This window comes from Acidobacteriota bacterium, assembly GCA_035471785.1.
Classification (GTDB): Bacteria; Acidobacteriota; UBA6911; order RPQK01; family DATIPO01; genus JANQFM01.
The window spans coordinates 1-57671 of record DATIPQ010000097.1 but is presented as its reverse complement, the minus strand read 5'-3'; the positions used below and the strand labels follow the sequence as shown (position 1 = coordinate 57671).

43 protein-coding genes and 1 tRNA gene are annotated in these 57671 nt (G+C 63.2%); 23 read left to right on the top strand and 21 right to left on the bottom strand.

From position 1 onward, the window contains the following. Positions 1–476: 476 nt before the first annotated feature. From VLU25_13780 to hemE, 11 genes are all read right to left on the bottom strand, one after another. A complete protein-coding gene (locus VLU25_13780) occupies positions 477–677 on the bottom strand; it encodes a DUF5989 family protein (protein ID HSR69002.1) in 201 nt (66 codons plus the stop codon). A 9-nt stretch (positions 678–686) separates the two neighbouring features. Next, positions 687–1097 carry an SxtJ family membrane protein gene (locus VLU25_13775; GenBank protein ID HSR69001.1) on the bottom strand — a complete coding sequence of 137 codons (411 nt, stop codon included), beginning with the start codon at positions 1095–1097 and terminating at the stop codon, positions 687–689. 14 nt (positions 1098–1111) lie between these two features. Continuing rightward, positions 1112–2950, bottom strand: a complete 1839-nt coding sequence (locus VLU25_13770) for a carbamoyltransferase (protein ID HSR69000.1) — start codon at positions 2948–2950, stop codon at positions 1112–1114. A gap of 19 nt (positions 2951–2969) precedes the next feature. Next, on the bottom strand, positions 2970–3785 hold the full coding sequence (locus tag VLU25_13765) for a prolyl oligopeptidase family serine peptidase (protein ID HSR68999.1): 816 nt from the start codon (positions 3783–3785) through the stop codon (positions 2970–2972). Between the two features lie 47 nt (positions 3786–3832). Beyond that, positions 3833–4453 carry a 3-isopropylmalate dehydratase small subunit gene (gene leuD, locus VLU25_13760; GenBank protein ID HSR68998.1) on the bottom strand — a complete coding sequence of 207 codons (621 nt, stop codon included), beginning with the start codon at positions 4451–4453 and terminating at the stop codon, positions 3833–3835. Between the two features lies 1 nt (position 4454). Beyond that, the gene (gene leuC / locus VLU25_13755; protein HSR68997.1) at positions 4455–5864 is read right to left on the bottom strand and encodes a 3-isopropylmalate dehydratase large subunit; all 1410 of its coding nucleotides are present in this window, start codon (positions 5862–5864) and stop codon (positions 4455–4457) included. A 12-nt stretch (positions 5865–5876) separates the two neighbouring features. After that, positions 5877–7421: a 2-isopropylmalate synthase gene (locus tag VLU25_13750; GenBank protein ID HSR68996.1), complete on the bottom strand. Its 1545-nt coding sequence runs from the start codon at positions 7419–7421 to the stop codon at positions 5877–5879. Between the two features lie 109 nt (positions 7422–7530). Continuing rightward, on the bottom strand, positions 7531–8562 hold the full coding sequence (locus tag VLU25_13745) for a hypothetical protein (protein ID HSR68995.1): 1032 nt from the start codon (positions 8560–8562) through the stop codon (positions 7531–7533). A 2-nt stretch (positions 8563–8564) separates the two neighbouring features. Beyond that, positions 8565–9110, bottom strand: coding sequence for a hypothetical protein (locus VLU25_13740; GenBank protein ID HSR68994.1), 546 nt, complete (start codon positions 9108–9110; stop codon positions 8565–8567). 163 nt (positions 9111–9273) lie between these two features. Further along, positions 9274–10707 carry a protoporphyrinogen oxidase gene (gene hemG / locus VLU25_13735; GenBank protein HSR68993.1) on the bottom strand — a complete coding sequence of 478 codons (1434 nt, stop codon included), beginning with the start codon at positions 10705–10707 and terminating at the stop codon, positions 9274–9276. Then, the gene (gene hemE / locus VLU25_13730; protein HSR68992.1) at positions 10704–11732 is read right to left on the bottom strand and encodes a uroporphyrinogen decarboxylase; all 1029 of its coding nucleotides are present in this window, start codon (positions 11730–11732) and stop codon (positions 10704–10706) included. Before hemE ends, hemG begins: the two co-directional genes overlap by 4 nt. A gap of 70 nt (positions 11733–11802) precedes the next feature. Here hemE and VLU25_13725 point away from each other — a divergent pair, with 70 nt between their 5' ends. Further along, positions 11803–13365 (top strand): PQQ-binding-like beta-propeller repeat protein, encoded by a 1563-nt coding sequence (locus VLU25_13725; protein HSR68991.1) that lies wholly within the window; start codon positions 11803–11805, stop codon positions 13363–13365. Between the two features lie 282 nt (positions 13366–13647). Here the strand turns inward: VLU25_13725 and hflX are convergent, their stop codons facing one another. Then, complete coding sequence (gene hflX / locus VLU25_13720; protein HSR68990.1) at positions 13648–15300, bottom strand: GTPase HflX; 1653 nt, start codon at positions 15298–15300, stop codon at positions 13648–13650. A 129-nt stretch (positions 15301–15429) separates the two neighbouring features. Between hflX and VLU25_13715 the strand changes: the two genes are divergently transcribed. Continuing rightward, on the top strand, positions 15430–16233 hold the full coding sequence (locus VLU25_13715; protein ID HSR68989.1) for an SAM-dependent chlorinase/fluorinase: 804 nt from the start codon (positions 15430–15432) through the stop codon (positions 16231–16233). Positions 16234–16312: 79 nt separating this feature from the next. Here VLU25_13715 and VLU25_13710 read toward each other — a convergent pair whose 3' ends face one another. Continuing rightward, entirely contained in the window at positions 16313–17011 is a 699-nt protein-coding gene (locus VLU25_13710; protein ID HSR68988.1) for a helix-turn-helix transcriptional regulator, read from the bottom strand. 681 nt (positions 17012–17692) lie between these two features. On the opposite strand from VLU25_13710, the gene VLU25_13705 reads away from it, so the two are divergent. After that, positions 17693–18316: a helix-turn-helix domain-containing protein gene (locus VLU25_13705; GenBank protein HSR68987.1), complete on the top strand. Its 624-nt coding sequence runs from the start codon at positions 17693–17695 to the stop codon at positions 18314–18316. Positions 18317–18408: 92 nt separating this feature from the next. Here the strand turns inward: VLU25_13705 and VLU25_13700 are convergent, their stop codons facing one another. From VLU25_13700 to VLU25_13680, 5 genes are all read right to left on the bottom strand, one after another. Further along, positions 18409–21015 carry a M1 family aminopeptidase gene (locus VLU25_13700; GenBank protein HSR68986.1) on the bottom strand — a complete coding sequence of 869 codons (2607 nt, stop codon included), beginning with the start codon at positions 21013–21015 and terminating at the stop codon, positions 18409–18411. A 37-nt stretch (positions 21016–21052) separates the two neighbouring features. Beyond that, a tRNA-Met gene (locus VLU25_13695) sits at positions 21053–21128 on the bottom strand. Positions 21129–21938: 810 nt separating this feature from the next. Continuing rightward, the gene (locus VLU25_13690; GenBank protein ID HSR68985.1) at positions 21939–22286 is read right to left on the bottom strand and encodes a DNA-binding protein; all 348 of its coding nucleotides are present in this window, start codon (positions 22284–22286) and stop codon (positions 21939–21941) included. Beyond that, positions 22267–22563, bottom strand: coding sequence for a DUF6516 family protein (locus tag VLU25_13685; protein ID HSR68984.1), 297 nt, complete (start codon positions 22561–22563; stop codon positions 22267–22269). The genes VLU25_13690 and VLU25_13685 overlap by 20 nt, the downstream gene beginning before the upstream one ends. A gap of 147 nt (positions 22564–22710) precedes the next feature. Next, positions 22711–23076: a hypothetical protein gene (locus tag VLU25_13680; protein HSR68983.1), complete on the bottom strand. Its 366-nt coding sequence runs from the start codon at positions 23074–23076 to the stop codon at positions 22711–22713. Positions 23077–23169: 93 nt separating this feature from the next. Between VLU25_13680 and VLU25_13675 the strand changes: the two genes are divergently transcribed. Genes VLU25_13675 through VLU25_13660 form a run of 4 tightly spaced genes read left to right on the top strand, consistent with a single transcriptional unit; the run spans position 23170 to position 25564 of the window. Beyond that, positions 23170–23394: a thiamine biosynthesis protein ThiS gene (locus VLU25_13675; GenBank protein ID HSR68982.1), complete on the top strand. Its 225-nt coding sequence runs from the start codon at positions 23170–23172 to the stop codon at positions 23392–23394. Continuing rightward, complete coding sequence (locus VLU25_13670) at positions 23391–24296, top strand: ATP-binding protein (protein HSR68981.1); 906 nt, start codon at positions 23391–23393, stop codon at positions 24294–24296. The genes VLU25_13675 and VLU25_13670 overlap by 4 nt, the downstream gene beginning before the upstream one ends. 34 nt (positions 24297–24330) lie before the next feature. Further along, positions 24331–25203, top strand: coding sequence for a tRNA (adenine-N1)-methyltransferase (locus VLU25_13665; protein HSR68980.1), 873 nt, complete (start codon positions 24331–24333; stop codon positions 25201–25203). Then, on the top strand, positions 25196–25564 hold the full coding sequence (locus VLU25_13660; GenBank protein HSR68979.1) for a cupin domain-containing protein: 369 nt from the start codon (positions 25196–25198) through the stop codon (positions 25562–25564). Before VLU25_13665 ends, VLU25_13660 begins: the two co-directional genes overlap by 8 nt. 353 nt (positions 25565–25917) lie before the next feature. On the opposite strand, the gene VLU25_13655 is transcribed toward VLU25_13660, so the two are convergent. Continuing rightward, complete coding sequence (locus VLU25_13655) at positions 25918–29070, bottom strand: glycosyl hydrolase (protein ID HSR68978.1); 3153 nt, start codon at positions 29068–29070, stop codon at positions 25918–25920. A gap of 257 nt (positions 29071–29327) precedes the next feature. Between VLU25_13655 and VLU25_13650 the strand changes: the two genes are divergently transcribed. The 14 genes from VLU25_13650 to VLU25_13585 all read left to right on the top strand — a co-directional run bounded on the left by VLU25_13650 (position 29328) and on the right by VLU25_13585 (position 52973). Next, entirely contained in the window at positions 29328–32696 is a 3369-nt protein-coding gene (locus tag VLU25_13650; protein ID HSR68977.1) for a PD-(D/E)XK nuclease family protein, read from the top strand. A 23-nt stretch (positions 32697–32719) separates the two neighbouring features. Continuing rightward, positions 32720–34117, top strand: coding sequence for a hypothetical protein (locus tag VLU25_13645; GenBank protein HSR68976.1), 1398 nt, complete (start codon positions 32720–32722; stop codon positions 34115–34117). A 28-nt stretch (positions 34118–34145) separates the two neighbouring features. Next, the gene (locus VLU25_13640; protein ID HSR68975.1) at positions 34146–37619 is read left to right on the top strand and encodes a UvrD-helicase domain-containing protein; all 3474 of its coding nucleotides are present in this window, start codon (positions 34146–34148) and stop codon (positions 37617–37619) included. 80 nt (positions 37620–37699) lie between these two features. Next, complete coding sequence (locus tag VLU25_13635) at positions 37700–39082, top strand: hypothetical protein (protein HSR68974.1); 1383 nt, start codon at positions 37700–37702, stop codon at positions 39080–39082. A 152-nt stretch (positions 39083–39234) separates the two neighbouring features. Next, positions 39235–40590, top strand: a complete 1356-nt coding sequence (locus VLU25_13630) for a hypothetical protein (protein ID HSR68973.1) — start codon at positions 39235–39237, stop codon at positions 40588–40590. A gap of 74 nt (positions 40591–40664) precedes the next feature. After that, the gene (polA, locus tag VLU25_13625; GenBank protein ID HSR68972.1) at positions 40665–43262 is read left to right on the top strand and encodes a DNA polymerase I; all 2598 of its coding nucleotides are present in this window, start codon (positions 40665–40667) and stop codon (positions 43260–43262) included. Positions 43263–43439: 177 nt separating this feature from the next. Continuing rightward, the gene (locus VLU25_13620; GenBank protein ID HSR68971.1) at positions 43440–44042 is read left to right on the top strand and encodes a sigma-70 family RNA polymerase sigma factor; all 603 of its coding nucleotides are present in this window, start codon (positions 43440–43442) and stop codon (positions 44040–44042) included. Then, positions 44039–44581 carry a hypothetical protein gene (locus VLU25_13615; GenBank protein ID HSR68970.1) on the top strand — a complete coding sequence of 181 codons (543 nt, stop codon included), beginning with the start codon at positions 44039–44041 and terminating at the stop codon, positions 44579–44581. Before VLU25_13620 ends, VLU25_13615 begins: the two co-directional genes overlap by 4 nt. Before the next feature lie 34 nt (positions 44582–44615). After that, entirely contained in the window at positions 44616–46016 is a 1401-nt protein-coding gene (locus tag VLU25_13610) for a PDZ domain-containing protein (protein ID HSR68969.1), read from the top strand. A gap of 78 nt (positions 46017–46094) precedes the next feature. Then, positions 46095–48890 (top strand): excinuclease ABC subunit UvrA, encoded by a 2796-nt coding sequence (gene uvrA / locus VLU25_13605; protein HSR68968.1) that lies wholly within the window; start codon positions 46095–46097, stop codon positions 48888–48890. Between the two features lie 29 nt (positions 48891–48919). After that, a complete protein-coding gene (locus VLU25_13600; GenBank protein HSR68967.1) occupies positions 48920–49903 on the top strand; it encodes a hypothetical protein in 984 nt (327 codons plus the stop codon). A 47-nt stretch (positions 49904–49950) separates the two neighbouring features. Then, a complete protein-coding gene (locus VLU25_13595) occupies positions 49951–51330 on the top strand; it encodes a cysteine synthase (protein HSR68966.1) in 1380 nt (459 codons plus the stop codon). 44 nt (positions 51331–51374) lie between these two features. Beyond that, positions 51375–51776, top strand: a complete 402-nt coding sequence (locus VLU25_13590; protein HSR68965.1) for a PPOX class F420-dependent oxidoreductase — start codon at positions 51375–51377, stop codon at positions 51774–51776. A gap of 48 nt (positions 51777–51824) precedes the next feature. Further along, complete coding sequence (locus VLU25_13585) at positions 51825–52973, top strand: peptidylprolyl isomerase (protein HSR68964.1); 1149 nt, start codon at positions 51825–51827, stop codon at positions 52971–52973. Between the two features lie 8 nt (positions 52974–52981). Here the strand turns inward: VLU25_13585 and VLU25_13580 are convergent, their stop codons facing one another. Beyond that, positions 52982–53524, bottom strand: a complete 543-nt coding sequence (locus VLU25_13580) for a TlpA disulfide reductase family protein (GenBank protein ID HSR68963.1) — start codon at positions 53522–53524, stop codon at positions 52982–52984. 5 nt (positions 53525–53529) lie between these two features. Next, the gene (locus VLU25_13575) at positions 53530–56400 is read right to left on the bottom strand and encodes a M28 family peptidase (protein HSR68962.1); all 2871 of its coding nucleotides are present in this window, start codon (positions 56398–56400) and stop codon (positions 53530–53532) included. A gap of 181 nt (positions 56401–56581) precedes the next feature. On the opposite strand from VLU25_13575, the gene trmH reads away from it, so the two are divergent. Continuing rightward, positions 56582–57244, top strand: a complete 663-nt coding sequence (gene trmH / locus VLU25_13570; protein ID HSR68961.1) for a tRNA (guanosine(18)-2'-O)-methyltransferase TrmH — start codon at positions 56582–56584, stop codon at positions 57242–57244. A gap of 234 nt (positions 57245–57478) precedes the next feature. Then, a partial coding sequence (locus tag VLU25_13565) for a hypothetical protein (GenBank protein HSR68960.1) occupies positions 57479–57671 on the top strand: 193 nt, incomplete at its 3' end.

The window sequence follows — 57671 nt, the reverse complement described above, 5'->3', positions numbered from 1 at the left end:
TTGAGAGCCCAGTCCGGGCGCCCTGAAGGGGAGCCATTCGTTAGCCCAGCGACCATGTTAGAAGCCAAGTCCGGGCTCCCTGAAAAGGGAAGCCATTCGTTAGCCCAGCGACCATGTTAGAAGTCAAGTCCGGGCGCCCTGAAAAGGGAAGCCATTCGTTAGCCCAGCGACCGTGTTAGAAGTCAAGTCCGGGCGCCCTGAAAAGGGGAGCCATTCGTTAGCCCAGCGACCGTGTTAGAAGTCAAGTCCGGGCTCCCTGAAAAGGGAAGCCATTCGTTAGCCCAGCGACCATGTTAGAAGTCAAGTCCGGGCTCCCTGAAGGGGAGCGATTCGCTAGCCCAGGGTCAGCCCCGGCGAGCGCCAGCGAGACGGCGGCGCCACCCTGGGTTTCAGACGGCAAAGGTCCGAACGCTGAAAGCGTGAGATAACGCAACAGGATGGCTCGAAACTTCTGACGACTGCACTCGGTAGCGATCTCAGAAGAGCGTGTAGATGAAGGGAGCGGCTGCCGATCCGCCCAGGATCACCACCAGTCCCGCCAAGAGCAGAACCAGAATGATGGGGGTCAGCCACCACTTCTTATTGTCCATCAGGAAGGCCGTAAACTCGGCGGCGATGTTGCCTTGGGAGCCCTCGGCCTGAGAGGTGAAGTCTTCGCGGGGTGTCTTGTCGCTCATGACCTTTTCTCAAAACTGGCGAAAATAACGCTCGGAGGGCAAGGACGGCTCCTGCTCGCTCCAGTAGCTGGTCTGGTCTTCTTCAAAGCGCCGCTGCATGGGATCGCGCCCCAGCAGCCGCATCAGCAGCCCGATGGGCGTCACTACCAGATAATATATGATTGCCAGCAGGGCATGTGAGATCACCCAACCGATGGGAAAAGCGGCATAACTCAATCCCAGGTAAAGCATCCGCATCCAACCCAGGACCAGAAACCCCGCCGCTGCCATAACCACGGCCGCGCCCCCCAGCCATAAGGCCGTTTCCCAGTCGCCGCTCCGATATCCGTACAGGGCCGCAGCTCCGCTGAAGAAAACCGTCCAGATGAGTCCGAATTGGCGCAGCTCGCGGGGCGAGGGCTGACGGTTGATCTGAATCATGGGCATCGCTTCCTTCAGTCGAGTTCGAACTGCTCCAGGTAAGCCCGCCGGTCGAGTTCGGGGTCGGGTTTCTGTTCCTCTTTGAGGAGCAGGAAAGGCCCTATGGCCAGCGCGTCCATGTCGGTGGCCCGAAAACAGTGATAGGCCTGCTGGGGCGTGCACACGATGGGCTCGCCCCGCACGTTGAAGCTGGTGTTGATGAGCACGGGACAGCCGGTCTTTTCCTCGAACCGCTTCATGAGCCGGTAGAGCAGGGGGTTGCGCTGCGAATCGACGGTCTGGACGCGGGCCGAGTAGTCGACGTGGGTGACGGCGGGAATGCGCGAACGCGTCACTGCCAGCTTCTCCAGACCCTGCCTGGAGGCGTCCTCCCGCTCAACTGGCAGGCGCATCTTTTCACTCACCGGAGCCACCAGAAGCATGTAAGGACTGTCCTGATCGGGCCCCAGGGCGAAGTATTCAGAGGCCCTCTCCTGCAAGACGATGGGAGCGAAGGGCCTGAAAGACTCGCGGAACTTGATTTTGCGGTTCATGACCGACTGCATGCGTCGGCTGCGGGCGTCGCCCAGGATGCTGCGGGAACCCAGGGCGCGGGGCCCGAATTCCATGCGTCCCTGCATCCATCCCACCACCTTCTCCTGCTCCAGCAGATCGGCCACGCGGCCGCACAGTTCCTCCTGGGAGGAGCAGCGGTGATAGACGGCCTGGCGGGATTGGAGGGCGCTTGAGATCTCTTCTTCGCTGAACTCGGGCCCCAGCAGGGAGGCTTTCTGGCTGTCGGGACAGCCCGGCCGGCGGGGCTGATCCATCAACTGGTTCCAGATGAAGAGGGCGGTCCCCAGGGCGCCTCCGGCGTCTCCGGCCGCCGGCTGGATCCAGATGCTCTGGAAGGGCCCTTCGCGCAGCAGCCGTCCGTTGGCCACGCAGTTGAGGGCCACCCCCCCGGCCATGCACAGGTGCTTCTTGCCGGTCAGCCGATGGACATGCCGCCCGGCGCGCAGAACGACTTCCTCCGTCACCTTCTGAATGGAGGCCGCCACGTCCATCTCGCGTTGAGTGAGAGACGATTCGGGCTTGCGGGGAGGCCCTCCGAAAAGGCGGTGCAGCTTCTCGGAGGTCATGGTCAATCCCTGGCAGTAGTTGAAGTAGGACATGTCCAGGCGGAAGGAACCGTCCTCCTTGAGCTGCATCAGCCTGTCGCGAATCAGGTCCTGGTAGACGGGTTCTCCGTAGGGAGCCAGGCCCATCAACTTGTATTCGCCCGAGTTGACGCGGAATCCGCAGTAGTAGGTGAAGGCCGAATAGAGCAGCCCCAGCGAATGGGGGAAGCGCAGTTCGTGGGTGAGGCGGATGCGGTTGCCCTCTCCCACCCCCAGCGCGGCGGTCGACCACTCGCCCACGCCGTCCAGCGTCAGAAGAGCGGCTTCCTCGAAGGGCGAAGGGAAGAAGGCGCTGGCGGCGTGCGATTCATGATGGCGTACGAAGACATAGCGCCGCTTATAGGCCTTGTTGAGAGCCCGGTTCATCTCCCGCGGCAGATGCAGCTTCTGACGCAGCCACAGCGGCATGGCCTTGAGAAAAGAACGGAAACCGCGCGGGGCATAGGCCAGGTAAGTTTCAAGCAGGCGGTCGAACTTGAGCAAGGGCTTGTCGTAGAAGCCCACCAAATCGAGTTGCGAGGCCTTCAGCCCCGCTTCCCTCAGGCAGTAATCGACGGCTTGCTGTGGAAACTCATGGTCGTGCTTGATGCGGGAAAAGCGCTCTTCTTGAGCCGCGGCCACGATCTCGCCGTCCACTACCAGTGCGGCCGCCGAGTCATGATAGAAAGCCGATATGCCCAAAATCGCCGTCATCCGGGCGATGATACCAACCTCAGCGTTTCTTCGACAGCAACCAGCCGAGGAACTCTTCCTCGCCGTAAGCCTGGTCCCAGGAATTGTGTCCGACCCCTGGATATTCGCTGTAGCGCACCTCGCCTCCCGAGGACTGCAAGGCCTCGTGCATGAGGCGCGACTCGGAAGCCGGGACCACGGGGTCGGCGGCGCCGTGAAAGATCCACACCGGCAAACCGCTGATGACCCGTGCCGTCTCGGCATAGGGATCTTCAGGCGCCACGGCCGAGGGATGCCATTGGGGAGGGGTCATGAAGCCGGGAGGCTTGACGCCTCCGCACACGGGCGCCAGGGCGGCGAAGCGCTGAGGGTGCCTGTAGGCCAGGGCCCAGGTCCCATAGCCGCCCATCGAGAGTCCGGTCAGATAGACGCGCCGCGGATCGCCGTTGAACTCGTCCATGGTTTGATCCAGCGCCGCCAGGACGCGGGCTTCCATGTCGGGAGCGCCCCACCAGGACCCGCGCGCCCGCGGGCACTGGGGCAGAACGACCACCGCCGGGAAATCGTCCTTGTGGCGATGGATGACAGGGCCCAAGCCCACCGTCAGTTGGCCGGCGTTGTCGGTTCCGCGCTCACCGGCTCCGTGCAGGAAGAGAATGACCGGCCATTCCCGCTCCGCCGTCCAATCGGCGGGGACGAAGACCCGGTAGGAATAGTCCTCGCCCTCCACCTCGACGGTGCGGACCTTGAAGACCGCGTCGGAAGCTTGCAGGCAAGCGGCGCTTCCCAGGGTCAAGAGGAGAGAAGTGATCAGCGTCCTCAGGCGGCCGCTGCTGAGCGTGGGTCGTCGGCGCATGCCCCTACCATACGAAAAAAAATCCAATTTGTCTCCGGTTCCTCAGCTCATTCCCGAGCCGCTTCATAGGCGGATATCTTGTCTTCGTGCTGCAAGGTCAGGGCGATATCGTCCAAGCCTTCCAACAGACACTGGCGGCGGAAAGGATCGACCTCGAAGCTCCACTGCAGGCCTTCCTCATCGCTGACCAGGCACTTCTCCAGGTCGACGGTGAGACGATAGCCCCGATGGCCGTCGGAGGCCGCATCGGCCCGCTCTTCGTGACTGCGGGTCTTTTCGAAGAGCCGCTCGATCTGCTCTTCCTCCAGAACCACCGGCAGCATGCCGTTCTTGAAGCAGTTGTTGTAGAAGATGTCAGCGAAGGAAGGGGCCACGATGACGCGGAATCCATAGTCGCCCAGCGACCAGGGGGCGTGCTCGCGCGAGGATCCGCAGCCGAAGTTGGCACGGGCCAGCAGGATGCCGGCGTCCTTGTAGAAGGGCTTGTTGAGGACGAAGTCGGGCCGCGGACGGTCATCTTCGTCAAAGCGCCAGTCGTAGAAAAGAAACCGCCCGAAGCCGGTGCGCTCAATGCGCTTGAGGAACTGCTTGGGGATGATCTGGTCGGTGTCGACGTTAATGCGGTCGAGGGGCGCCACTTGAGCGGTGTAACGGGTGAAGGCTTGCATCTCAGACCTCCTCTTTCCACTCGCGGATGTCCACGAAGCGGCCCTCCACGGCGGCGGCGGCGGCCATAGCCGGACTGACCAAGTGGGTCCGTCCTCCCCGGCCCTGACGGCCTTCGAAGTTGCGGTTTGAAGTGGAAGCGCAGCGTTGCCCGGGACTGAGGATGTCGGGGTTCATGCCCAGGCACATGCTGCATCCCGACTCCCTCCAATCGAACCCGGCCTCCTTGAAAATGCGGTCCAACCCTTCGGCCTCGGCCTGTTTCTTGACCTGCTGGGACCCCGGCACCACCATGGCGCCGACTCCCGCCGCCACCCGCCGGCCCTTGGCGTAAGCTGCCGCCGCCCGCAGGTCTTCGATGCGGCTGTTGGTGCAGGAGCCGATGAAAACCCGGTCAAGGCGAATGTCGCAGATGGGCATTTGGGGGCGAAGCTGCATGTAGTCGAGAGCCCTCTGAGCGGCCTTGCGCTGGTGCTCGTCCTGAAACTGGGCCGGGTCGGGCACGTTTCCGGTGACGTCGGTGACCATGCCGGGACTGGTGCCCCAACTGACCTGGGGAGCCAAGTCCGAGACGTCCAGGCGCAGGGTGCGGTCGAAGAGGGCGCCCCGGTCTGAAACCAGTTGGCGCCAGCCTTCGACGGCCTTGTCGAAGTCCTCTCCCTGAGGAGCGAAGGGGCGTCCCCGCAAATATTCGAAAGTGGTGTCGTCAGGAGCGATCATGCCCGCCCGGGCCCCGCCTTCGATCGACATGTTGCAGACCGTCATGCGCTCTTCCATGGAGAGCTTTTCCACCGCCTCCCCGCAGTACTCGATCACGCAGCCGGTAGCGCCGTCGGTGCCGATGGTGCGGATGATGAAGAGGATCAGGTCTTTGGAGGTCACTCGGGAGGGAAGGACGCCGTCGGCCTGGATGCGGTAGGTCTTGGGACGCGTCTGAGGCAGGCATTGGGTGGCCAGCACGTGCTCGACTTCGCTGGTGCCGATTCCGAAAGCCAGGGCGCCGAAGGCTCCGTGGGTCGAGGTATGGCTGTCGCCGCAGACGATGGTCGATCCGGGCTGGGTGATGCCCAGCTCGGGACCGATGACGTGAACGATGCCCTGGCGCGGACTGTCGAGTCCGTAAAGGGGCACGCCGAACTCGCGGCAGTTGCGCTCCAAGGCTTCGATCTGAGCCTTGGCGATCTGGTCGGTGATGGGCCGCGAACGCTCCCAGGTGGGAACGTTGTGATCCATGGTGGCGAAAGTGCGGTCGGTACGCCGCACCTTGCGCCCGGCCAGGCGCAGCCCCTGAAAGGCCTGGGGCGAAGTCACTTCGTGGACCAGATGGGTGTCGATGTAAAGCAGGGTGGGACGGCCGGGCTCTTGGTGAACCACGTGGGCCTCCCAGATCTTCTCGAAAAGCGTCTTGGGCATTATGTTGAAGCCTCAAGCCGAAGCGGCCTGTTGTTTTTCTCTTTGCCTGCGGTGCTCGTAGAGGGCCTTGTTGACCGCGTTGAGGTAGGCCCGGGCGCTGGCGTCGAAGATGTCGACGCTGGCGGCCTTGCCGGTGTAGCTGCGCCCTCCGATGGAAACGTGCACGAACACTTCGCCCAGGGCGTCTTTGCCCCGGGTCACCGAATTGACCGTGTAGTCGAGCAGTTGCCCTTCACTGCCGGTGATGCGGTCGATGGCCCTGTAGCAGGCGTCGATGGGTCCGTCGCCGTGGGACGATTCCACGAACACGTCATCGCCCTTGACCAGCTCGACCATGGCCACGGCCAGCTTCTGGTTTCCGCCCGAAGAGTGGATGTACTTGAGCTTGTAGGTGTCGGGAATGATCTTCATGCCGTCCTGGATGATGGCGATGAGATCTTCGTCGTAGACTTCCTTCTTCTGGTCGGCCAGCTTGGTGAAGAAAAAATAGGCCCGCTTGAGCTGTTCGGCGTCCAGCGTGTATCCGAGTTCCTCGAATTTCTTGGCCAGGGCGTGACGTCCGCTATGCTTGCCCAGCACGATCTTGGACTCGGTGAGCCCCACCGACTGGGGCGTCATGATCTCGTAGGTCTGGGCGTTCTTGAGCATGCCGTCCTGGTGAATTCCGGCTTCGTGGGCGAAGGCGTTGCGGCCCACGATGGCCTTGTTGGCCTGCACGAAAGATCCGGTCAGGTTGATGAGCAGGCGGCTGGTGCGGGCGATCTCTTCGCTGACGATGTCGGTGTGGTAAGGCAGGACGTCGGAACGGATACGCAAGGCCATGGCGATTTCTTCCAGCGAGGCGTTGCCGGCCCGTTCGCCGATGCCGTTGATGGTGCATTCCACCTGTCGGCAGCCGCCCCGGATGCCTGCCAGCGAGTTGGCCACCGCCAGCCCCAGGTCGTTGTGGCAATGGCAGGAAAAGATGGCCTGGTCGCTGTTGGGGACGGCCTCGATGAGGCGGGCGAAGAGATTCCTGATTTCCTCCGGCTCGGAGTAGCCCACCGTATCGGGCACGTTGATCACCGTGGCTCCCTGCTCGATGACGGCCTCAAAGACCTCCACCAGGTAGTCGAAATCGCTGCGGGTGGCGTCTTCCGCCGAAAACTCCACCTCGGAGCACATCTGACGGGCCATCTGCACGGCTTCCACCGCCTGTTTGAGGACCTCCTGGCGCGTCTTGCGCAGTTTGTGCTGGAGATGGATGTCAGAGGTGGCAATGAAGGTGTGGATACGCGGCTTGGCGGCGTTCTTGAGGGCCTCCCAGGCCCGCTCGATGTCCTTGGGGTTGGCCCGGCACAAACCCGCGATGGCAGGCCGGCGGATCTCAGCCGCAATGGCCCTGACGGCTTCGAAGTCGCCCTGAGAGGCGATGGGAAAGCCGGCCTCGATGACATCCACGTTCAGCCTCTCAAGCTGACGGGCCATCTTGAGCTTTTCTTCCAGGTTCATGGAGCAGCCGGGAGACTGCTCGCCGTCGCGCAATGTCGTATCGAAGACGTAGATCTTTTCAGACATAACTCCCCCTCGCGGACGTAATGCCGCAGAGTAGCAGCGAGAGGGCGCGAGGTCAAAGGATAGCCGATCGCAGGCGGCTCTGTGAAGGGGGCGGGGCAAACGCGCGGCCTCAGTCGGCCTGGGGGGATGGCAAGGGTACGGTGGCGGGCCGGTCGAAGCGAATGACCAGGATGGTTTCGGATTCCAGCGTCAAATCGGGTCCGCGGCGGATCAAGACGCCGCCCAGTCCTACCGCCGCTCCGGCGCCGGCCCCGATAACGCCGCCCCGTTTGCCGCCCGTGAGGATGCCGATGAGCACGCCCACGCCGGCGCTGGCGCCCACCGTCTTGGCGTCGTTGCCTCCGCCTCCGGCTACGGTGCCTTCGCCGTCCTTGATCTTCTTGCCGTCCTTGGCCACCGAGACCAGCGAGGCGCTGATGGGCACGCTTTTTCCTTCGCCGTAAAGGATCTCTTCGAACCGCAACTTCAACTCGGCCTCGCCCTTGATACGCCCTGGACGCTTGACCCAGGCCACGCTGCCCTGCATGGGCGTCCCCTGGGGAATCACCAGGCGTCCCCGCGAGTGAATGTCGTTGACGGCTTCAACCAAGAAGACATCTCCGCGCTCGTTGCGCCGCGTACTCAGGGTGTCGAGCAACTTGACCGCTATTTCCATGCCGGCGTTGAGGACGAATTCTTCCGGGCCGCTGTCCTTGGCCCGCACCGCGGGCTCCAGCGGACGCGGGCGAGGGGTCGGCTCGTCGGCGGCCGCCGGTGGACGGAAGCCCTTCTCGTAACCCTCCCTGAAGCCTCGCCGAAAGGCCGAATAGTAGACGTCGGGGTCGTGCTCTCCCTCGACATAGCCGCTCTTGGCCTGGCGATAGACCTTATTGTCCCGCAGGTTGTAGGCTTTGTCGTTGCGCCGGTCGGAGCCGCCTTCGAAGAGTCCCTTCTCGAAGCCGTTGCGGTAGGCTGCTTGGTAGGTCTTGCTGGCGGGATCATCGGCGCCCGCGTTCGAACTCTGGGACTGTGAGGGCGCCTGGGAAGGGTCCTGGGGAGCCGCCCACAGCGAAGAGCACAACAGGCCCCCCGCCAGCAGACACAGGACGCACCTGACCCACGCCGTCCTCTTTCCGCCCCGATATGCTGCGACTCCCCCCATAATCATCTTTCCGACGGCGTAGGGGCCACCAGCGCCTTGTCTTTGATCTCGCTCCAGGGAACCACGTAGAGAGGCCGGTTGGAAGCGATGTCGATCAAGTTGCGGTTGGCGGCCCTCAAGTCGCCTTCGGGCCCCGTGAATTGGAAGTAGTACTGCGTATAAGCGGTCTTCTCGAAAACGACCCGGTTGGAATAGGCTCCCACCCGTTCGCCGTCCTCGGCGTAGTGCACGCTTACGCCCACCAACTCCTCTTCGGGAGCGGTGCGCAACACGCTGTCCAGCAGAGGGAAGTAGACGTCGCCCTTTTTGGGAGCGAAAACCTGCCCGAAGGTGAGGCGGCAACCTCGTTCCCGGGCCGCTTCCCGGACTTCATGGACCACTTTGTTGACCAAGCCCCAACGGATGTGTTTGGGTTTGCCCGTGGTCTTGGCCTTGACCGGCAAATCGAGATTGGCGGCCAAGCCGCCGCAATCGTCGGCCGCCGCCAGCGCGGGCGCCGCCCAGGCCAGGGTCAAAGCCGCCATCCATGCAAGTCCGATTCGTTTCATACCTTCTCTGCCTCACCCCATGTAGATGGGAAACCCTGTCAAAGCGTTTAAAAATGGACCCCGAAAAATCACTTCCGCGAGCTAGAAGGATTTCGGACGAATTGCAACGACAGCACTCAATTTTAACACAAAAAGCGATAGGCGTTGGTACTGTAGCGTCCTCTCAGGATGCATCCGAGGCCAGTGCCCGCGCGGCTTGGCGGGCTTGACGGATGCAGTCGGGAAGGCCCACGCCGTCCAGATAATTGCCGATGCAGGTCAAACCCTTCACCTCCTGCAGGCCTTTTTTCAGCGCCGCCATGCGGGAGCGGTGCCCCAGGCGATAGACGGGAAGCGCCTGGGGCAGCTTCCAGACACGGCTCAAGACCGGGTCCTGGCGGACGTCCATGAGATCGAGAAACTCGCGCCGGAGCAGCGAGATCACCTTCGCGTCCTCGGCCTGCAGCATCCTGCGGGCGGGCTCTCCGGCCAGGTAGCCGCGCAGCAGCGAATGTCCCCGGGGAGCGCGCCGGCGCCACTTCTGATGCACCCAGGTGCAGGCCAGCAGGTCGCGTCCCGCCGAGGGAGGGATGATGAAGCCGCTTCCGGGCCGTCCTTGCGGCACCTCGCCGCTGTAGGCCAACGCGCCCAGGACGGCGGGCGAGTAGTCGACCGAGGCCAGAGCGTCGGCCAGGTCGGGCCAGGCCGGCGCCAAGAGTTTGGCCGAGGCGGGAGCGGGCAGGGCCATCACCACCGCGTCGAACGCTTCCTCCCCTTCTTCGAGATCGAGAAGGAAGGGCGCCGGGGGCGACTCTCGGCGGGCAGGCCGGAGGGCTTGCACGGGCCGGCCTGAGCGCAGCTCTACCCCCGAGCGGCGGCAATCGCGCAGCAAGGCTTCGACCAGCGTGGCCAGACCTCCGCGCAGGGTCAGGAACGGGCTGGAGGGCGCGGCCTCCCGGGACTCGGCGGCTTGGTCGGAAGTGTCCCGCAGGCACAGGCAGCCGTGAAGCTGCTCGTAACGGCAGAGGCGGGGAAAGGCGGCTTGCATGCTGATCTCGTCCACGCCTCCGCCGAAGACGCCGGCCAGCAGCGGTTCGGCGATGCGGCGGACGACTTCCCTTCCGAAGCGCCTGTGGAAGAAATCGCCCACCGACTCGTCCTCTCCGCCCCCGGCGGGAATCTCGGGCTCGCGGGCCGCCCGCTCACGTCCTTGCGGGCTGAGCAGCGGACTGCCGGCCAGCTCCCGGAGCCTGATGGGGGGATTGAGAATGCCGGTGGGCAGCGGATAAAAGCTCCCCTCCCACCAGGTATAGGAGCGCCGATGGCTGGGACGCGTCTCCATCAGCTCGTCCCGCAAGCCCAGTTGACGGCACAGTTCGGCCGCCTCGGGCTTGGCCGCCAGAAAGGAATCAGGGCCGCCCTCCATCACGAATCCTCCGCCTTCTTCGGTGACGATAATGCCGCCCCAATGAGAGGAAGCTTCAAAGACCGTCACTTGGGCCGCGCCGGGCGGGCGGGAGAGAAAGTAGGCCGCCGACAGTCCGCTGATCCCTCCGCCCACCACGGCGATGCGCCGGGGAGCACGCTCCTGGGGCGGACTCGGGGAGGAAGCGCTCATGAGCCGGAGGCGTGGACGTAGTCGATCACGGCCTCCACGTTCTCCACCGGAGTGCCGGGCAGAATCCCGTGACCGAGGTTGAAGATGTAGCCCCTGCGTCCGCGACTCTCTTGCAGGATGGCCTCGACCTGCTGCAAGAGGGCCTGACGGGGAGCGAAGAGGGCGGCAGGGTCGAGGTTGCCCTGCACCGCCAACTCGTCTCCAGCCAGCTCGAAAGCCTGCTCGAGGGGCAGGCGCCAATCCACGCCCAACACGCTGCAACCGCTCTGCTTCATGCGCGGCAGCAAAGTGCTGGTATTGGTCCCGAAATAGATGAGCGGGACGTCTTTGTCCTGCAGGCGCTGGAAGATGGAGCGCACATGAGGAAAAACGAACTCGTCGTAGTCGCGGGGCGAAAGGCAGCCTACCCAACTGTCGAAGAGCTGCAGGGCCTGGGCCCCGGCCTCGGCTTGAGCGGCCAGATAGCGCCAGGTGGTCTCGGAAACCGTTTCCATCAACCGATGCCAGGCCCGCGGATGGGTCAACATGAGACGCTTGGTGGTGAGGTAATTGCGCGACCCGCCGCCTTCGATCATGTAGGAAGCCAGGGTGAAAGGCGCCCCCGCGAAGCCGATCAGCGCGATGGAATCGTCCAGTTCGGCCCTCACCAGACGGATGGCCTCGAGCACGTAGCCCAGCGACTCCTCGATCTCGGCCACCTGCACAGCATCGATCTTTTCCAGGCTGTCGACCGGATCGTGAATGACCGGACCGTGGTTGGGCTCGAACCCGAAGGGCACGCCCATGCCTTCAAGAGGGAGCAGGATGTCGGCGAAGATGATGGCTGCGTCCAGGTCGAAACGCTTGATGGGCTGCATGGTGACCTGCAAGGCCAGTTCCGGCGTCTTGCACACCTCCAACATTTCGTATCGCTTGCGCAAGGCTCGGTACTCGGCCATGTAGCGGCCGGCCTGGCGCATCATCCAGACGGGAATGCGGTCGACCGGCCGGCGGCGACACGCCTTGAGAAAGCGTGGTTGGTCCATAGCGCCGCATACGTTACCACTAATCGAGACGGGAGAGCGAGGTGCGGCAGCGATGGGGTAAACTGGTCGCATGCCACCGACTTCGTCCCCCAAGCGTTTGCGCTGGTGGCCGGCGGCCTTGCTGCTGGCCCTGGCAGCCGGACTTCTGGCCTGGATCTGGAATATCGCCGAAATGCCCAGCCAACAAGACCGTGTCATGTCTACGGCGGTTGTCGTGGTCCTGGCATCGATGGCGCTCTTGCTGTGGTGGATCTTGTTCTCGGGCGTCCGCTGGTGGACCCGCTTCAAGGGTCTGGGGCTGCTGGCCGGACTGGTCCTGCTGACCGGCGTCATGTTCCGTTATGACGGCGTTTCAGGAAACCTGGTGCCCCAACTCGCCTGGCGTTGGAGCGAAACCGACGCCGCCTCCGAGCGAAGCCGCGAAAGCATCGGCGACTTTCAGCCCGGTCCTTTCGACTTTCCCCAGTATCTCGGACCTGAGCGCGACGGCCGCCTTCCCGCCCGCGGACTGCTGGCCGACTGGGAAACTCAGCCGCCTCAGCTTTTGTGGAACCAACCCATCGGAGCCGGATGGTCGGGATTCGCGGTAGTCAACGGCGTGGCCGTCACCCTGGAGCAGCGCGACGAACAGGAAACGGTGGTGGCCTACAACCTGAGCAACGGCAAGATCTTCTGGACTCACGGCGACTGGGTGTCCTTCCAGAATCCCGTGGCGGGAGCCGGTCCCCGCAGCACTCCCACCTTGCACCAGGGACGGGTCTACACGCTGGGCGCCACCGGGCTGCTGACCTGCCTCGACTTTCAAAGCGGACGGCTGCTCTGGCAAATCAACATCGAGGAGGAATTCGCCAACGCCTCTTCGCAGGAATACGGGCGGGCCGCCTCCCCGCTCATCGTGGACGACCTGGTGGTGGTCAACCCGGGAGGCCAAGGCTCGGCCCTGGCGGCCTTCGACAAGCTCTCGGGGGAGTTCCGCTGGGCGGCGGGGACAGCCTCTCCCTCCTACGCTTCCCCCGCCCTGGCCGTGCTGGGCGGCAAACGCCAGATACTGGCCTGCAACGCCGGCACGCTGGCTGGACACGAGCCGTCCGACGGTACGCTGCTGTGGGAGACCAGGCTGGAAGGAAGCTCCCCGCGCGCCGCCCAGCCCTTGGTGGTTTCGGATGAACTGGTGCTGGTTTCGGGAGGATACGGGATGGGAAGCGAACTCTTCCGGGTGGTGGCCGACGGTTCCGGGAAGTGGACGGTTTCGCGCGCCTACCGCAGCATCCGCCTCAAGTCGAAGTTCGCCAACATGATCCTCTTCGACGATTTCATTTACGGGCTCGATGACGGCATCATGACCTGTATCGACCCCAGCGACGGCAGCCGCCGGTGGAAGGCCGGACGCTATGGCCACGGACAATTGCTGCTGGTCGGCGATCTGCTGCTGGCCACCACCGAGGGAGGGGAGGTCGTGCTCATCCGACCCGACTCCAGCCGCCTGGTGGAGCTGGCGCGCTTCCGCGCCCTGGAGGGCGCCAAGATGTGGAATCCGCCGGCACTGGCGGGAGACATCCTGCTGGTGCGCGACCACCGCAACGCCGCCGCCTTCCGCCTCCCCATAGACGAAAACCTGATCCCCGCCCAGTGAAGCAAGCCGCAGGAGGCCAAGGACCAAGGTGAAAGCAAGTCCCGTGGGAGGCGCATCCTTGCGGCGATGGAGGCAGTGCTGCAAGATGGCCGCCCCCGGGGCGGTCGGCTGGCTGTTTCACAAAGGAGTCAGCTTAGGAGGCCTCCGGCCACTCTGGTGGGGATCGCCGCAAGGATGGGCCTCCACCATTCAAGAATCCTCTCGGCAGCCGCTACCGTTGACTCGTCGCGGAGCCCTTCATAGCCCTGGCGAAGGAGGGCGCAAGGATGCGCCTCCCACCTTTCAAGCAGGGCTGTTGGCGGTGGAGTCGACGGCAGCGGGAGAGGGATCGGGATCGAGGTCGGCGTCGATGCGCTGCTCGGCCTCTTCAAGCAAGGCCCGCAGCCCCTGGCGCTGGACGGCCGAAACCGCCACCCCCCGGTAGCGCCGCGAGACGGCTTCGGCCCGCTCATCGTCCACCAGGTCGCATTTATTGACCACTGTCAGGCAGGGAACCTCGTTGAGGTCGAGGTCGGCCAGCAGCCTCTCCACGGCCTCGTACTTGTCTTCCAGGTACTCGTCGGAGGCATCCACCACGTGCAGCAGCAGATCGGCTTCCGAGAGTTCCTCCAGGGTGGCCCTGAAGGCCGCCACCAGGTCTTCGGGGAGGTCGCGGATGAATCCCACCGTGTCGGTAATGATCACCTCCCGCTCGCGCGGGAAGCGCAGCCGCCGCGAGGTGGGGTCGAGAGTCATGAAGAGGCGGTCTTTGGCCTCGATGTCGCTGTCGGTCAAGGCATTGAGCAGGGTGCTCTTGCCGGCGTTGGTGTAGCCGATGATGGAAAGCACGGGAAGGCCTTCCTTGCGGCGGCGGCTCCGCCTCAGGTCGCGTTGCCTGGAAAGCTGATCGATCTTCTTCTCCAGCCGGCGGATGCGGTCACGGATGCGCCGCCGCCCGATTTCCATCACCGTTTCGCCCGGACCCCGTCCGCCGATGCCTCCCGTCAGCCGCGAGAGCCCGGCGTCCTTTTCCGTCAGGCGGGGCAGGTCGTACTTGAGCTGGGCCAGTTCCACCTGCAGCTTGCCGTCGCGGCTGCGGGCCCGCTGGGCGAAGATGTCGAGGATCAACTGGGTGCGGTCAACGCACTTCATTCCGGTGGCGTCTTCGAAGGCCCTGGCCTGGGCCGGCGAAAGATCGCAATCGAAAATGGCCACGTCAGCCCGGCGCCTCATTCCCTCCAGCACGATCTCCCGCAGCTTGCCCGCACCCACGCCCGTCTTGGGATGGGGATGACGCCTCTTCTGGCGCAGCAGCGCCGTGATCTGCACGCCCGCCGAGCGCACCAGTTCGATGGTTTCCTGCACGAGTTCGTCCTGAGGGCTGAGGGCGACGATCAGGACCCTTTCCTTCCTGGTCTTGCCGGGCTTGCCCACGAACTTGGAGAACTCGTCCTCCAGGGCCAGAATTTCGGCCTCGAAATAGAAGTCCAGATCGAAGACGCTCTTGGCCGAGATACGCCGGAAGGGCTCGCCCTGCTCTTCTTCGTCGTCCTGGCCCGGCAGAATATGGGCCAGCTCGATGCGTCCCGCGTCGCCGTCCTCGAGCACCTCGATCATGGCCACCAGGTCCAGGCGCAGCAGGCACAGGTCGTTCAGGTCGTCGGCGGTCAGGTCTTCGCCCCTGAGGTGGGTATGCACCAAACGCAGTCCGCGAAAACGTCCCACGCCGCCGCGCAAACGTCCGATTTCGGGAATCTCCAACTGGGAGGCGTCACCGACGATGACGTTCTCCACGGTGCCGTCGCGGGCCAGCAGAACCCCCACCTGGCGGCCCAGTTGGTGAGAGATGGAAGCGAGATGACGAGCCAGTTCGGGCGACACCACCTGGTGGGAAGGCACACGGCGACGGTAGGTCCGCTCTAAAGCTCGGCGCTCAGAGGTCTTGATGCCCTTCAAATTGCCGTCAATGGTGTGGGCGATGGTCTTTTCCTCCTCTCCCTCAGTATGCCTGAAATCGCCTTTCTCCGCGATTTGCGGCGCTGCGGGGGCTGGTCAATAAGTCGTGGCTGCCGTATCTTTGGATGCATGACGCGTCAACCCATCGTGACCTTCCTCAGCGACTTCGGAACCCGCGAGTACTACGTGGGGGCCGTCAAAGGCGCCGTCCTCAGCGCCTGTCCCGACGCCTGCATCGTCGACATCAGCCACGACATCGCCTCTCACGACTTGCTGGAGGCGGCGTTCACGCTGGACAGCGCCTACCGGACCTTCCCTTCGCGCACCATCCATCTGGTGGTGGTCGATCCCGGTGTGGGTTCCTCGCGCCGGGCCCTGGTGGTGAGCACCGAGAACTGCTATTTCGTGGGTCCCGACAACGGCGTGCTTTCGCTCATCTACCAGCGCGAAGAGGTCAACCGCGTCGTCTCCATCGAGTCTGAACACTATTTCCGTCAGCCGGTCTCGCCAACCTTCCACGGACGCGACATCTTCGGTCCCGTGGCCGGATCGCTGGCCCACGGCATTCAAATCGACAAGTTCGGACCCGAAGTGGACGACTACAAGCGGCTTTCCCTGCCGGGGGCGCGCAAGGTGTCCGACGATGAAGTCGAAGGCATCGTGCTGCACATCGACAAATTCGGCAACGTGATCACCAACCTGCGTCCCCAGGAGGTGTCGCGGCTGGTGGAGCGCCAGACGAGCCCCGCCGCCTTCCACCTGGGCGAGGCCGAGATCAGGCGCCATTGCCGCTACTACTCGGAGGCGCAACCCAATGAGGTGGTATCCCTGGTGGGCAGCAGCGGCTACTTCGAACTGGCCGCCCTGAAACAGCCCGCCGCCCGTCTGCTGGGGGCCAAAAGGGGAAGCAAGGTGCGGTTGAAAGTGAAGTAGTCTTCCCGGTTCCCCCGGGCCCGCCGCCCATGCCCCGCAGGCGATTTCGGGGCCGGCCCACGGCAAGCCTTGAACGGATTCAAAGCCTGCGCTCCAGGCGCCGAATGACGCTCTTGTAGGCGGCCCACCAGCGCACCATGGGGACGATGATGGTGGCCTCGACCGGCTGCTTGAGGCGCGGGTTCTTCATGTGCAGGGCAATGACGAAGTCGCCGGGCTCCCCTTCCGAGAAGCTGGTCCACTCTCGGGAGGACGGCACCTCTCCTCGTCTAAATGCGCCCAGTTCCCGGGGGGAGATGCGGTACTCCACCAGCACGTCGCGATCAGCCAGCACGCAGGCCGCCTCGGCGCTGTTGTCCTTGATCACCTCCAACATCGAGGCCCTTTGCTCACGGATAAGCGACTGGAACTCGTCGGTCAGTTTCTTCAAGGGCTGGCTCAGACCCGCGCGGATCAGGTCTTCGATCTGGCGATGAATGCCACGCGACTCGAAGTCGGGATAGAGAAGCCTCTCGGCGCTGGAGCTGTTGAGGACCACCCCGGTCAGTTCGTCGCTGGCCCCCAGCACCTGGAAGATCTCAGCCAAAGTGATGCCGTAAAGGCGGGCCAGGGTGAGAAGCTTGAGGGGAGAAGGCATCTTGCCGTTGTTCTCGATCTCTGAGAGATAGGACTGGCTGATGCGGTGGGCCTTGTCGAAGGACTGGCTGCTCTTGGCGACCTGCCAAGCCGTTAATCCAGCTTCCTCCCTGCGCAGCCGCAAGTACGACCCCAACGTCATCTCACTCCTGCGACTCTGCTTGAGCATGACTCACCCAATGCAACAAATGTGACGGCCTTCCAAGTTCCGACAACACTATAGCCGATTCTCAGCAAACCATCTCCGACAAACGGCGTGTCCTATTCAATCAGAAAAAGCACTGCCTTGTCAGGTTCAACAAGGAATGCAGAGGGACCGTCGCGGGACTCTTGGGCTCTCTCATCCTTGACGGCTGCCTCTGGGATGAGCAATTTTTCGGATCGATTTTCACTCCCCTTCGTCTTAGACATTGTTGAAGGCGAAAAAACCTATTGATTCGAGTTTTTTTGGCCGAAAAGACGGATGAGGGGGAGCTACGGGCAAAGTCTCCAAGAGCAGGAACAATCGGAGTAGGAGCAACGATGCGCCGGCTTTCGCATCACTTAGGATGTGAAGGCTACAAACATTTGCTGGAAATGGTGGACATCATTGATTTGATCGATCTTTTCCATGGAAAAAGTGCAAAGATGCTAGACACTCCTCATTTTCTTATTGTTATAGTGATGACGTCCGTGTACAATATCGCTATATCGATAGACGGGCGGTTGAAACCGAGCCGTTTTGGTTTCGCGGGTGTGCCTCGAGCCGCCGCGTCGCCGGGGGGCCGCGTAGGGTGCGTGGAACCTCGTGGGAAGTGAATCGAATCGCAAAGGGAAGGGGATTATGAGATCAAAGGGAAGAATTAACAATTACGTTGGACACAGGCTGCGCGAGATCCGCGTGGCCAAGAAGATGACCTCACAAGAGGTCGCTCGCCGGGCCGGTATTGCGCCCGGTTCTTATAGCTGCCTGGAAAACGGCTGGTACAAGATCAATCTCGACAATCTGTTCCGCATTCTGCAGGTGTTGAAGGCTGAGGTCACCGAGGTGTGGCCGCGCGCCGACGTCGATTCCGAACAGGTCATCGACGACGATTTCTTGCAGGACGTGGTCCGCGAGGCCATGGAAAGCACGCCCCGCGACGTCACGCTGGACGACGTCTACGAAGCGGTGTGCGAATCTTTCGACATCCCCAAGGACCAGTTCATGTCGCAGTCCCGCTGGTCGCGCCTGACTGAAGCTCGCGGCGCCGCCGCCCTCTTGATCAAGGACATCCGGCACCTGAGCATGACCGGCCTGTGCCGTTCGCTGGGAGTGTCGATCTCCTCCATGAGCCACTTGACCCGGCGGGTCAAGGATCGGGCCGAGGAAGATGCGGATCTCGCCGCCAAGATCGACAATGCCCGCAAGCTGCTGGAAGAGCGTTTCTCGATCGGCGGCAAGAAAAAGGAACGTCGCGCCAGCTAAGCGGCTACTCGAACCGGTTCCTGCTGACCGGTTCATAGAGGTTTGTAAGAGGGGCGCACCGCCTGCTGCAAGGCGGTGCGCCCCTTCTTGTTTCACGGCTGCTCTTGAGGGCTTTGGCGGGCGGCCCGAAAGAGCAGGTCGGCGCTCTGCAGCACCTTGCCGCGAAGGCGCTGGGGCAGGTCGGGAGACCTTTCAAGGTAGGTGCGCACGGCCTCAGCCGCCTGCCCGGAGCTGTGTCCGCCCAGCACCGCGTCCAGCCAGCGCTTGGGAAAGAAGATGTCTCCCGTACGCTGGATCTCGGGCAGCATTTGCAGCGCCGCGGGCAGCAGCGGACGCGAGGCTTGGGCCCTGAGCGGGTGGTGGAGTAGCTGCAAGGCGGTGATGACCCAGGGCTCGCGCCGTCTCTGTTGGGCCTCCTCGAGGGACTCGAAGAAGGCTTGGCGGCGGGACGGATCGGCGTCCACCGCCGGACGGATGAACTCCAGCCGCTGGCGGCGCTCCGGATTCTCCAGCCTCTCGGTCTGCTGCTTCAACAGCTCGTCCCAGCCGTCCACCTCATGGACCGCCAGCAGCAGAGCCATGGCGGAGTAGTCGGCATCGGACAGCGTCACGCCGGCTGGCGCCTGCTGCTCTTGCAGGAATCCCTTCATCCGTTGCAAGGCGCTGTCGGTAAGGGCCATTTCCAGGTAGGCGTCGAAGAAGGTCTTCTTGAGAGAGGACGTCTCAGCTTGCTGCATGCGTCTCCACAGCAGGTCCTCCACGGCGGGGGCGTGGGCGAGCCGTTGCGGGGCGGGCAGGAAGTTCCAGTAGAGGGTCTGCAGGTCGGCCAGCAGTCGCTCCGCGATCTGCTCCACCGGTTCCCTTTCAAGACCGGCCAGGGCGGTCGCCAACAGGCTTTGGCTCTCGATTTCAGCATTGAGAAAGGCTTCCCACAGGTTGATCCAGGCCACCGCCCGCTGCAAGGGCGCATCCATTTCCTCGAGGTGCTGGAGCAGATAATCGAGGCTGCGCTGATCGAGCTGAAAGCGTCCGTAGGCGATTCCCGCTCCGTTGGGCAGGATGACCGAGGCGGGGAAGCCGGCGGCTTCAGCCACGCCGACGGAGGCGTCCTGCAGGCGCAGCGGGATTAAAGCGCGGCGGCCGAACGCCGAGTCCTGGGAGGGGCCGGCCAGCAGGAGCTTCAGATCTTGCGTCCAGCGGCGGCCGCGTTCCCAGGGATCGCTCTGATGCAGGGTCAGCGAGATGACGCTGCCGTCGGCCGCCCACTCCACCTCGCTGCGGATGTGGGGACGCCCCGGCTCTTCCACCCAGACCTGGCTCCAGCTCTTGAGATCGAGCGGGGAGGCGGCGTCGAGGATCTCGATCAGGTCGGGCCAGGTGGCGTTGGCGTAGGCGAAGCGCGACAGGTATCGGCGCAGGCCCTCACGCATGGCCTCCTCGCCCACCAGCAATTCCAGGTGCTTCATGACGATGGGGGCCTTCTGGTAGATGATGGCTCCGTAGAGCGTCCCGGCCTCCAGCAGGTTGTCGAGATCCTGGCGGATGGCGTTGGCTCCGGCGCTGCGGTCAACGGCATGGGCGGAGGGATAGTGGGTCAGCAGGAAACGCAGTTCGTGGTCGACCTCGGGGAAGGAGGGATGGACGATCTTGGCCGCCATGAAGTTGGCGAAGACCTCTTTGGTCCAGACGTCGTTGAACCAGTCCATGGTCACCAGGTCGCCGAACCACTGATGGGCCGTCTCGTGGGCGATCAAGGAAGCCCGTCCCAACTGTTGGGCCTGGGTGGAGGACTCTTCCAGAAAGAGCGAGGTGTCGCGATAGAAGATGGCGCCGGGATGCTCCATGCCTCCGTACTGAAAGGAAGGAATGAGGGCGAAATCGAACTTGGCGAAGGGATAGCGGATGCCGGTGTAGTCTTCAAGCCACTGCAGCGCCTGCTGGTGCAGCCTGAAAATCTCCTCACGGTTGCGCTCGACCTTCTGGGCGTCGGACTCGCGGTGCCAGAAACGCATCGGATAGCCCTCGCCCTGCCACTCCTCGACCTGAAAGCGTCCCGCGGCGAAGGCCAGCAGGTAGGTGGGGATGGGCTCGGTTTCGGCGAAGCTGCACAGCTTGCGGCCCTGCTCGGTGACGCTGCACTCCTCTTGGGCGCCGTTGGCCAGGGCCGTCCACGACTCGGGCAGTTCGAGCTGCAGGGTGAAGCGGGCCTTGAGGTTGGGCTGATCGAAGAGGGGCAGCGAGGTGGAGGCGCGGTCGGGGACGAAGAGGGTGTAGAGGTACTCGTCGCGCCGGTTCAGCGACGAGTCCCCTGCGATGAAGTCGACCTCGACCTGGTTCACGCCCTCGACCAAGGCGCTTGACGGCAGCAGGATGTGTCCGTCTTCGAGTCCCGCCTCCACCGCTAGGCCGGCTGCACGCACTTCCTTGACCTGTTGCGCGGGTGCGTTGAAGTCCAGCGCCAGTCCGCCTTCGTCGGAACTCAAGTTGAAGCGCGCTACGACCGTGCCCTCGATAGGCCGGCTTCTTTCTTCGGGGATGCGCAGGCTGATGCCATAGCGGAGTTGGCTGAGGCGTTGGCTGCGGTCCTGGGCCAGGCGCTGCGAAACGCCGCGTTCCCATTCCAGGTATGGAGGTGAAGAGCCGCATCCGATGGTCATGGTGATCAAGAGGATCCAGGCACCCAGGCGTCCATACTGCATGTCTCGCCCCCGAGCGGACTGTGGCGGGAATGAAAGATGGTGGCGGTGCAGGGATTCGAACCCTGGACCTAACGGTTATGAGCCGTTCGCTCTAACCTCTGAGCTACACCGCCCCAAAGAACGCCACATCATAGCCCATTTCCCCACCCTTTTCCACCGCCGCCAGCAATGATCGGTGCCGAACCGCCGATAGAGTTCATGGGCGCCAGTTTCGCCTGCGGATCTGTTTTCGCCAGTCATCTTCCCCGGTGAGTTCTGTCTCCAGGCAGCCCCGGGAAGACGGCTGGCTGTTTCATAGAAAAGTCAGCTCAGGAGGCCTCCGGCCACATTGGTGGGGATCGCCGCAGGGATGCGCCTCCCACCCCTCAAGGATCATCAAGCCCTCGCGAACTCGGCTCCTTTGTAAACTTGGCAGTCTGAGCGGTCAAACTCAAAAGGGCCGCTTGAAGACCGGGGAAACGGATCTTCGAGCGGCCCTCTTGACTTACGTTGTAAGAGGGGTCTGGTTGGTCTCGGCGGTGCGGAGCGCACATGGACAGGTCGGGAACGCTTGTAAAACCCATTCCGCGCCGCATCCGCTTCGCAGACCAGTCGAGGGGAAGCCAGCATTTGCAGGGAACAACCGGCAAACGATTGGCCGAAACCCACCAGATGCGAATAAATTAACAGGCCAATCCCCATCCGTCAACCACTTTGCGCATTTTTTCGCAATTTTTTTACCACGCCGGTAGTGTCCTCGCCGGTACCCCAGTACCGGGAGGTGGTGTCCTATCCACCTCGCCCCAGGACAGTGCCCCTCCAGGTGGGCATTGGAGTAGATCTGTCAAATATCCCAGTACCCTCCTACACACCAATCAGTTGAGGACACCACCCCGGAGGACGCGAAACGAATCGGAAACTGCGGGGGGCGAGTCAACTCGACACTATCCAGCCCGAAGCAGGAACTCCACCCTCACGGCATCGTAGGGGAATTCGATTTGTCCGTCCTCGGTGCGATTCAGCACTCCCGCCTTGAGGAGCGCCGTGACGTCGGAGTGCACGGCCTTGACGTCGCGTCCGACGCGGCGGGCCGTCTCCCTGATCGAAACCGGTCCGACTCCGCACAGAGTCTTCAGGACCTCCCAACGCTTGGCTGTCAGTACCTGCCAAAGAAGTTCGGGCGTGGCAAAACTGATACGCGCCTCCCCCTCGGCGCGTTTGCTCTCCATGGTGTGCTCGGCGTCGGCCAAGGTTTCCTCAAGCGAGCGAACTTCAAGAACGACCGTGTTCACGATTCCACCTCCTGATGTCCTCCGCGAAATCCGCCAGAAGCTGATTCGGCGTGGAGAAGCTGTAAGGCTCTTCCCTCTCTCCTAAGTGCTTGTGGTCGCCTTTGCCACGTTCGTTGTCGTAACGCACAACACACTCGTTATCGACCACATAGGCCAACCGGTACTTGAAGGCATGCGTCAACGGAGCCACCGGCTCGGGAACTTGCCAGATCACTAACTCGACGAAGGCGTCAAGCGAAAGGATCACCCGGCGGCGGAGCAGCAGCACGGCCTCCATGCAGGAAAGAATACCGACAACCTGCGAATGTTGTCAATAACTCCAACACTACGGTGGTCCCGCCGCATGGCCTCAATTCGATCCTGTCTTTAGGACGCAGACGGTGCGGGTTCGAATTCCGCCTCTCCTACCATCTCTTGCCGTGAATTAGAAGCAACCTATCAATAGGGATTCCAAGGAGGTAACCCAGAGATAGCACCCGAAGAACAAGCCGGCCACACCCAGCAAGATGTAAACCAGACCAAAATGAAAAGCACTCTGCTCCTCAGCAGGGGTCGGTTGATCGCGGGAATGTTTCAGGATCCAGCTTCCCCACGCCACCTCCAGCGAACAGAAGGCGAACAGCAAACCCCACATCGCGTTCTTCCACAGCAGGCAGCCCAGGGGCGGAAACAACGAGACGGCCAGCACGGTTATAAGAAACAGGCCGGCGACGACACCTGCGAGAACTTGAGGGAGCTTATCGGTCCAAGGCGGTTTGGCAGGTGAATGCTTGATTGAAAGGACACTCATATTTACGAGTTACAGTATAGACAGGGATGCGGGAATCGGCAACCGTGGGACGGGGAGACGCACGTCTTGAGTCTCCTCTGCTAGAGTCTGAGGATGGCAGAGAGGCGACCGGGCATCCGGGTGACGATGACCATTCCTGAGAAGCGGGAGTGGGAGTTTCGGGGTCGGCAGTCGGTAGGGAAGATTCTGCGCCAGCTCGAATTGAATCCCGAAAGCGTGATCGTGATCTGCGGGGATACGCTGCTGACGCCCGATGAAATGGTCGAGAACGGCATGGAGATCGAAGTGCGCTCGGCCATTTCGGGAGGTCGGACATGAAGTGCACCAAGTGCGGCGGACGGGCCGTCATCGACCTCAAACGCCACAACAGCGGATTCTGCAAGGAACACTTCGTCGAGTACTTCGAGGGCCAGATCCACAAGGCCATCAAGGAATTCAGGATGTTCACGCCTCAAGACCGCATCCTGGTGGCGGTCTCAGGCGGCAAGGACTCGCTGGTGCTGTGGGACGCGCTGATGCGCTTCGGATACCGGGCCGACGGACTCTACATCGACCTGGGAATCGACGATTACGCCCCGGCTTCGACCCGCAAGGTGGAGGAGTTCGTGAGCCGGCGTCCGGAGACGGTCTTGCGGCGGGTGACGCTCAGCCGGGACTACGGCTACACCATTCCCCAGGCCGCCAGTCAGTTGCGGCGGGCCGCCTGTTCGCCCTGCGGCATGTCAAAACGCTACATCTTCAACCGCGAGGCCCTGGAAGGCGGGTATGACGTGGTTTGCACCGGACATAACCTGGACGATGAAGCGGCCGTGCTGTTCGGCAACATGATCCGCTGGCAGGTGGGTTATCTGGGGCGCCAGTTTCCGGTGCTGGAGGAGCGGGACGGCGGGCTGATCAAAAAGGTCAAGCCGCTGATACGGCTCACCGAAAGGGAGACGGCGGCTTATGCCGTCCTCAACGGCATCGACTATATGGTTGAGGAATGTCCCAAGGCGGTGGGGGCCCGCTCTCATCTCTATAAGGACCTGCTCAACCAGTTGGAATCGCGTTCGCCGGGGAGCAAGCAGCAGTTTCTCTTTGGTTTCTATGAACGCGGACGTCCGCCCTTTGAAGAGCAGCGGGGTGTGGAATTGACGCCCTGTACCGAGTGCGGGCAGCCTACCTCGCGGGAAGGGCGCTGTGCCTTTTGCCGGATGACGGAGAAGCTGGCGGCCCGGTGAAAAGGAGATTTTGCAAGACGTTAGAAATGGCGACATGGGTGAGAGGGTGAAGAATGTGTCTGAGGCTGGGGCCAGGGCCGCGCGCCCGTTTGAGGAGGGCGATCTGTGCCTGTTGATCGATCCCAAGCAGCGCAGGCGCATCATGCGGCTGGACCGCAGGCAGCACTTCCACCACGTCCGCACCGGACGCATCGATCACACCGACATCATCGGAAAGGCGCCCGGGCTGCGCATCAAGGGTCCGCTGATGGGCGAGATCGTGTGCCTGCGTCCGACCTTCGAAGAGTTCATCATGCGCCGGCTCAAGCGCAGCACCCAGATCATCTATCCCAAAGACCTGGGGCCGATCTTGCTGCGGGGCGACATCTTCCCCGGCGGGCGGGTGCTGGAATCGGGCATCGGATCGGGCTCGGCCACCTCGGTGCTGCTGCGCTACCTGGGCGACGGCGAACTGATCAGCTACGAGCAACGGCCGGAGTTCGCCGACAACGTAGCCAAGACGCTGCGGGAAATCGAGGCGGCTTTCGGCCCTTTTCAGGCAAGGCACCAGGTGGAAATCAGAGACGTCTACGAAGGCATCGACGAAGAGGGCCTGGACGCCGTTTTGTTGGACGTCCCCGAGCCTCACAACGCTGCCGCCCACGCGGCTAGAGCGCTGCGGCCGGCCGGGGTGCTGCTGTGCTGGCTGCCCACCGCGCTGCAGGTCTACACGCTGGTGCGCGAGCTGCAGGGATCGGGGCAGTGGGCCGAGATCACGACTGAAGAAACTTTGCTGCGCAACTGGGACGTGAGCGAGGGTTCGGTGCGTCCGGCCCACCGCATGGTGGCGCACACGGGATTCCTCATTCGAGCCCGCCGGGTGGAAGAACTGCGCCTTGACCCCAGGGAGGATGCATCGGATGACTGAAAAATACCAGTCCATCGATTTCAAAGACAAACTGTCGCGCTTTTCCAAGCACTGGACGCCCCACACAGTGGCCCGCCTCAACGACTACGACTTCAAGCTGGCCAAGGTGAAAGGGGAGTTCGTCTGGCACAGCCATGCCGACACCGACGAGGCCTTCCTGGTGGTCAAGGGATCGATGCGCATCGAATTCCGCGACGGGGCGGTGGAGCTGAAAGAAGGGCAGATGTATGTGGTGCCCAGGGGGGTCGAGCACAAGCCGGTGGCTGAGGAGGAGTGCTCGATTCTATTGATTGAGCCTGCGGGCACGGTCAACACCGGGGATGCCGGCGGTGAACTCACGGCTGAGGAGGCGTGGGTTTAACACCTGAAGAACACCATTCCCTCCATCGCCGCAAGGATGCGCCTCCCACCAGGCCGGGGACTGGCTAGTGCTGGCGGTCACAAGTTCTGAGCCGGGGCCCTCCGTTCTTGCCCCTGACAGGGACAGATTCGCCAGCCCAGGGTCAGCCGCGGCGAGCGCAAGCGAGACGGCGGCGCCACCCTGGGTTTCAGACGGCAAAGGTCTGCACGCTGAAAGCGTGGAATAACGCGACGGGGTGGCTCAAAATTTCCGACGCACCGCACTACTGGCCCTGGCAGAAAGTAAAGCACCTGCACGAAGTAGGATTGCCCTGCCGCGCGGTGCGAATCCGGGCGGCAGGGCCAGTCGCGAGGCTACTGCTTGAGGACGACGGCGGGGACGTCGGCTTGTTTGACCAGGTTGTTGAACTCGGGCAGGTCGTTGTCGACAACCGCTTTGAGCTTGGCCAGCTCGGCGTCGATGGCCTGGACGAGCTGGTTCTTGACGGCCACGGCCTGATCGGTGGGCGGGTAGTCGCCCGTGGAGACCACGCCTGAGAGAGCGGCCAGCTTGTTATTGAGGCGGATGGGGTAGTTCAAGGGGTCCTGACGCGCCTTGTTCTTGGTTTGATAGAGGGCCTCCTCGACGGCCTTTATGTCCTTGAGGATGCTCTTGGCCTTGTCGTGGATGGACTTGTATTCCTCCCCGTCATCGAGGCGTCCCGTGACCCCGTTGATCTGTCCCCTGATCTGGCGGATGCGCTTGATGGCCTGGTGGGTTTCACTGACCTTGTCGCGCACCTCGATCAAAAAGTCGAACTGCTCCTGGAAGTCCTGGGGCGTAGCGCTGGAACGGGGGTCGGGCAGGATCTCGAAATCGCGCGTCTGGGATTGGCCGTCCACCGTCAGCCGCACCTGGTATTGCCCCGGAGGAGCCTGGGGACCCCGCACCGAGCCGGCCCACATGATGAGTCCCTGGAAGTCCTCGGCATCGGCGTAGCGGGTGTTCCAGACGAACTCGTTGAGGCCGTCCTGGAGGTCGGGGAGCCGTTGGTCGCGTTCCTTGGCCTTGCTGGAATAGGTCTGGATGACGTCGCCGTCCGACTCCAGGAATTCCAGCTTGACCTCGGGACCGTCCTCGTCCATGTCCGACTCGTCGTCTCCGCCATTGGCCTCTGAGCCGTCATCGGACATCTCCTCCATGTCTGAGTCTTCATCGTCCGAGTCGTCGCCTTCTTGGTCTTCGTCGTCTCCGGGAGCGTCTTTGAGATAGAAGCGCACCACTACGCCTGAGGGTGCGTTCTCTCCCGCAGTGGGCGGGGGCCCGAAAGAGAAGCGTCCGCCCATCTTGTAGCTGTGGCGCGGCGTGAAGAGATGCATGTCGGATTGCACCACCGCATCGTCGAGCTGGTGCAGCGTGGTGAGGTCGTCCATGACCCAGAAGGAGCGTCCCTGAGTGGCCACGATCAAGTCGTCGTTCTTGATGGCCAGGTCGGTGATGGGGACATGGGGCAGATTGAGTTGGAAGGACTTCCAGTTGGCCCCGTCGTCAAAAGACACGTAGATGCCGAACTCGGTGCCGGCGTAGAGCAATCCCGGACGCCCCGGATCGGCCCGTACGACGCGCGTGAAGTGGTCGCGGGGTATGCCGTTGTCGATGCGGGTCCAGCTCTGCCCGTAGTCGCCGGTCTTGTAGAGGTAGGGGGTGAAGTCGTCGAGCTTGTAGCGGGTGCCGGCCAAGTAGAGTCCGCCGGGATCGGTGGGGTGGGGCTCCATGGAGTTGATCATGGTCCATTCGGGCAGGTCGGGAGGAGTGACGTTGCTCCAGTTCTGGCCTCCGTCGCGGCTGACGTGGACGAGTCCGTCGTCCGACCCCGTCCAGAGGACGCCCGCCTCGTGGGGCGATTCCAGTGCGGCGAAGATGGTGGCGTAGTACTCGACCGAGGTGTTGTCCTTGGTGATGGGTCCGCCCGAGGGTCCCTGCTTGCTCTTGTCGTTGCGGGTCAGATCGGGCGAGATGGCCTGCCAGGACTGCCCCTCGTCGGTGGTCTTGAAGAGCACCTGAGAGGCGGTGTAGAGGATGCCTGAATCGTGGGGCGAAAAGAAGATGGGGAAGTTCCACTGGAAGCGGTGCTCCAGATCGGCCGCCCCGTGTCCCATGGGATTGTCGGGCCAGGCGTTGACGTTGCGGCGCTCTCCGGTTTCATGGTTGACGCGGATGAGCAGTCCGCCGTAGGAGCCGCCGTAGACGATGTCGGGATTATCGGGATGAGGCGCGATGTGTCCGCTCTCGCCGCCGGCGGTGGGTTCCCAGTCGTCTTCGTCGATGGCGCCGCCCTCGCTGCGGTGGCGAATGCGGACGGTGGAATTGTCCTGCTGGGCGCCGTAGATGCGGTAAGGGAAAGCGTTGTCGGTGGTGACCCGGTAGAACTGGGCAGTGGGCTGGTTGTAGTAGGTCGACCAGTCGCCTCCGCGGTTGAAGCTGACCTGAGCGCCGCCGTCGTCTCCGATCACCATGCGGTCGGGATCTTCGGGCGCGATCCAGAGGTCGTGGTGGTCGCCGTGAGGGGTTGAGATGCTGTCGTAGGTGCGTCCGCCGTCCTGGGAGCGCCAGAAGCGCACGTTGAGGACGTAGACCTCGTCGACGTCCTGGGTGCCGGCATAGATGCGGGTGTAATACCAGGCCCGCTGGCGCAGCTTGCGTTCCTCGTTGATTTTGCTCCAGGTTTCGCCGGCGTCCTCGGAGCGGAAGACGCCGCCGTCATCGGCTTCGATGATGGCCCAGACGCGGTTGGAGTCGACGGGCGAAACCGCCACGCCGATAATGCCTACGGTGCCTTCGGGAAGTCCCTCGTTGCGGGTGATCTCGGTCCAGTTGTCTCCGCCGTCGGTGCTCTTCCACAGTCCTGAGCCTTGGCCGCCGCTTTCCAGGCTGTAGGGCGTGCGCAGGATGCGCCAGGTGGAGGCGTAGAGGACGCGGGGGTTGTTGGGGTCCATGACCAGGTCGACGGCTCCGGCGTGCTCATTGGCGAAGAGGACGCGCTCCCAGTTCTGGCCGCCGTCCTTGCTGCGGTAGACGCCGCGCTGTTCGTTGGGGCCGTGCAGATGTCCCATCACGGCGGCGTAGACCAGGTCGGGATTGCGGGGATGGATGCGGATGCGGGGGATGTGGCGGGAGTCCTCCAGTCCGATGGCGGTCCAGGTCTTGCCGGCGTCGACGCTCTTGTACATGCCGGTTCCGGGCGAGACGTTTCCGCGCACGGTCTTTTCGCCGCCCCCCACGTAGATGACGTTGTGGTCCCACTCGCTGACGGCCACGGCGCCGATGGAGCCGCCGAAGTATCCGTCAGAGATATTGGCCCAGGTGGAGCCGCCGTCCTGGGTGCGCCAGACGCCTCCGCCGGTGGACCCGAAGTAATAGAGCATGGGCTTGCCCGGCACTCCGGTCACCGCCGCCGAGCGTCCGCCGCGGAAGGGGCCGATGCCCCGGTAGCGCATGGCCTTGTAGAAGGCTTCGTCGTAGCCCATCCCGGACGAGGCGTCCTGCTGAGCCGCCAGCGGCAGCGTGGCGGCCAGCAGCGCCAAGAGCAGCCAAAATGCACCTAATCGGTCCCTCACGGGACTTTCCGTACGTCCCCCCAGTCTCATGCGTCCTCCTTATGAACGGGAATTGACATCGTCATACAGCCGAGCCCGCCCATCCTAGCATTGCCCGCGGACGGATAAAAGGGGAGCGGCGGCGGCCTTCAGCCGCCAGAGCCGTGATGTACGATAGCGGTCGTAGTATGGACGCTTTTCGCTTCGTGGTTTCGGCAAACAACCAGGTGCGCCTGCAGGCGGCGGCGCGCTGGGTGGAGGAGCGTCCCAATTTGAGCGAGGTGCTGGTGCTGGCGCCTTCACGAGGGGCGGCCGACGACTTTCTGCGCGAGATCGCCTCGCGCCGGGGCGGGACGTGGGGAGTCCACCGCATGACGCTGGCGCAATTGGCCTCCGTCTTCGCCACCGAAAGCCTGGCCGAGCAGCAGAGAGCGCCCCTGGGTCCTTTGGGAGTCGAGGCCCTGGCCGCCCGGGCCGTGCACGATTGCCGCAAGCGCCGTCCGCTGGAGTACTTCGAGCCGGTGGCGGACATGCCGGGCTTCGCACGGGCCCTTGCCCGCACCCTGTTGGAGCTGCGGCTGGACGAAGCCCGACCTCAGGGCCTGGCCGGCTCGGGGCTGCCCGGACGCGACCTGGCCCGCCTGCTGGAGTGCTACGAAGAAGAACTCAAGCAGCGCAGGCTGGCCGATTTCGCGGCCATGCTGAAGACCGCCGTGGAAGCCGGCCAGTCCGCCTCGCAGGAGGCTTCGACCCTGCAGAGCATGCCCACCCTGATGCTCGACCTCTCGCCCACCTCCAGCCTGGAGCGGAAGTTCCTGGCGCTGCATTGCCGGCGCAGCCGGCAGGTCTTTGCCTGCGCGCTGCGCTCCGACGAGGACGCACGGACCGCCCTCGAACAGGTTTTGGACCGTCCTGCCGAGGACCTGGAGGGCGCGTCCCCGGAGGCATCGCCGCAGGACGCTCCCCACCCCGGCGAGGACGAGCTGGACTCGGTACGGCGCTGGGTCTTTTGGCCGGGGGAGATTCCTCCTCCCAGCGGGAACCGCGGCAACGTGGAGTTCTTCTCGGCTCCCGGCGAGGGACGCGAGTGCGTGGAAATCGCCCGCCGCATCCTGTCCGCCGTCGAGCAGGGAGTGGCCTTCGATCAGATCGCCGTCCTGTTGCGCCATCCCGGCGACTATCTGCCCCTGGTCGAGGACGCCCTGCGGCGGGCCGGCATCCCGGCCTACTTCACCCAGGGAGCCATCCGTCCCGACCCCGCCGGACGCGCCTTCCTGGCCTTGCTGGCCTGCGCCGCCGAAGGGCTCTCAGCCTCGCGCTTCGCCGAATATCTCTCGCTGGGACAGGTCCCGGAATTGGACGAAAAAGGCGAGCCGCCCCAGCGCGAAGCCCCCTGGGTGCCGCCCCAGCAGGGCCAGCTCGCCTTCGTCACGGCCGAGCCGGGCGCCATCGAGTCCTCACATGAGAGTCCGCCCTCGGCTGTCTCCCCGGGAGAGTCCGCCGGGCGCGGTCCGCGGCGGACCTCGGAAGACCAGGACGCCTCCCAGACCGCGGTCATCGCGGGCGGCCTGCGGACTCCCTTTCAATGGGAAAAACTCCTCACCGATGCCGCCGTCATCGGAGGCGACTGGAAACGTTGGCGACGGCGCCTGGCCGGGCTGGCCGCCGAGATGGAAAGGCGCCGCCAGGCGCTGCGGGGCGACGACGACACCCACGCCCAGCACTTGACGCGCGAACTGGAGCGTCTGGAAATCCTGCGGCGCTTTGCCCTGCCCTTGATACGACACTTATCGGAGATGCCCGTCGAGGCCAGGTGGGGCGTCTGGCTGCAACATCTGCGCAAACTGGCCGGCGAGGCTTTAGCGGCGCCCGACGCGGTGCTGGGGGTGCTCTCCGAACTGGAGCCCATGGACGAGGTGGGGCCCGTCGATCTTTCCGAAGTGCGCCTGGTGCTGAGCGAGCGTCTGACCACCCTGCGCCTGGATCCGCCCCAGCGCCGCTACGGGAAAGTCTTCGTGGGAACCGTTGAAGAAGCCTCGGCCCGCACCTTCAAGTGGACTTTCATCACAGGGCTGGCCGAAGGCGCATTTCCGCGCAAGGCCCTGGAGGATCCTCTGCTGCTTGACGACTACCGCGAACGGGTCTCCTCCAGCCTCGAACTGCAGGCCGACCGCTTCGAGCGCGAGCGCCTGCTGCTGCGCATCGCCCTGGGTTCGGCGGGGGAAAAGCTGCTCATCTCCTATCCGCGCATGGACGCCGTACAGGGCCGGCCCCGCGTGCCCTCCTTCTACGCCCTCGACGTCCTGCGGGCCGCCAGAGGGCACCTGCCCGACGTCCACAAGCTCGAGCAGCAAGCCGCCTCGGCGGTCAAGACCTACCTGGGATGGCCGGCGCCCAAAGATCCCATGGATGCTATCGACGAGGCCGAGTACGACCTTTCAGTGCTGGAAACGCTGATGAAGGAAGATCAGCCGCCGGCAGGGGGAGCGCGCTATCTGATCGAGGTCAATCCTTACCTGGCCCGCTCGCTGCGCTACCGCTGGATGCGTTGGAGCAACCGCTGGTCGGAGGCCGACGGCCTCTATCAGCCTGATTCTGAAACGGCCCGCCTGCTGGCCGCTCAGCGCCTGGACAAGCGCTCCTATTCCCCCACCGCGCTGCAGCACTTCGCGGCCTGCCCCTACCGTTTTCTCCTCTCCGCCATCCATCGGCTGCGTCCGCGCGACGACATGAGCGCCTTGGAGCAGATCGATCCGCTCACCCGCGGCAGTCTCTTTCATGACACCCAGTTCATGCTCTTTCAGCGCCTCAAAAAGGACGGACTGCTGCCCATGCGCGAGGAGGTCCATCAGAAGATCCTGGACCGGGCCGACGAGACCCTGAATCAGGTGGCCGAAGAGTACCGCGAGGAGCTGGCCCCGGCGATCCCCAGAGTATGGTCGGCTGAAATCGAAGACGTGCGCACCGATTTGCGCGGATGGATCCGCAGCGTGATTCAAGACAGCGGCGGCTGGAAGCCGATTCACTTCGAATTCGCCTTCGGACTCGCAGACCGGCGCCTCGCCGATCCATCCAGCACTCCCGAGGAAGCCCTGGTGCTGGATGGATACCGCTTGCGGGGTTCCATCGACCTGGTGGAGCAAAGTTCTTTCACCGGATCCCTGCGCGTGGTCGACCACAAGACCGGTCGCGCGCCTTTCCCGGCTCCCCGCCAGGTGGGAGGCGGAGAGTATCTGCAGCCGGTTCTTTACGCCCTGGCCGCCGAAGAGGTGCTGCAGCGCGACGTCGATGCGGGACATCTTTTCTACTGCACCCAACGGGGCGGCTACCGTTCGCTGGCCGTCTCTCTCAACGACGAGTCGCGGAGCGCCATCCGCAAGGTGCTGTCCACCATCGACAATCAGATCAAGAACGGATTCCTGACCGCCGCACCGCGCGAAGACGCCTGCAAATACTGCGATTTTCGCTCCGTTTGCGGGCCCTATGAAGAACGACGCGTGGGCAACAAGCTGCCCCAACCGCTGGCCCCTTTGAAACAGGTGCGGACACTGCCCTGAGGGCCGGGGAGGAGGCTGATATCATGACTGCCATGTCGCCACGGTCGATGGCTCAGCAGGGTCATTTCAAGGATGAGATCCTGGAGCGGTTGTCAGGTAGCGCCAACGTCGCCCAGTTCGTCAGCTTCGCGCCCGACCTTTCACAGCGTTTCTTGCGCCTGCGGGGGCGCTCTCCCGACCACCGCTTCCTTTCTCTGCCTGAAGCCGCGGCCGCCATGCTGAACGCCTCGCCCGAGCGGTCCGTCAACATCCGCAGCTTTCAGCCCGATTCCCCCAAGAGCCGGGAGTTCATCTACGGCTGCAGGGCGGCCGACGAAGCGGTCGCCCATGTTCAGCGCATGGCCGGCCGGGGACTCTACACCATCGTCAACGAGACGGTAGACGTGGAGGACGGAGGCGTCTCGGGCGTCTGTTACGGCGAACTGGTCGAGTTGGCCCCCGAAGACACGCCCCGCTGCGTGGAGAAGCCGGGCACCGTTTCCCTTCCCCGCCAGTGGGCTTGGCGCCTGCTGGAAACCGTCTACGGCTTCCGTCCCCAGGTGCCCGCCGACGAGGATCTGCGCGTCGAGTTCAGCGTCCATCCGCTGCGGCGGGGCTATCGCAACGGCCACACTGTCATCTGGGAAGTGGAAGAAGCCGGTCATCCTCCTGCCGCCCTTTATCCGTCCTGGCCCAACCGCTTCAGCCGCTTCATCGGCGACAAGGCTTTCGGCCTGCTGGTGGCCGCTTTGCTCGACCTCCCGGTGCCCCTGACAACGGTGGTCTCGCGCAAAGTCGCCCCCTTCACCTTCGGACGGCGAACCGGCACCCAGGAGGTTTGGATACGCACCTGTCCGATCGAACAGGTGCCGGGGCACTTCACCACTGAAAGAGGCTGGCGCGATCCCTTTCAACTGATGCAGACCGAAGACCCCCAAGGCGGCTCCATCGCCTCGATTCTGTCTCAGCAAGGCGTACTGGCCCGGTACTCGGGAGCGCTTATTTGCCAGAAGGACGGCCGGCCTCTGATCGAGGGCGTACAGGGCTTCGGAGACTTGTTCATGAAGGGAGGAGCGGCGCCCCAGCAGCTTCCCAGCCAGGTCGAGAACAAAGTTCACGAGCTGTACAAGGGCATCAGCAGCCGCCTGGGACCGGTGCGCTTCGAATGGGTGCACGACGGCACCCGCACCTGGATCGTGCAGCTCCACCGCGGGACGGTGGAGGGACAGGGCCAAGTCATCTACCCCGGTCAAGCCGAAAAAGAACACCGTTTCCCGGTGGAAAGGGGGCTGGAAGAATTGCGGGAGCTGATCGAGCAGGTCCGGGGCACGGGCGAGGGCATCGTCCTGGAAGGACACATCGGCGTAACCAGTCACTTCGGCGACGTCCTGCGCAAGGCTGAGGTGCCTTCACGGCTGAGCCGCGGCGCACCAGAGGGTTGAGCGTCCGCCGCACGGAGGACTGAAGAATATGTCGCACAGCAAAGAGCTATTCGGATCGCAGCGGGCCGGCCCCCCCGACGACGAGCAGGCCCGCCACCGCATCCGCACCTCGCTGCGGGAATCTCTGGTGGTGGAAGCCGCGGCGGGGACGGGCAAGACCACCGTCCTGGTGGAGCGCATCGTGGCCATGCTGCAAAAAGGCCAGGGGCGGGTGGAGAGGCTGGCGGCGGTGACCTTCACCCGCAAAGCGGCCGGCGAACTGAAGCTGCGCCTGCGCCAACAACTCGATCAGGCCCGGCGAGGCAGCCAGGACGACGACGAGCGGCAGCGTCTGGAAGAGGCCATGTCGCATCTGGAAGAAGCCCGCATCGGCACCATTCATTCCTTTTGCGCCGAGATCCTGCGCGAGCGGCCCGTAGAGGCTCGGGTCGACCCGGCCTTTGAAGAACTCTCCGAGAACGAGGCGCCGCGCCTCTACGAACAGGCGTTCCGCTCCTGGATCGAACGCCAGCTCAACGATTTGCCCAAGGGGCTGCGCAGGGCCCTTACCCGCGTCTCCCAGTGGTCCTCCTATGCCTTTACCGATTCCTCGCCCCTGGACCGCCTCAAGAGTGTGGGATGGCAATTGATCGAATGGCGCGACTTTCCCGCCCGATGGCAACAGCGCCCCTTCGACCGCCGGGCCGAGATCGAAGCGGTCATCGAGCCGGTCTTGGAAATCGCCAGGCTGAGCGCCCTTTCCGAGTACCACAACGATTACCTGCGCAGAGCTCTGGGACCGGCCCGCGACTTCGCCACCTGGTACAAGCGCATCAGCAAGGTGCGTTCTCCCTCCCTCGACGACCTGGAAGCCCGCCTCTCCAACCTGGCGCGCGACCTGCGCCGCGACAAGCGGGTAGGACGCGGCTTCTACGCCGACGACGTTTCCCGCTCCCAATTGATCGAGGCCCGCCAAGCCTTGCTGGAGAGTCTGGAAGAGATGCTGAAGAAGGCCGACGCCGACCTGGCCGCCTGCCTGCACCAGGAGCTTCAAGGACTGGTGCAGCAATACGAAGACGCCAAGCGGCGCGCCGGCAAGCTCGATTTCGTCGACTTGCTCATCCGGGTCCGCGACCTGCTGCGCCGGAACCAGTCGGTGCGCCGCTATTTTCAGCAGCGCTTTTCCCACATCTTCGTGGACGAGTTTCAGGACACCGACCCGCTGCAGGCCGAGATCATCCTGCTGCTGGCCGCCGACGATCCTTCCCAGACAGATTGGCGCAAGGTGCGTCCCCGCCCTGGCAAGTTGTTCCTGGTGGGCGATCCCAAGCAGTCCATCTACCGCTTCCGGCGCGCCGACGTGCTGCTTTACCAGGAAGTCTGCCGGCGCCTTCAGGAGCAGGGAGCGGCATTGCTGCACCTCAACAAGAGCTTCCGCTCGGTGGCACCCTTGCAGCGCTTCGTCAACGCCTCTTTTGCACCCGAGATGAACGGCGACGCCGAGAGCGGGCAGCCCCGTTACGTTGCCCTGGGAGAGCATCGTCCGCAACCCTCGGAGCAGCCTTCGCTGGTGGCTCTGCCCGTCCCCACTCCCTACGGACAGTGGGGCGTCACCAACCGGGCTATCGAGAGCGCTCTTCCCGACGCCGTGGCGGCCTACGTGGCGTGGCTGGTCGGCGAGAGCGGCTGGAGCGTGCAGGACCCTCAGCTCGATTACCAGGAAGTGCCGGTCGAGGCCCGCCACGTCTGCATCCTCTTCCGCCGCTTCGTCAGTTGGGGACAGGACATCACGCGCGACTACACTCAGGGATTGGAGGCCCGCGGCATCCCTCATCAACTGGTGGGGGCGCGTTCCTTCCACCAGAGAGAAGAGGTCGAGACCCTGCGGGCGGCTCTCAGCGCGGTGGAATGGCCCGAGGACGAGTTGTCGGTCTTCGCGACCCTGAAAGGCTCGTTTTTCGCCATTCCCGACAACCTGCTGCTGCGTTTCAAGCTCGAAGTGGGACGCTTTCATCCCTTCCGCTCGCTGCCGCTCGACCTTGATCCGGTCTTCCAACCCATCGTGGAGGCCCTGCAGTTGCTCAAGCGTCTGCACTCCGAGCGCAACCGCCGGCCCATGGTTGAAACCGTCAACGAGCTGCTGGAGGCCACCCGGGCCCATGCCGGCTTCGCCTTGCGCCCCGCCGGCAACCAGGTGCTGGCCAACGTCCAGCGGATCTGCGACATGGCCAGGGCTTTCGAAATGTCGGGAGGGCTTTCCTTCCGCGGTTTCGTAGAGCAGTTCACCGAGGCCGCGGAAAAGGCCGATCCCATCGCCGAAGGTCCTCACCTGGAGGAGGGAGCGGAGGGCGTCAAGCTGATGACGGTTCACGCCGCCAAGGGACTGGAGTTTCCGGTCGTTATTCTGGCCGACATGACGGCGGCCCTTTCGCGCGGCCAGCCCGACAAGTTCGTCGACCTCGGCAAAGGACTTTGCGCGACCCGCCTGCTGGGCTGTTCCCCCTGGGAGCTGCTTGAAAACGAGGAGCTGGAACGGCGTCGCGACCAGGCGGAAGGCATCCGCATCGCTTACGTAGCGGCCACCCGGGCCCGCGATCTGCTGGTGGTGCCCGCCATCGGAGACGAGCAGTACGAAGGATGGCTGAGTCCCTTCAACAAGGCCCTCTACCCGCCCTCCGAGAAACGCAGGGAACCCCTGCCGGCGCCGGGCTGCCCGTCCTTCGGAGAGGCCTCGGTGCTGGCCCGTTCCCAAAAGCATGACGGCAAGGAAGAGTTCTCGGTCAAGCCCGGCCTGCACAAGGGCGAGGCCGGAGAGCAGCCGGTCGTATGGTGGGATCCACGTGCCTTGGATCTGGGCAAGGACGTCGATTTCGGGGTGCGGCAAGCCACGGTGCTGGCCAAGGACGGGCAAGGAAAAGCCTCGCGCCAGGGCCTGGACCGCTATCGCCAATGGCAGCAGCGTCGCAGCCGCGCAATCAAGGACGGTGCACAACCTCTGCATCAGGTCTTCACGGCCAGCGAAGTCGAGGATGCCCCCGAGGATTCCTTTGAAATCGCGGTCGAGGTTCTGAAGGCCGGACAGAAGCAGCGCCCCTCGGGCAAACGCTTCGGGACACTGGTCCACACGGTGCTGCGGGACGTCGAGTTGCAGGCGGGAGAATCGGCGGTGGAGCGCCTGGTCCGCTTGCATGGCCGAGTGCTGGGCGCCCAGGAAGAGGAAATGCGCGCCGCCGTCCGCTCGGTGCTGACCGCCCTGGGACATGACCTCATGAAAGCCGCCCGCGCTTCCGAGCGGCGCTTTCGGGAACTGCCGGTGTCTTTCCGCGACTCTCGGGGACGCCTGCTTGAAGGCACCATCGACCTGCTCTTCCAAGAAGAAGGCGCCTGGACGGTGGTGGATTTCAAGACCGATGCCGAGTTCAAAGAACTTTCCGACAGATACCGGGCCCAGATGGGATGGTACCTGCAGGCTGTCTCACGACTCACCGGCCAGCCTGTGAGGGGATTCCTGTTGGGCATTTAAGCTTAACGTCACCCTGCTCATGCCAAAGTGGTCTTGCTTCGGGCCTCCGCGCCATGTACAAAAGAGAGAAGCAGGCGCTCATGTTTCTCAAGGATCATACGGCCTCCAGCCCCAAGGACACGCTTCTTGACGAGTTGGCCCGGCGCGGCAACGTGGCTCAGTTCGTCAGCTTCGCTCCCGATCTGTCGCAACGTCATGTTTGGGTTTGCGGTCGCGAACCCAACCGCCGCTTCCGTTCCACTGAGAGGGCCGTCAAGAGGCTGCTCAGATCCTCCCACGAAGAAGCCGTCAACATCCGCAGCTTTACGCCCGAGGGCCGCACGGGCCGGGAATGCCTGAGCGGCCAGAAACGCCCCGATGAGATCGTCCAGCACCTGCGCCGGCTGGGCGCGGAGGGGCTGCATGCCATCGTCAACGAATCCATCGACACTCGCGACGGCGGCGTTTGCGGCGTGGTTTGCGGCAGCGTCCTCGAGTTTGCTCCCGACCAAGCGCCGCCCTCCCTGTCAAGGCCCCAGGCGGCCTCGCTGCCCAGGGTTTTGGGAAGCCGCCTGCTGCAAGCCGTCTACGGCTTTTTCCCGGCTCTGCCCGAACGCCGCGACCTGCGGGTGGAATTCAGCCTCCATCCTCTGCGGCGGGGTTTCCGCCGCGACCATACGGTGGTCTGGGAGATCGAGGTGGGAGGTGAGGAAGCCGGCCAGGCCGCCATCGAATGGCCCAACCGCTTCAGCCGCTTGGTGGGAGACAAGGCCTACGGATTGCTGCTGGCCCACCTGATCGGACTGGACGTTCCGCGAACCATCGTCATTCCCCGCCGTCTGGCCCCCTTCACCTTCGGCCGCAACACCGGCTTTCACGAGACCTGGCTGCGCACCTGTCCGCGCGAGCAGGTGCCGGGACGCTTCTCGACCCACCATGGATGGATGGACCCTTTCAAGCTCATCCGCAGGGAAGACCCGGAGGACCGATGGCTTTCCTCCATGATCAGCCAGCAGGGAGTCCTGGCCCGCTATTCGGGAGCCTTGATCGCCCAGAACGACGCCCAGCCGCTCATCGAGGGGGTGTCGGGGGAGGGAACCGACTTCATGAAAGGCAAGAGTCCCCCCGAACGGCTCCCGCGCATGGTCCGCGAAACGCTCTTGGGCGCTTACCGCAAGGCGGCGTCGCTGCTGGGCCCGGTGCGCTTCGAGTGGGTCCACGACGGGGCCGCGGCCTGGATCGTGCAGATGCACTGCGGGGCTACCGACAGCCTGGGCCATACCATTTTCCCGGGCCGGCCCAGCAAAGAACACCGCTTTCAAGTGCATAAAGGACTGGAAGAGCTTCGTCGGTTGATCGCCCGCTTGGAAGGGGGCGACGAGGGCATCGTGCTGGAGGGAGCGGTGGGCGTCACCAGCCACTTCGGAGACTTGCTGCGCCGCTCCGGCATCCCCTCGCGCATCGAGACCGGCGCCTCCCGTTGAGCCTCAAAAAAGCCCATAGCGTGCATCGATTCCGGGATTTCGCTTAGAATGAGCCCGTGAACCGTCTCGGGGGGATAATTGTCTGCTCGCTATGCTTGCTGGCAGGCGCTTGCGCAGTGCGCTCGGATTGGACTCTGCAGCCCCATGGACGAATGAACTACTCGCCCATCGTGGAGTCCTCGGGCGTAGTGGTCAGCCGTCGCCATAAAGACGTGCTGTGGACCCACAACGACGGCAGCAACCGCCCCTCGCTTTTCGCCGTCAACCCCCGCGGACGCCTCATCCGCGAGTACCAGATTCCGGGAGCCATCAACCAGGACTGGGAAGACATCGCTTTGGACGAAGAGGGCTTTCTCTACATTCTCGACAACACCTCCCGCACCGACCCCGACAAGCGCTCTGACGTCTATATCGTGGCCGAGCCCGATCCGCTGATCGACCTGGGCGTGAGCAACCCCCGGCGCATCCGCCTGGCCTTCCCCCCGGAGCAAGGTCCCTACGATATCGAAGCCATGCTGGTGCACGACAAGCGTCTCTTCCTCATCACCAAACCCTGGGACGGATCGTTGCCGCGCATTTACCGGGCCAGCGACCTGAGCCGCGACGGTGTGCTGGAGTACGTAGGCGACGTGCCCGTCCACACCATGGTCACGGCCGCCGACATCTCCGAGGACGGCCGGCGCATCGTCTTGGCCTCTTACCGGGCTCTGCTTATTTTCGAAGGGGAAGGCGGCGTGGAGGCGCTGCTGCAAAGCACTCCCCTGATCTGCCAGCTCAATGCCCGCCAGGTGGAAGCCGTGGCATGGGAGGGGGAGCGCATCTACCTCACCAATGAACAGCGCGAGATCTACCGCATCAAGGCTTCCAAGTGGCGCAACCATACGGCCCCCTTTCTCAGGCGTCCCGAAAAGGACGTCCCCTTTGCCCTGCGGCGCCCCTCCGTGCACGTCTCGCTGGAACAATGGGGCAAGGGAGAATGGCTGACGGTTCGATTGGAAGGCCGTGAGGCCAAACTGGGGCGCTTGCTGTGGACGCAGGAGGGCCTCCACATCGGCCTTGAACTGCCCCAGGACGTCAACTTGCGGGCCGTTGATCTGACCCTGGCCCAGGACTTCAACGAGTGGTTCCTTCCCGGCATCGTCTACCTCTTGATCAACCCCGACGGCGAGCGTCCCCTCTCCTACGGCGCCGACGACCGCTGCATCGTCTTCTCGCGAAACGCCGAGGGCGTAGCCACCGCAAAGTCCCTATACCTGCGGCCCGCCACCTTGATCGCAGCTTCCGAAGACGCCCCCCGGTGGGTCTCCGTGCAGGAAAGCGGAAACCGCCTGCTCATCACTCTCAAACCCGACGCCCCCGGATTCGGCAATCTTCAGGAAGATCGCGCAATCGGCTTCAACCTTCTGATGATCAGGGGTGACGGCCAACTTGTCTCGTGGGCCCCCTTGACCCGCCCCTATTCGTGGGATCAGCCCAACGTGTGGGGCCTGCTGGAACTGGTCGACTGAGCGCCGACGCGGTCCCGTCCGGACTTCGCCAAGTCGAACTTCGCACTTGGCCCTGGCCTTGCTACCATACCGAAGTGGCTGAACGAATCTATCTCGTCGACGGCATGTCCCAGATCTACCGGGCCTACCACGCCATCCGCAACCTGACCAATAAGGAAGGCCAGCCCACCAATGCCGTCTATGGCTTCACCACCATGCTGCGGCGCCTCATCAACGAAGAGGAGCCCGCCTACCTGGCGGTGGCCATGGAGTCTCGTGGACCCACCGTCCGCCACGAGCAGTTCGAGGACTACAAGGCCAACCGTCCCAAGATGCCCGACGATCTGGCCCCCCAAATCCCCTATGTCGAGAAGATCTGCCAGGCCCTGCGGGTGCCGGTGCTCTCCTTCGAACGATACGAAGCCGACGACGTTATCGGAACCCTGGCCCGCAAAGGCCAGGAGGCCGGTTACCAGGTCGTTGTGGTGACCATCGACAAGGACATGTTTCAACTGGTCAACGCATCGGTGCAGGTTCTGGACCCGCGCAACATGACTTATCTCGACTCCTCCAAGGTGGCCGAGAAGATGGGAGTTCAGCCTGCCCAGGTCATCGATTACCTGGCTCTGGTGGGGGACACTTCGGACAACATCCCCGGCGCTCCCGGAATCGGCGTCAAGGGAGCCGCCAAGCTGATCGGCGAGTACGGCGACCTGGAAAATCTGCTCTCGCACGCCGACGCCGTGGGACGCAAGTCTTACCGCGAGAGCCTGCAGAACAACCGCGAGCAGATCATGCAGAGCCGCCAACTGGTGACCATCCATTGCGACCTTGACATCCCTCTCGATCTGGACGACCTGCGCCGGGAAGAGCCCGACAACCAGAAGACCTTCGAGCTCTTCACCGAATTGGGCTTCAAGAGCCTGGTGGAAGACTTCGTCCAGCCCACCAAGCGTGAAGACGCCGAGTGCCGGGAGTTGAAGAGCCGTCAGGAGATCGAGGACTTTCTGCAAGCGCTCACAGACCGCACGGCCTCCCTGGCGGTGGAGTATCCGGAAGGCGACCCTGAGGCCGAGGAATGGCTGGGCGCGGCACTTTCTCTCAGCGACAACGAGGCCGTCTATCTTTCATCTCAAACCCTGCGGGAGCAGGGCCGGCAGATCGAGGGACTGTGGGACAAGCCAGGCGCCTGGGTGGTTCACGATCTCAAGCAGCACCATCTTTTCGAGCTCAGGGCCAAGCGTCCGGCGCGTCCCCGGCAGGCTCGCGACACCATGCTCATGGGCTACCTGCTGCAACCCAATCAGAACGACTTTTCCTTGGCGTCGCTGGCCGCTGACTACCTGGGCCAGGTGCTCAAAGGAGGAGCCGAGCTTTTCGACGATCCGCGTCAAGAACTGGCCGATCGGGCGGCCGTCATCCGCCAGCTCGACCGCAAGCTGCTGCCCGAGATCGAGGAAAAAGGCCTGAGCAGGCTGTTGGAAGAGATCGAGACGCCCCTGGTGCGGGTCTTGGCGGAAATGGAAGTCCTGGGCGTCAAGATCGATTGCCGGCGCCTGCAAAGCATGTCGCAGGAGCAGGGCGCCGAGATCGAGCAGCTTTCCGGGCGCATTCAAGAATTAGCGGGAGAGTCCTTCAACATCAACTCGCCGCGCCAACTGGGAGAAGTGCTCTTCGACAAAATGGGTTTGCCCCAGCCCAAGAAAACCCGCAAGGCCAGACAGTACTCCACCAGCGTGGAAGTGCTGGAAAAACTGGCCGAGGAACATGAAATCGCCGGTTTGGTGTTGGAGTTCCGCGAGGCCAGCAAGCTCAAGAGCACCTATCTCGACGCTCTTCCCAGCCTGGTCAATCCGCGCACGGGACGCCTGCATACCTCCTACAACCAGATGGTGGCCGCCACCGGACGCCTCTCCTCCAGCAATCCCAACCTGCAGAACATTCCCATCAAGAGCGAGCAGGGCCGCCGGGTGCGCAGGGCCTTCGTGGCCGAGGAGGGCTATCAGATCCTGGCCGCCGACTATTCGCAAATCGAACTCAGGGTGATGGCCCACCTCTCGCAGGACCCCGTGCTGCTGGAGGCTTTTCAAAAGGGCGAGGACATCCACGAGCGCACGGCCCGCGAAGTCTTCGGAATGCACGCCGTCATGGACCCGCAGCGTTTTCGCCGTCACGCCAAGGTCATCAACTTCGGCATCATGTACGGGCTGAGCGCCTTCGGCTTGGCCCAGAGCCTGAAGATCGACCGCAAGGAGGCCCAGAAGTTCATCGACGACTACTTCGCCCGTTATTCGGGCGTCAAGGAATGGATCGACCAGACCCTGCGGCAGGTGCGCCAGCACGGATATGTCACCACCATGTTCGGCCGCATCCGCCAGATTCCCGAGATCCGCAGCCGCAACTGGAACCTGCGCCACTTCGGCGAACGAACCGCCATCAACGCGCCCATACAGGGTACAGCCGCCGACTTGATCAAGAAGGCCATGGTCGACATCGCCGACGAACTGGCGGAACGCAAGATGAAGAGCCGCATGATCATGCAGGTCCACGACGAGCTGGTATTCGAGGCCGCCGAGGATGAGCTCGAGGAAATAAACGAACTGGTGCCCCGGCTGATGGGCGGCGTGGCTCAGCTCGACGTTCCCTTGCAGGTCGATCAGGCCGCGGGAACCACCTGGTACGACGCCAAGTGAGACCGCCTGAGCTCTGCGTCAAGCGTTAAATCCTTGCCTGTGAACGGTTTCCCGCTTCCTTTCGGGCGCTTATTCTGATAGACTTCCAGGACTCGCCAAAGCAAGGAGAATTTGGAACTGGGGAGTTCTGTTGGGCGTTAAAGAGCGTGTATCGTTCAGAAGTGTGAAGGGATATCCATGAGCAGCGCTTCCATTGCCCAAGCTTTTGTCGGAATCGGCGATAATGCCTTGGTTTCGGCTTACCTGGAAGGCGACGAAGATGCCTTCGAGGCGCTTGTCAGCCGTTATCAAGACAAGTTGGTGAACTACATCAACACCCTCATCCACGATTACGACCTTTCTGTGGACTTGGCTCAAGAAGCTTTTATCCGAGTCTATAAAAACGCCGACCGCTACGAGGGCAAGTATCAGTTCTCGACCTGGATCTACCGCATCGCCACCAACCTGGCGATCGACGAGATCCGTCGCCGCGAACGCAAGGGCCGCTTCTTCATCTACAACGTGATGGCGGCCTTCCAGAAGGAAGACCGCGAATTCCCTCTGCCGGACAATCGCCAGTGTCCGGAACGGTCGCTGGGACGCCGCGAACGCTTGGGCAAGCTGCAAATCGCCATCGATTCCCTGCCTGAAAAATACAGGCTTCCCTTCCTCTTGAAAGAGGTACAGGAACTTTCCTACGAAGAAACGAGCAAGGTGCTCAAGATCTCGTTGGGAACCGTGAAGTCGCGCATCCATCGAGCCAAGATGCTGCTGCGCGAAAAGTTGACTGGTGTGCTATGACTTGCAAAGAGGTTGAAGAGCTTCTGCTGGAGGACCGGCGAGCCTGCCATGAGGACGAAGTCGGTCGCCACCTGGGAGCCTGTCCCTCCTGTCGATCTCTGTCTCAGGAACTGGAGGACATCGAGGACCTGAGCTACAAGCTGGGACGCACGGAACAGGCTCCGGAGGACTTTGCCGACTGCTTGTTGGAGAAGGCCGCCTCCATCCGCGCCTCGCGCTCTAAAGCCTTGAATTTCATTCCCCTCAAGCCGGCAACCGCCTTGGCGGCCTGTCTTCTGGTGACACTGGGCGCCGTTTGGATTCATCAGCAATCGACGCAGGCTATGCCCTCGGAGCTGGTCCAGGACGAAGCCCCTCCCGCCCACCTGCGGGATTCGGGACCGGGAAACGGCATCCGTACCCTGGAACATCAGCTCCAGCCGGGCTACGTCGACGTCTACTTCCAGCGGCCTTCTCAAGAGCCGCACATCGTTCGGCTGCCCGACACCATCCAGGTCAGAGGCCGGCAAGTCAACTACGCCCGGGTCCACTCCTACTGACGATAAACGAGCCTTTCGAGGATTGGCTGTAGTGATGAGACTGGTACATTTCCGTGCCCTGGCAGCTTTTTTGACGCTGGCGGTCTGCTCCTCCGCCCCCCTTGTGCGCGCCCAGAATGAATTCCAGGGCTTGATCGCCGAGTCGGCCGATCAGAACTTCCGCAACGCCCTGGTCAGCGTCCAACTCGTCGACAGCCATGCGGGCGTGATGTACGGCGACCGCTACGTCTCGGAAGTGAAGGTGGAGCAGGAGTCCTCGATGACCGGAGCCGTCATCGACTCGCAAGGGCACGTGCTGGTGGTGTTGGACGAATTTACCCTGCACGACAAGAAGCTGGAAGGCATCAAGGCCTGGATCGATACGGCCGAAGACGGCAAGATCGAGGCTTCGGTAGTCGGCGCCGACCTGCGCCTCGACCTGCTGCTTCTGCACTGCGCCCGGCTGGGAGACGCCAGCCTGCCTCTGGGACGCACCCTGAAAGCCGATCGGCTGCACTTTGTGGCCCGCCGCGGCGAAGACTGGGCCGTGCGCACGCCTCACTACATCCGTATTCAGCCCATCCAACGGCTGCCGGAATGGGAATTGGAAGTCAACGCCACCAACGAAGCCGCCTTTGGCGGCCAGCTCAAGGGCACCTACATTCTGGACGGAGAAGGCGAACTGGCCGGCATCGTGACGCGGCAGAAGCGCTACTTCCGCCGCATGGGGCAGGACGAACCCATCGCCGTCTACTACGCCTTGCCTTCGGAAACCCTGCGCGATTCGCTGCGGCGCATGGAGAAGGAAAAACTCGTCTCAGGCGGCTGGCTGGGCGTCGATTTGCGGGAATCACGCGACCGTGGAGTATTCGTCACCAAGGTCTGGCCGGCCACCCCCGCCGAACAAGGGGGTGTCGAGGTCGACGACGTGATCCGCGAGGTGGACGGGTGGAAGCCCGCCAACCTGCTCGAACTCGGCGCCTACATCCGCTGGACGCCTCCCGGCAAGACCATCGCTCTGCTGGTCAAACGGGCCTCGGCTGACCGCTTGCTGCGCATCAAGCTGGGCGAACGCTACCAACCCAGCATCTGGGCCATACAGGTCCCCAACCAGTGGGAAGGGCAAGAAGCCTCGCCCGAAAAACTGCGCCTGGAGCGGCGGCCCCTCATCCTGCCTCTCGACCTGGGACTGGAACTGGAAGCCCTCAACAAGTTCTGGGCCGCCAAGCTGGGTTTCCCTGGAAAGACCGGCGTCATGGTCTCGAACCTGGTGGAAGGGGCCGCGGCTGAAAAGTACTTCCAGGTCGGCGACATCATCACCGAAGTCAACGGCCAGCCGGTCTGCTGCCTGGAAGAACTGCGCAAGGTGCTGGCTGCGGCCACCGACTCCAAGCTCCACCTGAAGTTCTTTCGCGACGGCAAGTACGAGTCCCTGACCATCCAGAGGCGCCGTTGATTCCCCGCCCTTCTCAGCTTTGAGCACCCCCCGGCTTGAACTCCGGGCACGATTACGGCGAAAATAGCGGTTTCGGTCATGAAGCAAATCGCCATCAGGGGTGCCCGCCAGCACAACCTCAAGAACATCGACCTCGATCTTCCGCGCAACTCCATCGTAGTGGTCACCGGATTGAGCGGATCGGGCAAGTCGTCGTTGGCTTTCGACACCGTCTACGCCGAAGGGCAGCGGCGCTATATCGAGTCGCTGTCGAGCTACGCCCGCCAGTTCCTGGAGCAGATGGAAAAGCCTGACGTGGACTCCATCGAAGGTCTCTCGCCGGCCATTTCCATCGAGCAGAAGACGACCAGCCGCAACGCCCGCTCGACGGTCGGCACTATTACCGAGATCTACGATTACTTCCGCCTCCTTTTCTCCTCCATCGGTACGCCGCATTGCCCCAATTGCGACAAGCCGGTGGCGCGGCAGACGGCGGCCCAAATCGTCGACCGTATTTTCGACCTGCCCGAGGCCGCCCGCATCCAGATCCTGGGACCCGTCATCCGGGGACGCAAGGGCGAGTTCAGGAAGCTCTTCGAAAAGTTCCACAAGGCCGGCTACATCCGCGCCCGCATCGACGGCGAGATGCACTTTCTGGAAGATCCGCCCGAGCTCAACAAACGCAAGAACCACACGGTGGAGATCGTGGTCGACCGGGTGCTGGTGCGCAGCGAGGACCGTCCCCGCATCGAGAATTCGGTGCGCCATGCCCTGGACATGACGCAGGGACTGGTGGCCGTCGACCACCTGGACGGGGATGAAACGCTTTACTCCGAAAAGCAGGCTTGCGTCGATTGCGGCATCAACGTGCCGGTTTTCGAGCCGCGCAGCTTCTCTTTCAACAGCCGCTTCGGCGCCTGTCCCGCCTGCGACGGACTGGGGGTGGAGAGGCAGGTCAACCTGGACCGTCTCGTTGAAGATCCCTCCAAGCCCTGCGATAAGATCGAGCTGGCGCTCAACGCCAACGACCTGCACCACCTGCTGCGCCACACTCTCCCTTCCCTTCTGGATCATTTCGGGCTGCCCTCCAATGCCCCTTTTGCCGACCTTCCCGCGGAAGTCCGCAAGGCCTTGCGCAACGGGCTGGACGAGCCCATTAAGATCAGCTACGGCAAGATGAAGTTCGAGTCGCGCTTCGGGGGACTGAACGAGTGGTTTGACGAGCGCCTCAACTCGACCAGCAGCGAAAAGCGGCGCAAGACTCTGTTGGACTTCATGAGCGACGGCGATTGCCGCTCCTGCGGCGGCAGCCGCCTGCGTCCTGAAAGCCGGGCGGTTCGAGTCAACGGACTTTCCATCGGCGAGTACACCCGCATGCCCCTGGACGCCTGCCTGAAAGCGGTCGAGAAGATCTCCCTGGAAGGCCGCCGTGAAGCGTTGGCGGGACAGATCCTGGAGGAGATCTCCGGGCGGCTGCGCTTCATGCTCAACGTCGGCCTCACCTACCTGACACTGGACCGCCGCGCCTCCACCCTTTCGGGCGGAGAGTCGCAGCGCATCCGTCTGGCCACTCAGGTGGGCTCGCGCCTGAGGGGGGTCCTCTACGTGCTCGACGAGCCTTCCATCGGCCTCCATCCACGCGACACGCGGGGGCTGCTGAGGACCCTGGCCGACCTGCGCGACCTGGGCAACACCATACTGGTGGTGGAGCACGACGAGGAAACCATCCGTTTCGCCGACCACGTGGTCGACCTGGGGCCGGGAGCCGGATCTCACGGAGGGCACGTGGTGGCAGCCGGCACCGTCAACGAGCTGTCGCAGCGCGAGGGCTCGCTGACCGGCGACTACCTCTCGGGACGCAAGCAGATTCCCCTCCCCGAGGACAGGCGCAAGGGCAGGAGCAAGCTGCTTAAAGTGATGGGCGCCCGCCACAACAATCTCAAGGACATCGACGTGGCTTTCCCCCTGGGCCGCCTCATCGCCGTCACCGGCGTATCCGGCTCGGGCAAGTCGTCCCTGGTGGACGAGGTGCTCTACCGGGCCCTCTCGCGCAAGCTCTACAAGTCGGTTCGGGAACCCGGCCAGCATCGCGAGATCCGCGGCCTTCAGCACATCGACAAGGTCATCGAGATCGACCAGGCGCCCATCGGACGCACTCCCCGCTCCAATCCCGCCACCTATACCGGACTCTTCACCCCCATCCGCGAGCTTTACGCCTCGCTGCCCGAGTCGCGCATGCGCGGCTACAAGCCGGGACGCTTCAGCTTCAACGTCAAGGGCGGCCGCTGCGAGAGCTGCCAGGGCGACGGCAAGCGCAAGATCGAGATGAACTTCCTGCCCGACGTCTACGTCGACTGCGAGAGCTGTCAGGGCAAGCGCTACAACCGCGAGACGCTGTCCATCCGCTACAAGGGGCACAGCATCTCCGACATCCTGGAGATGACGGTTGAAGAGGCCTACCCGGTGCTGGAGAACATTCCCCGCATCCAAACGCGCCTCAAGACGCTGCTCGACGTAGGACTGGGCTACCTCAAGCTGGGACAGAGCGCCACCACCATCTCGGGAGGCGAAGCCCAGCGCGTCAAGCTGTCCCGCGAGCTGAGCAAACGATCCACCGGGAAGACGCTCTACATCCTCGACGAACCTACCACCGGACTGCACTTCGAAGACGTTCGCAAGCTGCTGCAGATCCTCCACGAACTGGTGGACTACGGCAATACCGTAATCGTCATCGAGCACAATCTGGAAGTGGTCAAGTCGGCCGACTGGATCATCGACCTGGGGCCCGAGGGAGGGGAGCAGGGCGGCCGCATCGTCTGCCAGGGCACGCCCGCTCAAGTGGCCAAGCGCAAGAAGTCCTACACGGGACAAGCGCTTCGGGCCATGCTTTCGTGAGATGTGGCGATTTAGTATTCTTTCCATGCATGTCGAAGTATGAACAGTTCCGCCTGGAAAAGCTGGACGACTACCCGCTCGATTCCCGCCGCAGCAAGGTGAGCCAGGACAGCTTCGCCCGCGCCCTGCCCGGCGCCGGGGAGAAAGGCGGCTCACCCGGACTGGAAGACTTCTTCGCTTCGCTGCCGCGCATCCTCGCCGTCAACGAACTCTTCGACCTGGCCCAGGCCATCTATCAGGCCCGGCAGCGGAAGCGCGGCATCATCTGGGGGTACGGGGGCCACGTCATCAAGGTGGGCCTGGCGCCTCTGCTCATCGACCTGCTGGGGCGCGGATACGTCACGGCCCTGGCCACCAACGGCGCGGGGGTCATCCACGACTTCGAGATCGGACTGGCCGGACATACTTCTGAAGACGTGGAGCGGGAGCTCGAGACGGGCTCCTTCGGAATGGCACGGGAAACGGGCGAGATGATCAATCAAGCCATCCGCAGCGGCAACGAGGCCGGGCTGGGACTGGGAGAGTCGGTGGGCAAGATGCTGCAGGAGGAGGATCCCCGTCACGCCGACAAATGCCTGATGCTGCAAGCCTATCAGCGCGACGTCCCGGTTACCGTCCATATGGCCATCGGCACCGACATCATCCACAACCATCCCCAGGCTTCGGGAGCCGCCATGGGCGAGGCTTCCATGCGGGACTTCCGCATCCTGACCCGGGCGGTGGCCGATTTGGACGAGGGAGGCGTCTACGTCAACGCCGGCTCGGCGGTGCTGCTGCCCGAGGTATTCCTCAAGTGCGTCAGCGTGGTGCGCAACGCCGGACGTCCGCTGGGGGGATTCACCACCGCCAATCTCGACTTCATTCAACACTACCGCCCCACCGTCAACGTGGTGAGGCGTCCCGTGCGGGGTCACGGCCGCGGCATCGCCTTGACCGGGCACCATGAACTCATGCTGCCGCTGCTGGCCGCTTTGCTGACGGTGCTGGAAGAGCGCCGCGGGCGACCGCTTTAAGGATCTGTTTCGAGAAGCTTAACAACCGAGGACTGCAAACAAGGAACATGGATACCTACGAAAACGTTCTGCAACTGATCGGCAATACGCCGCTGATCAAGCTCAACAAGATCAGCAGGGGACTCAAGGCCTCCATCTACGGCAAGGCCGAGCATCTCAACCCCGGCGGCAGCGTCAAGGACCGCATCGCCCTATCCATCGTTGAAGAGGCTGAAAAGCAGGGCAAGCTGAAGCCGGGAGGCACCATCGTCGAGGCCACGGGCGGCAATACCGGGTTCGCCGCGGCCATGGTGGCGGCCTACAAAGGCTACAAGGCCGTCTTCACCATGCCCGACAAGATGAGCCAGGAAAAGGTCCGCTTTCTCAAGTCTTTCGGCTGCCAGGTCATCATCACCCCCTCGGCGGTTCCTCCCGACTCCCCCGAGTATTACCTCAACGCCGCCAAACGAATTGCCGAAGAGACGCCCAACTCGCTCTTCGTCAATCAGTTCTTCAATCCCGTCAATCCCGAGGCCCACTATCGCGCCACCGGACGCGAGCTGTGGGAGCAGACGGAGGGCAAGATCGACTTTTTCGTGGCTGGCATGGGCACAGGGGGAACCGTATCGGGAGTGGGGCGCTACCTGAAGGAGAAGAATCCCGACATCAAGATCGTGGTGGCCGACCCCGAGGGTTCCATCGTCAAGGACTACTTCTATACCAAGCGCATTATCGAGGCCCGTCCCTGGAAAGTGGAAGGCATCGGCGAAGACATGATTCCGCCCAATCACCACTATCAATACGTCGACGACGTGATCCAGGTGGGCGACAAAGAAAGTTTCAGCCTGGCACGCCGCCTGGCACGCGAAGAAGGCATTCTGGTGGGAGGCAGCAGCGGCACGGCTTTGGCTGCCGCACTGCGCATCGCCCGCAAGCTCAATGAGGACAAAATGATCGTCTCCATCCTCTGCGACTCGGGCGACCGCTACCTGAGCAAGTGCCATTCCGACGAGTGGATGAAGGAAAACCAGTTCATGGAGGATGAAAAGCCCGAATCGGCTGAAGTCGACATGGTGCTGACCCGCAAGAGCACCAAGCTCCCCTCCCTGGTCTACGTCGAGCCCCACGCCAAGGTGTCGGAGGTGATGAGGCTGATGAGCGAACACGCCATCACCCAGGTGCCGGTGCTGCAGGGCAACAACTCCCTGGGCAAAGTCACCGAGGCCGGCCTCACCCGCAAGGTGCTGGAAGAGCCCGAGGTCATGGACAAGCCCATCTCGGAAGTCATGGAAGAATCCCTTCCCATCATCGACGCTCACTCCAGCGTGTCGGAAGTGATGACCGTCTTGAGGGAGCGGGAGATCCCGGCCGTCTTGGTCAAGCGTCATGATGTCTTGACGGGAATCGTCTCCCGTTCGGACATGATCGAGTATTTGTCGCGGAAATAACGGGCCCCCGGGCCCATGTGAACGATTAGCTGAAAGGTGATCCAATGTCAGACCATCCCATCCCTGAGGAGTTCCTCGACCTTTTCGATAAGCGCGCATTCGCCCACTTCGTAACCTTGATGCCCGACGGAAGTCCTCAGTCCACTCCTGTCTGGTGCGACTGGGACGGCAGCCGCGTCCTCATCAATTCGGCTCGGGGGCGCCAAAAGGACAAGAACATCGAGCGGGACCGCCGGGTGGCGCTTTCCATCACCGATCCCGACAACCCCTACCGCTACCTGGAGGTGCGGGGCGAAGTCGAGCAGATCACCGAGGAGGGCGCCGGCGATCACATCGATAAGATGGCTCAGAAGTACCTGGGGAAAGAGAAGTATCCCTACTCCCAGCCCGGAGAAGTGCGGGTGCTCTACAAGATCCGTCCCCGGCACACCACCCACATGGGCTGACCGGTGCCGGCCAAACCGGCGCAGTAGCTGGAAGAGAAGGACCCAAGCATGCCCAGGACACCCTTGAGGGAGCGATTGGCGGCGGTTTTGCTGGCCGCTGTTGCATCGCTGTCGTTCGTTTATGCCCAGTCAGGCGCTTCCCCGCAGCCGCAAGATGAGGACGGCTCCCTGCAGACGCACGCCAAGCAGGTCGTCCTCCAGACCAGCCGCGGAGACCTGGTGCTGGAGCTCTACCCCAAGGCGGCGCCCCGCCACGTCGAGGCCTTTCTGAAGCGCGTCGAGGAAGGCTTTTACGACGGCACCGCCTTCCACCGGGCCATTCCCTACGGAATTATTCAGGGCGGAGATCCGCTCAGCCGCGATCCTGCCGAGCGCGAGCGTTATGGAACCGGCGGACTCAACGAGCTGGAGTGGGAAGACAGTCCGGTCTCTCATACCCGCGGTGCGCTGTCCGCCGTCCTCATCCCCGGACAGCGCGACAGCGCCGGCTCGCAGTTCTTCATCTGCGTCACCGACCAGACCCAGCTCGACGGCCAGTTCACGGCTTTCGGACGGGTGGTGGAGGGCATCGAGGTCGGCGAGGAGATTTCGCAGATCCCCACCGACGACAATCAGGTTCTGGAAGAGAGGGTCGAGATCGAGAGAGCCTATCTGCGCGACCCGCCCCCTCCCGAGGTGATTCCCTTCCTCGACACTCCGGCCCAGGAGCTCGAGCGATACGGCGCCGTTATTCATACGCCCCACGGGGACATCCGCTTGCGTCTGTTCCCACAGGCGGCCCCCCAACACGTGCGTCAGTTTTTGCGTTTCGCCAAGCTGGGCCTCTATGATCAGACCCTCTTCCACAGGGTGGTGCCCGGATTCGTCATCCAGGGAGGCAGCATCGAGAACCGGCAGCCGCCGATTGCCGACAAGTACCGTCCCCTGCTCAGGCCGCTTCCGCTGGAAATCGGCGGTCATGAGCATGCCAAGGGAACGCTGTCGATGGCCCGTGGCGACGACCCCGCCAGCGGCCTCGATTCCTTCTTCATCTCGCTGAGCCGTCACCCCTACCTCGACGAAACCTACACCATCTTCGGCGAGGTGATTTCGGGCCTGGAGGTGGTTGACGAGATCGCGTCCGCACAAGTGGAGGGAGAAACTCCCGTTAGGCCCATACCCATCTCGATCGAAGTGGTGGAAGCCGAGTCTCAGTAGCCGCCCCGTCAGTCCGAGTTACCAGACCGGCGGCTCTCAACGTACTCAAGGGCGCTGAGGACCGAGTCTTCGATGAGCGGGGTGTAGCCCCTCATGTAGCTGAGGATCTCCTGGCGGTCGTCGATAAAGACGTTTGTGGGCAGGGAATTGACGCCGTAACGCCGCTGCACCCGGAACTGATTGTCGAGCAGGACGGGAAAGTCGAACTTGTTCTCGGCCAGGAACCTTTCAACGGCAGCCATGTCTTCGTCCACGTTGACGGCCAAGACGATGAAACCCTTGTCCCGGTATTTGTTGTGGAGGGCGTTGAGGTGGGGCAGTTCGATTCGGCAGGGAGGGCACCAGGTGGCCCAGAAATTGACCAGCACCACCTTGTTCTCGGCCACCGTGTCGGCCAAAGTGACGGCATCGCCGTCGAGCCGCGGCAAGGTGAAGTTGGGAGCCTGTTGATGAATGGAGCCGAGGGGAATCGCCTGGCGCGAGTCTCCTCCGCAAGAAAGGCTGCAGAGGACGAAAAGGGCCGGGGCAAGCGCAAAAAGGGTTCGCTTCATCGAGTCTACTCGCGGGAAGAGGGCGTGATGTCGAAGGACAGGCGCTCTCCCTGGCGCATGACCACGATCTTGACGGTCTCGCCAATCTTGAGGGCGTCGATGGCGTAGGTGTAGTCGTAGATGTTCTCGATGGCCCGTCCGGCCAATTCGACCACTACGTCTCCCGCCTGCAGTCCCGCCTGGTCGGAAGGCGACCCCTTGGAGACGCCGGAAAGGCGCAGGCCTTTGACGTCGCCCTGAGCGTAGTCGGGGATGGTTCCCAGATAGGCCCGCAAGCCGGCCCGGGCGCCCTTCTCCTCGGGCTCCTGCATGGCGATGTAATCGGGTCCCTGCGGACGCTGCACCAGGTCGCGGGCCACCAGCGCCATGAAACGGGATACCTCCCTCATGCCCGTGTAGTTGAGCTTCTCGGCGGTGTCACGGGGGGAATGGTAGTCCTCGTGGGCGCCGGTGAAAGCGCTCAGAATGGGCACCTTCTTGATGTAGAAGGAGGTGGCGTCGGTAGGCAGGTAGCTGTCGTCCTGAGGCGAGATGGCGAGTCCTACGGGGACGTTCCGCTGTTCCACGATGCCGGTCCAGACGCTGCTGGAGCCGAGGCCCTGAAGAATGAGTTCGTCGCGCAGCCGCCCGATCATGTCCAGATTCAGGTAGGCGGTGATGTCTGGCTTGAGATCGTTGTCCTTGTCCTGGTCGCGCTCGTTGACCCAATGGCTTGAACCCAACAGCCCCAGTTCTTCGCCCGACCAGGCTGCGAAGAGCAGGTCTCGGCGGGCCATCAGGCGTCCCGAGGCCTTCTGCTCGGCCAGGTACTGCGCGATCTCCAGCATGCCGGCAACGCCCGAGGCGTTGTCGTCGGCGCCGTTGTGAATCTGCCCTTTCTCATCGGCTCGGGCCAAAGAGCCGCTGGCTTGACCGCGTCCCAGGTGGTCCATGTGAGCGCCGATGGCAACAGCTTCGCCCATCGGCTGATCGCCGGCCGGCAGGAGGGCCAGGACATTGCGTCCCACGGCCTTCTTGTAGGTCAGGTCGATAGTGGCCGAGACGGTGGCTGAAGGAAGCGGGAATCCCATCATCAATTCGCCCTGGTCGAGCTGCTCTTGCAGCGCTTGCAGGTCTTTGCCGGCTGCTCCCAGAAGCCGCTGGGCCCAGTCGTCGCCGATGGAGATAGCAGCCACCGAGGTGCCTGACAGGGAGGCGTCGAAGCTCAGTTCCACCAATTGATCCTTGACCTGAGAAGCGGGTCCGCTGACGATGATGATTCCGCGGGCTCCCCGGTTACGGGCCTCCATGGCCTTGTAGCGGAGGCTGGCATGGCGGGCCAGGTGCTGACGGCGCTCAGAAGAGATGCCGTCGGGCAGATAGCGAAACATCAGCACCCACTTGTCCTCAACGTCGAGGTGGACGTAGGAATCGTACTCCTCCTGGCCCTGACCCTGGGGCGCTACGATGCCGTAACCGGCGAAGACCACCTGGCCGGCCTCGATCCCGCCGGTCTGGGAAAAGGACAGGGGCCGCCAATCTTCATCGACGGCGGGCGTCCATTCCTCTCCCTCGATTTGCAGGCGCAAGCGGTTTTCAGAGCCTAGCTCGACCCCCGAAGTGAATTCGAAGTCGTGAAAGTAGCTTCCCTTCTCGCCCGCCGGCTGCAACCCCAAAGAGGCGAAGTACTTGGCCAGGTAGTCGGCGGCCATGCGCTCGCCCTGGGTGCCCGTCAGGCGGCCCTCCAGCCGGTCGGCGGCCAGCAAGGCCACGTGCTCTTTCAGGTCCTGGGCGGAGATGGCCGCCTCGGTAGCGGGAAGAGCCACCGGCGGCAGGGAATCGGCTGCGTCCTGCAAGCCCAGGAGTTGCAGAGCTCTTTGATGATTCCACTGGGCCATGAAGATCTGCGACTGTTTCTCGGGAGTGCGGTTGCTGGTCCAGGCCAGGGTTTGCCCGTCGGGAGAAAAAGCGGCCAGGCCGTCGAATCCGTCGGTGTAGGTGACGCGCACCGGATCGCGGCGGCCCTGGGCGTCCACCAGATAGAGTTCGAAATTGGCGAATCCATGCTTGTTGGTGGAGAAAATCAAGTATTGGCCGGAAGGATGGAAGAAGGGCGCCCAGGACATGGCTCCCATGCTGGTGATGGCCTTGGCGTCCGATCCGTCGGCGTTCATGGTGTAAATCTCGGCCGTGGCTCCGTCTTCGGAAAAACGCCGCCAGGTAATCTTGCTTCCGTCCTGGCTGAAGAACGGCCCTCCATCGTAACCCCGCACCTCGGTCAGGCGGCGGACGTTTGAACCGTCGGCGTTCATGAGGTAGAGATCGGCGAACACCGACTTGTCGATCTCCAGCAGTTCGCGGTCCGGGGACGACAGTTCCTGACTGTAGGCGTGGCGGTTGGAGGAGAAGACGATCCGGGTGCCGTCCGGAGAATAGCTGCCTTCGGCGTCATAGCCTCTGGCATGGGTGAGGCGGCGGATGTCTCTGCCCTGGAGATCAGCGCTGTAGATCTCGAAGTGTTCGTCGTAGTCCCAGGAATAGCGCCGCTGCTGGCCGGATTCCCGCAACTCGATCTCTTCTTTCTGTTTGGCCCGGGCCTGTGGGTCGTCATGGGTGGAGGCGAAGAGGACGCGGTTTCCGCTGGGGTGGACCCATGCGCAGGTGGTTTTACCGATCCCGGGCGAAATGCGGGAGGTGTCGCCCGTCTCCAGATCCATCAGATAGATCTGGTAGAAGGGGTTGCCGGGTTCGCGCTCGCTCTGGAAAACCATGCGGCTTCCTGAGGGGTCGAAATATCCCTCCCCGGAACGCCGTCCCTGAAAAGTCAACTGGCGCGTGTTCTGCAACAGCAGGCCTTCGCCCTCGTCGCCTTCCGCCGCCCCTGCGGCCGGCGCCATGCAGGCGCCTAGCAACGCCGCCAAACACAGGTTCTGAAAAAGCCTCTCCCATCCACTCATAGACAGTAAAATGTACCGTGCGGGCTCTCACCGGGTCAAGCATGGCAGCAATCGCCAATGTGCCCGGTCAAGGGCCGCGACCCGAGAGAACCACTTGGTCCTGAACGCCCTGGGAGAGGCGATGACGCCTGAACGATACCAGCGCATCCGCCGCGTGCTCGATCACCGCCAACCCGATTTGACGATTATCTTCGAAAACCTCAAGAAACCTCACAACTTCTCGGCTCTCCTGCGGACCTGCGATGCCGTCGGCATCGGGGAAGCGTTCGCTGTCTGGCCCCAAGGTGAAATCGGCATCTCCCCTTCCATCTCCGGCAACACCGCCAATTGGGTGCGGACCCGCACCTTTCCCTCGCTGGGCAAAGCGGTGGAGGAAGCCAGCGGACGCGGAATGCGGGTTCTGGCAGCCAATGTCGAGGAGTCCTCGACCGACTTCCGCGAGGTCGACTTCACCCGCCCCACGGCCCTGTTGCTGGGGCAGGAGCTGCACGGCCTCACCGATCAAATGGCCCCGCTGGCCGACCAGTTCATCACCATCCCCACGGTGGGTATGGGAGATTCGCTCAACGTATCGGTGGCCGCCGCCGTCATCCTCTTTGAAGTCCGGCGGCAGAGGGAGGCGGCGGGATTCTACGACCAGCCCCGCCTGACGCCTGAAGAGTACCAGCGGCTTCTTTTCGAGTGGGGCTATCCTGAAGTCGAGGAATACTGCCGCCGCAAGGGCATCCCCTACCCCCAACTGCGTGAAGACGGCCAGATCGTAGACTGGGAAGAGCGCGCCTAGTGCTGCCGGTCATAGGTTCTGAGCCAGGGCCGCCGTTTTTTGTCCCTGTAAGGGACAGATTCGCCAGCCCAGGGTCAGCCCCGGCGAGCGCAAGCGAGACGGCGGCGCCACCCTGGGTTTCAGACGGCAAGTGTGCAAACGCTGAAAGCGTGGGATAACGCCGCAGGGTGGCTCAAAGCCTCTGACGCACTGCACTAGTCCCGGGAAAGGGCTGCGACCTGCTAGAATCGGGCGGTGAATTTCTTGATGCTTGCCCTCATCCTGCCCATGCTCAATTCGGGCCAGTTACGGCTGGTGGACGTGACAGGGCAGAGCGGCATTACTTTCGAGCACGTTTCGGCGCCCGAGAAAAAATACATCGTGGAATCGATGAGCGGAGGGGTGGTGGTCTTCGACTTCGACGGCGATGGACTGCAGGACCTCTACT

What these genes read in the sequence shown, in the direction of transcription:
- VLU25_13780 (HSR69002.1), bottom strand. Translation starts at nt 677, where the DNA reads ATGAGCGACAAGACACCCCGCGAAGACTTCACCTCTCAGGCCGAGGGC.
- VLU25_13775 (HSR69001.1), bottom strand. Translation starts at nt 1,097, where the DNA reads ATGATTCAGATCAACCGTCAGCCCTCGCCCCGCGAGCTGCGCCAATTC.
- VLU25_13770 (HSR69000.1), bottom strand. Translation starts at nt 2,950, where the DNA reads ATGACGGCGATTTTGGGCATATCGGCTTTCTATCATGACTCGGCGGCC.
- VLU25_13765 (HSR68999.1), bottom strand. Translation starts at nt 3,785, where the DNA reads ATGCGCCGACGACCCACGCTCAGCAGCGGCCGCCTGAGGACGCTGATC.
- leuD (HSR68998.1), bottom strand. Translation starts at nt 4,453, where the DNA reads ATGCAAGCCTTCACCCGTTACACCGCTCAAGTGGCGCCCCTCGACCGC.
- leuC (HSR68997.1), bottom strand. Translation starts at nt 5,864, where the DNA reads ATGCCCAAGACGCTTTTCGAGAAGATCTGGGAGGCCCACGTGGTTCAC.
- VLU25_13750 (HSR68996.1), bottom strand. Translation starts at nt 7,421, where the DNA reads ATGTCTGAAAAGATCTACGTCTTCGATACGACATTGCGCGACGGCGAG.
- VLU25_13745 (HSR68995.1), bottom strand. Translation starts at nt 8,562, where the DNA reads ATGGGGGGAGTCGCAGCATATCGGGGCGGAAAGAGGACGGCGTGGGTC.
- VLU25_13740 (HSR68994.1), bottom strand. Translation starts at nt 9,110, where the DNA reads ATGAAACGAATCGGACTTGCATGGATGGCGGCTTTGACCCTGGCCTGG.
- hemG (HSR68993.1), bottom strand. Translation starts at nt 10,707, where the DNA reads ATGAGCGCTTCCTCCCCGAGTCCGCCCCAGGAGCGTGCTCCCCGGCGC.
- hemE (HSR68992.1), bottom strand. Translation starts at nt 11,732, where the DNA reads ATGGACCAACCACGCTTTCTCAAGGCGTGTCGCCGCCGGCCGGTCGAC.
- VLU25_13725 (HSR68991.1), top strand. Translation starts at nt 11,803, where the DNA reads ATGCCACCGACTTCGTCCCCCAAGCGTTTGCGCTGGTGGCCGGCGGCC.
- VLU25_13715 (HSR68989.1), top strand. Translation starts at nt 15,430, where the DNA reads ATGACGCGTCAACCCATCGTGACCTTCCTCAGCGACTTCGGAACCCGC.
- VLU25_13710 (HSR68988.1), bottom strand. Translation starts at nt 17,011, where the DNA reads ATGACGTTGGGGTCGTACTTGCGGCTGCGCAGGGAGGAAGCTGGATTA.
- VLU25_13705 (HSR68987.1), top strand. Translation starts at nt 17,693, where the DNA reads ATGAGATCAAAGGGAAGAATTAACAATTACGTTGGACACAGGCTGCGC.
- VLU25_13700 (HSR68986.1), bottom strand. Translation starts at nt 21,015, where the DNA reads ATGCAGTATGGACGCCTGGGTGCCTGGATCCTCTTGATCACCATGACC.
- VLU25_13685 (HSR68984.1), bottom strand. Translation starts at nt 22,563, where the DNA reads ATGGAGGCCGTGCTGCTGCTCCGCCGCCGGGTGATCCTTTCGCTTGAC.
- VLU25_13680 (HSR68983.1), bottom strand. Translation starts at nt 23,076, where the DNA reads ATGAGTGTCCTTTCAATCAAGCATTCACCTGCCAAACCGCCTTGGACC.
- VLU25_13675 (HSR68982.1), top strand. Translation starts at nt 23,170, where the DNA reads ATGGCAGAGAGGCGACCGGGCATCCGGGTGACGATGACCATTCCTGAG.
- VLU25_13670 (HSR68981.1), top strand. Translation starts at nt 23,391, where the DNA reads ATGAAGTGCACCAAGTGCGGCGGACGGGCCGTCATCGACCTCAAACGC.
- VLU25_13665 (HSR68980.1), top strand. Translation starts at nt 24,331, where the DNA reads ATGGGTGAGAGGGTGAAGAATGTGTCTGAGGCTGGGGCCAGGGCCGCG.
- VLU25_13660 (HSR68979.1), top strand. Translation starts at nt 25,196, where the DNA reads ATGACTGAAAAATACCAGTCCATCGATTTCAAAGACAAACTGTCGCGC.
- VLU25_13655 (HSR68978.1), bottom strand. Translation starts at nt 29,070, where the DNA reads ATGGGCTACGACGAAGCCTTCTACAAGGCCATGCGCTACCGGGGCATC.
- VLU25_13650 (HSR68977.1), top strand. Translation starts at nt 29,328, where the DNA reads ATGGACGCTTTTCGCTTCGTGGTTTCGGCAAACAACCAGGTGCGCCTG.
- VLU25_13645 (HSR68976.1), top strand. Translation starts at nt 32,720, where the DNA reads ATGACTGCCATGTCGCCACGGTCGATGGCTCAGCAGGGTCATTTCAAG.
- VLU25_13640 (HSR68975.1), top strand. Translation starts at nt 34,146, where the DNA reads ATGTCGCACAGCAAAGAGCTATTCGGATCGCAGCGGGCCGGCCCCCCC.
- VLU25_13635 (HSR68974.1), top strand. Translation starts at nt 37,700, where the DNA reads ATGTTTCTCAAGGATCATACGGCCTCCAGCCCCAAGGACACGCTTCTT.
- VLU25_13630 (HSR68973.1), top strand. Translation starts at nt 39,235, where the DNA reads ATGAACTACTCGCCCATCGTGGAGTCCTCGGGCGTAGTGGTCAGCCGT.
- VLU25_13620 (HSR68971.1), top strand. Translation starts at nt 43,440, where the DNA reads ATGAGCAGCGCTTCCATTGCCCAAGCTTTTGTCGGAATCGGCGATAAT.
- VLU25_13615 (HSR68970.1), top strand. Translation starts at nt 44,039, where the DNA reads ATGACTTGCAAAGAGGTTGAAGAGCTTCTGCTGGAGGACCGGCGAGCC.
- VLU25_13610 (HSR68969.1), top strand. Translation starts at nt 44,616, where the DNA reads ATGAGACTGGTACATTTCCGTGCCCTGGCAGCTTTTTTGACGCTGGCG.
- uvrA (HSR68968.1), top strand. Translation starts at nt 46,095, where the DNA reads ATGAAGCAAATCGCCATCAGGGGTGCCCGCCAGCACAACCTCAAGAAC.
- VLU25_13600 (HSR68967.1), top strand. Translation starts at nt 48,920, where the DNA reads ATGTCGAAGTATGAACAGTTCCGCCTGGAAAAGCTGGACGACTACCCG.
- VLU25_13595 (HSR68966.1), top strand. Translation starts at nt 49,951, where the DNA reads ATGGATACCTACGAAAACGTTCTGCAACTGATCGGCAATACGCCGCTG.
- VLU25_13590 (HSR68965.1), top strand. Translation starts at nt 51,375, where the DNA reads ATGTCAGACCATCCCATCCCTGAGGAGTTCCTCGACCTTTTCGATAAG.
- VLU25_13585 (HSR68964.1), top strand. Translation starts at nt 51,825, where the DNA reads ATGCCCAGGACACCCTTGAGGGAGCGATTGGCGGCGGTTTTGCTGGCC.
- VLU25_13580 (HSR68963.1), bottom strand. Translation starts at nt 53,524, where the DNA reads ATGAAGCGAACCCTTTTTGCGCTTGCCCCGGCCCTTTTCGTCCTCTGC.
- VLU25_13575 (HSR68962.1), bottom strand. Translation starts at nt 56,400, where the DNA reads ATGGCGCCGGCCGCAGGGGCGGCGGAAGGCGACGAGGGCGAAGGCCTG.
- trmH (HSR68961.1), top strand. Translation starts at nt 56,582, where the DNA reads ATGACGCCTGAACGATACCAGCGCATCCGCCGCGTGCTCGATCACCGC.